35 protein-coding genes are annotated in these 53,375 nt (G+C 31.9%); 24 read left to right on the forward strand and 11 right to left on the reverse strand.

From position 1 onward, the window contains the following. Positions 1-132 precede the first annotated feature (132 nt). From HALO113_RS18595 to HALO113_RS18635, 9 genes are all read left to right on the forward strand, one after another. A complete protein-coding gene (locus HALO113_RS18595; protein WP_159780643.1) occupies positions 133-3,240 on the forward strand; it encodes a sensor histidine kinase in 3,108 nt (1,035 codons plus the stop codon). Continuing rightward, a complete protein-coding gene (locus HALO113_RS18600; RefSeq protein ID WP_159780644.1) occupies positions 3,233-3,982 on the forward strand; it encodes a LytTR family DNA-binding domain-containing protein in 750 nt (249 codons plus the stop codon). Before HALO113_RS18595 ends, HALO113_RS18600 begins: the two co-directional genes overlap by 8 nt. Positions 3,983-4,074: 92 nt before the next feature. Next, positions 4,075-4,833 carry a hypothetical protein gene (locus HALO113_RS18605; RefSeq protein WP_236554810.1) on the forward strand — a complete coding sequence of 253 codons (759 nt, stop codon included), beginning with the start codon at positions 4,075-4,077 and terminating at the stop codon, positions 4,831-4,833. A 16-nt stretch (positions 4,834-4,849) separates the two neighbouring features. Beyond that, positions 4,850-5,599, forward strand: a complete 750-nt coding sequence (locus tag HALO113_RS18610) for a hypothetical protein (RefSeq protein WP_159780646.1) — start codon at positions 4,850-4,852, stop codon at positions 5,597-5,599. A gap of 10 nt (positions 5,600-5,609) precedes the next feature. Then, positions 5,610-6,896 carry an OmpA family protein gene (locus HALO113_RS18615; RefSeq protein ID WP_159780647.1) on the forward strand — a complete coding sequence of 429 codons (1,287 nt, stop codon included), beginning with the start codon at positions 5,610-5,612 and terminating at the stop codon, positions 6,894-6,896. 16 nt (positions 6,897-6,912) lie between these two features. Beyond that, on the forward strand, positions 6,913-8,340 hold the full coding sequence (locus HALO113_RS18620) for an RICIN domain-containing protein (protein ID WP_159780648.1): 1,428 nt from the start codon (positions 6,913-6,915) through the stop codon (positions 8,338-8,340). A 175-nt stretch (positions 8,341-8,515) separates the two neighbouring features. Continuing rightward, the gene (locus HALO113_RS18625) at positions 8,516-9,280 is read left to right on the forward strand and encodes a hypothetical protein (RefSeq protein WP_159780649.1); all 765 of its coding nucleotides are present in this window, start codon (positions 8,516-8,518) and stop codon (positions 9,278-9,280) included. Positions 9,281-9,290: 10 nt separating this feature from the next. Continuing rightward, positions 9,291-10,349: a T9SS type A sorting domain-containing protein gene (locus tag HALO113_RS18630; RefSeq protein WP_159780650.1), complete on the forward strand. Its 1,059-nt coding sequence runs from the start codon at positions 9,291-9,293 to the stop codon at positions 10,347-10,349. A 92-nt stretch (positions 10,350-10,441) separates the two neighbouring features. Then, entirely contained in the window at positions 10,442-13,603 is a 3,162-nt protein-coding gene (locus tag HALO113_RS18635; protein WP_159780651.1) for a tail fiber domain-containing protein, read from the forward strand. A gap of 151 nt (positions 13,604-13,754) precedes the next feature. On the opposite strand, the gene HALO113_RS18640 is transcribed toward HALO113_RS18635, so the two are convergent. The 3 genes from HALO113_RS18640 to HALO113_RS18650 all read right to left on the reverse strand — a co-directional run bounded on the left by HALO113_RS18640 (position 13,755) and on the right by HALO113_RS18650 (position 16,704). Further along, positions 13,755-14,270, reverse strand: a complete 516-nt coding sequence (locus HALO113_RS18640; protein WP_159780652.1) for a DUF4136 domain-containing protein — start codon at positions 14,268-14,270, stop codon at positions 13,755-13,757. Positions 14,271-14,355: 85 nt separating this feature from the next. Further along, a complete protein-coding gene (locus tag HALO113_RS18645; RefSeq protein ID WP_159780653.1) occupies positions 14,356-16,341 on the reverse strand; it encodes a urocanate hydratase in 1,986 nt (661 codons plus the stop codon). 186 nt (positions 16,342-16,527) lie between these two features. Continuing rightward, positions 16,528-16,704 (reverse strand): DUF5522 domain-containing protein, encoded by a 177-nt coding sequence (locus HALO113_RS18650; RefSeq protein WP_159780654.1) that lies wholly within the window; start codon positions 16,702-16,704, stop codon positions 16,528-16,530. Positions 16,705-16,821: 117 nt separating this feature from the next. Here HALO113_RS18650 and HALO113_RS18655 point away from each other — a divergent pair, with 117 nt between their 5' ends. Then, positions 16,822-17,148 carry a hypothetical protein gene (locus HALO113_RS18655; protein WP_159780655.1) on the forward strand — a complete coding sequence of 109 codons (327 nt, stop codon included), beginning with the start codon at positions 16,822-16,824 and terminating at the stop codon, positions 17,146-17,148. A gap of 3 nt (positions 17,149-17,151) precedes the next feature. Here the strand turns inward: HALO113_RS18655 and HALO113_RS18660 are convergent, their stop codons facing one another. The 3 genes from HALO113_RS18660 to HALO113_RS18670 form a co-directional block, all read right to left on the reverse strand. Next, the gene (locus tag HALO113_RS18660) at positions 17,152-18,558 is read right to left on the reverse strand and encodes a hypothetical protein (RefSeq protein WP_159780656.1); all 1,407 of its coding nucleotides are present in this window, start codon (positions 18,556-18,558) and stop codon (positions 17,152-17,154) included. Positions 18,559-18,685: 127 nt separating this feature from the next. Then, on the reverse strand, positions 18,686-23,647 hold the full coding sequence (locus HALO113_RS18665; protein WP_159780657.1) for a GEVED domain-containing protein: 4,962 nt from the start codon (positions 23,645-23,647) through the stop codon (positions 18,686-18,688). A gap of 167 nt (positions 23,648-23,814) precedes the next feature. After that, positions 23,815-30,420, reverse strand: a complete 6,606-nt coding sequence (locus HALO113_RS18670; RefSeq protein WP_159780658.1) for a GEVED domain-containing protein — start codon at positions 30,418-30,420, stop codon at positions 23,815-23,817. Between the two features lie 329 nt (positions 30,421-30,749). Between HALO113_RS18670 and HALO113_RS18675 the strand changes: the two genes are divergently transcribed. The 4 genes from HALO113_RS18675 (at position 30,750) to hemL (ending at position 35,755) form a co-directional block, all read left to right on the forward strand. Beyond that, complete coding sequence (locus HALO113_RS18675; protein ID WP_159780659.1) at positions 30,750-32,663, forward strand: T9SS type A sorting domain-containing protein; 1,914 nt, start codon at positions 30,750-30,752, stop codon at positions 32,661-32,663. 61 nt (positions 32,664-32,724) lie between these two features. Further along, complete coding sequence (locus HALO113_RS18680) at positions 32,725-33,618, forward strand: 1-aminocyclopropane-1-carboxylate deaminase/D-cysteine desulfhydrase (RefSeq protein ID WP_159780660.1); 894 nt, start codon at positions 32,725-32,727, stop codon at positions 33,616-33,618. Next, on the forward strand, positions 33,615-34,469 hold the full coding sequence (locus tag HALO113_RS18685) for a glucosaminidase domain-containing protein (RefSeq protein ID WP_159780661.1): 855 nt from the start codon (positions 33,615-33,617) through the stop codon (positions 34,467-34,469). The genes HALO113_RS18680 and HALO113_RS18685 overlap by 4 nt, the downstream gene beginning before the upstream one ends. Next, a complete protein-coding gene (hemL, locus tag HALO113_RS18690; protein ID WP_159780662.1) occupies positions 34,469-35,755 on the forward strand; it encodes a glutamate-1-semialdehyde 2,1-aminomutase in 1,287 nt (428 codons plus the stop codon). The genes HALO113_RS18685 and hemL overlap by 1 nt, the downstream gene beginning before the upstream one ends. A 27-nt stretch (positions 35,756-35,782) precedes the next feature. Here the strand turns inward: hemL and HALO113_RS18695 are convergent, their stop codons facing one another. Then, positions 35,783-36,106, reverse strand: a complete 324-nt coding sequence (locus HALO113_RS18695) for a hypothetical protein (protein ID WP_159780663.1) — start codon at positions 36,104-36,106, stop codon at positions 35,783-35,785. 77 nt (positions 36,107-36,183) lie between these two features. Then, positions 36,184-36,609 carry a Spy/CpxP family protein refolding chaperone gene (locus HALO113_RS18700; RefSeq protein WP_159780664.1) on the reverse strand — a complete coding sequence of 142 codons (426 nt, stop codon included), beginning with the start codon at positions 36,607-36,609 and terminating at the stop codon, positions 36,184-36,186. A 120-nt stretch (positions 36,610-36,729) separates the two neighbouring features. Here HALO113_RS18700 and HALO113_RS18705 point away from each other — a divergent pair, with 120 nt between their 5' ends. From HALO113_RS18705 to HALO113_RS18720, 4 genes are all read left to right on the forward strand, one after another. Continuing rightward, positions 36,730-37,104, forward strand: coding sequence for a hypothetical protein (locus HALO113_RS18705; protein ID WP_236554812.1), 375 nt, complete (start codon positions 36,730-36,732; stop codon positions 37,102-37,104). A gap of 112 nt (positions 37,105-37,216) precedes the next feature. Next, a complete protein-coding gene (locus tag HALO113_RS18710; protein WP_159780665.1) occupies positions 37,217-37,999 on the forward strand; it encodes an MbnP family protein in 783 nt (260 codons plus the stop codon). A 163-nt stretch (positions 38,000-38,162) separates the two neighbouring features. Next, entirely contained in the window at positions 38,163-39,200 is a 1,038-nt protein-coding gene (locus HALO113_RS18715) for a cytochrome-c peroxidase (RefSeq protein WP_159780666.1), read from the forward strand. 13 nt (positions 39,201-39,213) lie between these two features. Then, on the forward strand, positions 39,214-40,164 hold the full coding sequence (locus tag HALO113_RS18720; RefSeq protein WP_159780667.1) for a transporter: 951 nt from the start codon (positions 39,214-39,216) through the stop codon (positions 40,162-40,164). A gap of 35 nt (positions 40,165-40,199) precedes the next feature. Here HALO113_RS18720 and HALO113_RS18725 read toward each other — a convergent pair whose 3' ends face one another. Together HALO113_RS18725 and lysS are read right to left on the reverse strand one after the other, a co-directional pair. Continuing rightward, positions 40,200-41,735 carry a hypothetical protein gene (locus tag HALO113_RS18725; RefSeq protein ID WP_159780668.1) on the reverse strand — a complete coding sequence of 512 codons (1,536 nt, stop codon included), beginning with the start codon at positions 41,733-41,735 and terminating at the stop codon, positions 40,200-40,202. Between the two features lie 65 nt (positions 41,736-41,800). Further along, the gene (gene lysS, locus HALO113_RS18730; RefSeq protein ID WP_159780669.1) at positions 41,801-43,498 is read right to left on the reverse strand and encodes a lysine--tRNA ligase; all 1,698 of its coding nucleotides are present in this window, start codon (positions 43,496-43,498) and stop codon (positions 41,801-41,803) included. 237 nt (positions 43,499-43,735) lie between these two features. Here lysS and HALO113_RS18735 point away from each other — a divergent pair, with 237 nt between their 5' ends. After that, positions 43,736-44,506, forward strand: a complete 771-nt coding sequence (locus HALO113_RS18735) for a hypothetical protein (protein WP_159780670.1) — start codon at positions 43,736-43,738, stop codon at positions 44,504-44,506. Continuing rightward, positions 44,499-45,203, forward strand: coding sequence for a lipoyl(octanoyl) transferase LipB (gene lipB / locus HALO113_RS18740; RefSeq protein WP_159780671.1), 705 nt, complete (start codon positions 44,499-44,501; stop codon positions 45,201-45,203). The genes HALO113_RS18735 and lipB overlap by 8 nt, the downstream gene beginning before the upstream one ends. 11 nt (positions 45,204-45,214) lie before the next feature. Here the strand turns inward: lipB and HALO113_RS18745 are convergent, their stop codons facing one another. Beyond that, the gene (locus HALO113_RS18745) at positions 45,215-45,874 is read right to left on the reverse strand and encodes a ribonuclease HII (RefSeq protein ID WP_159780672.1); all 660 of its coding nucleotides are present in this window, start codon (positions 45,872-45,874) and stop codon (positions 45,215-45,217) included. Positions 45,875-46,074: 200 nt separating this feature from the next. On the opposite strand from HALO113_RS18745, the gene HALO113_RS18750 reads away from it, so the two are divergent. From HALO113_RS18750 to HALO113_RS18765, 4 genes are all read left to right on the forward strand, one after another. Continuing rightward, the gene (locus HALO113_RS18750) at positions 46,075-49,146 is read left to right on the forward strand and encodes a SusC/RagA family TonB-linked outer membrane protein (RefSeq protein ID WP_159780673.1); all 3,072 of its coding nucleotides are present in this window, start codon (positions 46,075-46,077) and stop codon (positions 49,144-49,146) included. A 17-nt stretch (positions 49,147-49,163) separates the two neighbouring features. Next, complete coding sequence (locus HALO113_RS18755; protein ID WP_159780674.1) at positions 49,164-50,642, forward strand: RagB/SusD family nutrient uptake outer membrane protein; 1,479 nt, start codon at positions 49,164-49,166, stop codon at positions 50,640-50,642. A gap of 38 nt (positions 50,643-50,680) precedes the next feature. After that, positions 50,681-51,427: a hypothetical protein gene (locus HALO113_RS18760; protein ID WP_159780675.1), complete on the forward strand. Its 747-nt coding sequence runs from the start codon at positions 50,681-50,683 to the stop codon at positions 51,425-51,427. Positions 51,428-51,567: 140 nt separating this feature from the next. Further along, positions 51,568-53,375 (forward strand): S8 family serine peptidase (locus HALO113_RS18765; protein WP_159780676.1); only part of this gene is annotated, 1,808 nt, incomplete at its 3' end.

Genomic DNA, 53,375 nt, shown 5'->3' on the forward strand with positions numbered 1-53,375 from the left:
GTGCGAATACTTAAGAATGATTTATTTTTGTTAAAATTTGCAAAATGATTTTTGGATAGATTTACTCAAAAAATCTGCTGATTACAAAAAAAATGAGCCTAGCATTTAATTAAAGTTTAACTTGCGTTCACAATGAAAAAAAGGTTAATTCTTGTTTTTATTAATATAATTTCAATTGTTGTTTATTCACAACAATCCAATTTTTGTTTTTTAAATTTTGATTTAAAAGATGGTTTGGGAGAAAAATATATTTACAGTTTTGCACAAGATAAATTTGGCAGTATTTGGCTTGGAACAGGTTCAGGATTATATAAATTTAATGGAAAAAAATTTCTAAAAATAAGCAGTACAGAAGATAGACCAGGTCATCAGATAAATAATATTCTTCAAACTGTTTATAATGATAGCGATAAGCTTTGGCTATCGAGTATTAATGCAGTACAAATTTATGATTTAAAAAATAAAAAATTTACGTCATTTGATTATGAAAATCCGGTTAATGAGCGAGTAGTTAAAGAGTTTGTAAATGCATTTTTTAGAGATTCAAAAGGAAATTTTTGGATAGGTACTCGAAAAGGATATTGGTATCTTTATGATGAGAAAAATAAAAAGTGTAAGCAGTTTGTACCAAAAGATCCCCAATGTAATGAAAATTCAAAATTTACTTCAAAAATTATCGAGACTACAAGTGGTGAAGTTTGGGTAATTACATTTAATGGTATTTTTAATTGTAAGGCATCAGGCGAAATTAATTCTTATTTTAATGTAGAAAGTGATAATGACTATTCTGATGGATTTTATGACAAAGAAAACAATTGTATTTGGCTTGCAGGAGGATTTGATGGCATTGTAAAGTTTGATTTAGAAACAAGACAATTCCATAAAAAACAATTGATTGAAAAGAATTCGAATAACAGTAATCCTGCAAATTATGTAACTACAATTTGTAGAAAAAGCAAAGATGAATTTTGGTTTGGAGCTAATGTGTTAGGCGTTTACAATTTTAAATCAGATTCGTTTTATACTATTCCAGAAACTTACAAAGATGAATATTCTTTTAAAACTTCTCGAATTTCTAGATTGTATTTAGACAAAGAAAATAATTTATGGATTCCTTCTTTTAAAGGTTTGTCAATGTTGTCTTGGCAAAATAACCAAATAAAAAATATTCCATTATTCAATGAAATAGCAAAATATACCGTTGAACCTTTTGGTGTAATGCTATATAAAAAAAACGATTTTTTAATTGCGAATAATTCTAGTAATGGATTGTTATGGTGGAAAGCAAATGAAAAAAATCTAACGGTTATAGAAAATCCTTTATTTAGAGGGAAATATAGGAAGAATCATGGTATAGTTGCTTTTGCAAAAAATTCAAAAAATGAAATTTTCGGTGTTAGTGAAAATAAAGTTTTTAAACTTAATCAAGATACAAATTCGTTGGAAACATTAAGTTTTCTAAATGATAATTCTTTAAAAAATATAACTCGAATTGTGTTTGATAAAGAGGATAATTTCTATTTGTTTTCTCCTTACAACGGATTTTATTTTGTAAATAATAATACAAAGATAATTCAGCATTATAATTTAATTGATGTGGACAAATTAAATGAAGATGTGAATTCTAATTTAATAGCTCCTAGAATTGCAGATAGTCAGAATGCCATTTGGTTTACCATGACGGAAGGGGTTTACGCATACCAATCAGGAAAATTTCAGCATTTTGCAACGGAAAAAGCATTAAATAATGGAGCAAAAATTACCCAGTCTTTTGATATAATAGAGTATAGTGCTAATAATTATTGGATTACAACTCAAGATAACGGCATTTTTAATTTAAAGTTAAAAAACGGAAAAAGTTATTTGTATAATTACACACAAAAAAATAGCGATCTGCCATCTGATTGTTGCAACAGAATTGTGAAAGATGCGAATGGTTTTCTTTGGATAGGTACACTAAATGGATTAGTGAAGTTTAATGAAACTTCAAAAAAAGTAGAAACTATTTTAACGAAACAAAATGGTTTATTGGAAGATTCAGCTGCTATTATGATGAATTTATTGCCAAATAATAATTTAATTGTGAATTACTATGGAACCCTTTCTGTTTTAGATATATCAAATTATAAATTCAATAAAAAAATTCCTCAAATCAAATTTTCTTCCATTTTAGTTTTAGATAAAGAGATGCTTATTTTAAATGACAATTTAAAATTAAAGTATAATGAAAATTTTATAACATTCAATTGGGAAACTAACGCTTTAACCAATTTCAATCAAAATAAATACGCCTATCGATTAGTAGGTGTTTCTAAGGATTGGAAAGAAACAAGAGAAAATTCAGTCTCTTTTTCAAATTTAAATCATGGAGAATATATTTTTCAGGTAAAAGCCTGTAATAATGATGGTGTTTGGAGTGGTGTTATTGAATATCAATTGGTTGTAAAATCTCCTTTTTGGGAAACTTGGTGGTTTTATACAGTTTTGGCAATAATAATAAGTGCTATTTTGTATGGTTTTTATTATTACAAACTTCAAAAAATAAAATCGGAAGAGAAATTAAAAGCTCAGTTTGCACAAGATTTGGCACAAATTGAAATGAAAGCCCTTAGAGCGCAAATGAATCCTCATTTTATTTTCAATTCTTTAAACAGTATTCAAAAATTTATTTTGAAAAATGACACGTTTGCAGCTTCACAATATTTGACCAAGTTTTCAAAACTCATTCGATTAATTTTAGACCATAGCAATCAAAATTATATTCAGTTAAGTAATGAAATTGAACAATTAAAACTTTATACCGAAATAGAGGCGTTGCGTTTTGATAATCAATTTGATTATGAATTTTTTATAGACTCTTCTCTAAAAATGGAAACTGTTTTTATACCTTCAATGATTATTCAGCCTTATATAGAAAATGCCATTTGGCACGGATTGTTGCATAAAGATACCAAAGGAAAATTAATTGTTAAAATAGCTAAACACCACGAGAATTGTATTAAAGTAGAAGTAGAAGATAATGGTATAGGAAGAGAAAAGGCTTTGGAATTAAAAAGCAAGCAAGTGCTAAAAAAGAAGAGTTATGGGATGGAAATTACGAACAACCGAATAGATATTTTAAATAAAATTGAAAATAATAATACAATTTGCCATGTTATTGATTTAAAAGATGTAAATAATTTACCTATTGGTACAAAAGTAGAATTAATTATCCCTCTAAAAACAAACCACTATGATTAGAGCTGTTATTATTGATGATGAAAAAAACGCATTAGAGGTTTTACAACTTCAAATACAACAATTTTGTCAAGATGTTGAAATTGTTGCTATTTGCAATGGTGGAAAAGCAGGAATCGAAGCTATAAAAAAATATGAACCTAATTTAGTTTTCTTAGATATTGAAATGCCTCATATTAATGGTTTTGATGTCTTAAAAGAAACGTATAATTATAATTATAAGGTTATTTTTACCACAGCTTATGACCAATTTGCTATAAAAGCTTTTAAATTTTCAGCCATTGATTATTTATTAAAGCCTATCGATATTATCGACTTACAGCAAGCTGTAGAAAAAGCTAAAAAGGTATCGGAAAAATATTCTTTAGAAGATAAAATAAACAGCTTAATACAACAATTGCAACCACAGTCTAAAGCAAATCAAAGAATTGCTCTGCCTGATGGCAATATGCTCAATTTTTATAATGCAGACGAAATTCTTCGCATTGAAAGTGATAGTAACTATTCTCATATTTTTTTGGTAAATGGGAAAAAAATAACTTTGAGTAAAACTTTGAAAGATGTAGAAGAAATCATAAAAGGAGATCCTTTTTTTAGAATACATCAATCTCATTTAATCAATATCAATCATATTAGTAAAGTAGCCAAAGGAGAAAATGCCTATGTGGTAATGAAAGATGGAACTTCAATAACTATAAGTAGAAACAGAAAAGAAGATTTTCTTTCCACTTTTAAAAAAATATAAGATTTACTAATAAAATCTGCCAATTACTCAAATCTCTTTCTAATTAACTGATTTTAAAGGTTACTTTGATTAAAATTTAATTAAGTAACACTATGAAATCTAAAATCTTAAAAATGCTAACAGTTTTATGTGGATTGTTTTTGCTAATATCTTGCAGCAAAGATGACGAACCACAAACTACTGAACCTGACCCAAACAAAGCTTTAATAGGCTTGTTTGACATAACTTTAAACGGAAATATAGAAGCCAATTTATTATTTGAAGCCAATAACAAAGTTACCTATGGCTTTGCTACTATTTATGATATGGCTGCACAGCCAGGACGTAGAGCCACCTACACAATTGATGCTAATAATCTTGTAAAATTTTCTACTACAGATGGTGCAACAACATTTAATTATAAAGCAACTTACGAACCATCGACAGGGAAGTTGTTAAATGGTACTTATGGAGTAGGGACAAGTTTTGATGGTTCTGGTTCTTTTACTGGAAAAAAATATACACCCGAAGGAACAGGTTTTCCACTATTAAAAGGGTATTGGGTAGGAAAGTGGATTCCAACTACAGGTAGTCAAAAAAATTTCTTTGTCACTTTAGAAGAAAACAATAGTCTAGCAGCAGGTTATGACGGAGCAACATTATTTGCAATCAATGGAAACGTTTGTAGAGGGAGTTATACGCTAACAGGAAATACAATAGCTTCCTCTTTTAATGATATAAATGCTGTATTTAGTTATTCAATAACGGGAACATATGATCCAACAACTAAAAAAATTACAGGAACTTATGGTTGGGGAACTAATAATTCGGATCTGGGAACCTTTTACTTAGAACCTAAAAATTATAATTAATTTAAACAAATTTAAAATGAAAACAAATTTTTATAAAATACCAACACTTCTTTTATTGGCAATTTTTGGGCTTATTTCTTGTAGTAAAGATGATGAAACTTCTGAACCGGCTCAAAACAAAGTCTTATTAGGTTTATTTGATCTTACTATTAATGGTTCAATAGAAGCTAATTTACTTTTTGAAGAAGGAAATAAAGTTACTTATGGTTTCGGAACTATTTATGATATGGTAGCACAACCGGGACGTAGAGCTACTTACACCATTGATAGTAACAATCTTATAAAATTTTCTACTACAGATGGCGCAACAACTTTTAATTACAAAGCAACTTATGAGCCATCGACAGGGAAGTTGTTAAATGGAACTTATGGTCTAGGAACCGCTTTTGAAGGTGGTGGATCGTTTACAGGACAAAAATACAACCCAAATAGCACAGGCTTTTCATTAATAAAAGGGTATTGGGTAGGAAAATATAATAAAATATCTGAAAAGCCTTTTTATGCTGTTTTTGAAGAAAATAGCCAAATTACAACAGGTGCTGATGGGCCTTCACTTTTTATTCAAGCAGGATCTATTTCAAAAGGGAATTACATAATTTCAGGAAATACGATATCTGGAACGTGTACTTATATAGAAGGTGCAGGATCTTATTCATTTACAGGAATGTATGATGCTACGACAAAAAAAATTACAGGAACTTATGGTTTTGGTTCAAATACTTCAGGAGAAGGCACATTTTTTTTAGAAAATAAAAATCATAATTAAATAATTCAAGATGAAAAAGATATTTTTATTAGGAATGTTGATTTGCATTTCTCAAATAAGTTATGCGCAATTATTTAAAGATTTTGACAAAAAGCTAGAACAAAGAGCTAAAAAGAAGTTAGAACAAAAAGCGGAGCAAAAAGCCGATCGTCATATAGATAAAACCTTAGATAAAGCCGATAAAAAATCGGATGAAAAAATAGAAGAGATAAAATCGGGAAGTAATAAATCTACTCCTGAAACCTCTTCAAAAAAAGCAAATAAAACAGTTAAAGGAGCGAATGATTTCGTTTCAGGAACTAAGATTTTAGCTACCGAAGACTTTTCTCAAGATGCATTAGGTGATTTTCCTGTAAATATGTCTTCCACCTCTAGTGGAGAAATAGTAGAAATAGAAAATAAAAAATGGTTATCATTAGGAAGTGATGGTGCTTTTATTTTGAAAAATTTTAATAAAGACTTACCTAAAAATTTTACGTTTGAATTTACACTAACTCATTCAGAGGATATGAATTGGAAATCAAAAGAATTAGGGATTGTTTTTGCTCAAGCTAAGAATCTAAAAAAAGATTATGGCAAATGGGGAGAAAATAGACATGATGTTAATGGGTTAAAAGTAGGGATTCACCCAAAAGAATATACCAAAAATGATATTGGAAAAACTCGTTTTTTTACTTATCAGGATGGCAAAGAAACAATGAAAAATGAAAAAACGCAGAATAGATATTCTTTAGCAAATGCTACTGTGAGGGTTCAGTTTTGGAGACAAGAAACAAGATTGCGAGTGTATATCGATGGAAATAAAATTTGGGATGTACAAGAAGCTTTTCAAGAAAGTAATTACAATGCTTTGGTTTTTGTTACAGGAAGTTATGAAACAGATTCACAACGTTTTTTTATTACCGATTTAAAATTAGCAGAAGCGGGTGCAGACACAAGACATAAACTTATTGAAACGGGTACTTTTTCAACAAATGAAATATTATTTGACACAGGTAAAGCAACGATTAAACCTGCTAGTGAAAAAGTGCTTTCAGAAATTGGAACCGCATTACAATCTGAACCTTCATTTAAAGTAATTATTATTGGTCACACAGATAGTGATGGAAATGATAATGAAAATCTAAAACTTTCAGAGAAACGTGCAGAAAGCGTAAAAGTATATCTCAATACTAAATTTAGTATAGATAATTCTAGAATGCAAATTATAGGAAAAGGGGAATCGGAGCCATTAGTTGATAATAATTCTGAATCAGGCAAAGCAAAGAATCGAAGAGTTGAATTTAAGAAAAACTAATAAAAAATAAACAAACATGAATAGTAAATTAATTGTATTATCAACATTATTTTCTATTGTCGCTTTTTCACAAATTAATGATGCAAAAGCAACTATGAAATATGCTCTAAAAAATGGATCGAATGATTATTATAGAGTTTCAGTTAAAGGATTTATATGTAATAGAGAAACCTCTGATGATATACTTGAAAGAGATGGAAAACATGACGAAATTTATTTAACTTCTTTGAGTTATTTGGTGAATTCTCAAGGCAATTCCATCCCTTCTACTGCAATAAAAACGAAATCAAAATTTCTAGGCGATATAAATGGGCGTGGTCCAGAAAATAAGTGGGCAATGGCGGGAAGTGCTCCTGGATTATTAGGAGGAATTCAATCTGGAGATCAAATACCTGATAACGAGCCTTGGAAGAATAACGCGCTACATTCTGGAGATTTATTGCCTTTTGTATTATGGGAAGGTGAATTAAAACAAGGCAGTGATTATGCAGTCATTCATCCAGGAATAATGGAGTGGGATGGACCAGCCGATTTTTTAACCAATTTTTGGCACAATAGTTTTGCAGCAATGGTTTTAAAGCCAGGTGTAGGGATTGCTTCTTTACCTTTTAGAGCTTTAGGAATAGGTAATACAGACGATTATAATAACTCTCCTGGAGTATTTCCTGCACCTACCGTAATGCAACAATTTGGAAATATTTTTTATAGAGCAGATTTACAATCTCTATCTACAAGTGATTTTCAAAAATTTCATGTAGGTACAGATCGACCTATCGATAGACCTATAGGTGTGGAAAAATCAGATATTTTTAACCCGTTGCAAATTAGACTAGATTATAATACAGCTACCACTTTGTCACAAAGAGATTTTGGCTATGGAAGAGGGATAATTCCAATTGTTTATAGAGATAGAGAAGATTTAAAAGGAGAATATACTGTTTTTATTTCTTTTGAAAAAATTACTGATGCATCTCAACGGGATAGAATGAATATTACACATGCAGATAATTTTGACCCAATTTCGGAATACTCTTTTCGTAGTGTGCATGCTTCAGATAAAGAAACGGATATTTTAAATGGAGGAATGGAAAGTAACACTCATGTTGTTTTAAATAATTTGTTAGGTTTAAAAAGTCAGCGCTGGACAATTAAAAAAGCTAATCAATATTATTTTCATATTAAAAACCAATATAATAATTTGATTTTGGACTTGCTCAATCAAAACGATATTAATGGTTCAAATATTGTTACAAGTGTACCCAATGGAAATGACTCGCAATTATGGTCTTTTATTAGATATTGTGATGGTAGTTGGCTGGTAAGGAATTATAAAACTAAACGTGTTATGGAAGTTTACAATGCGGCTTCAAATGTTACTGCACCATTAGGACAATGGGATGCTAATTTTGCTAGAAATCAGCGATGGTTTATTGAAAAAAAATAACAAAAGCATCAAATGTGTATTTATTAAGAAACCTTAAATGGATGAATCGTGGTTTTTTAAAGACGAATTCAGAATCTCATTTTTAATTAATTAAGAGCTTATTTATACAATAAAGTTTGTTGAAAACGATAGATTTTCATTAAAATTTAATTTTTGAACTATAAAATTTAAAAACATGAAAAAAATTATATTACTAATTTTTTCAATACTTTTTGCATCCTGTTCTAGTGAAGATACCTTAATGGAAGATAAAAAAAGTAATGAAAATGAAGCCAATAGAACTCTTCCTCCACCGATACCAGGAGATTTGAGAGGGTTTTATGATGTGGAATTTGATAGTGGTTTTAAAGCGAACATGCTATTTGAACATGGAAATTATGTTTCTTATGGGAGTGCCACAATCACCGATATGTTGGCAAATCCTAATATGCGAACATCTTATATACAATCTGGAAATGTTTACGAGTTTACATTAATACACGGTAAAGACTACATCAATTATAGAATTGTATATGATCCTAATATAGCAAAATTTTTAGGCACCTATGGTAAAGGAACAAGTTATACAAATTTAGGTGCTTTTAAAGGTGCTAAATATTTTACTCAAGGTACGGATATTAATTATCTTAAAGGATATTGGTTAGGCACCTATGGGATTGGTTCAGCACCACCTACAAATGATTATGTTCTGTTATTTGAAGAAGATGGTAAATTATCTGTTGCTGCAAATGCGACACTATATGGCTTTACTGTGGCTACTGGAACTTATAATGTTATTGGGAATTCAGTAATTGGAACTTATACCTATTTGTTTGGAGGAACGTACAGTTTTAAGGCCAACTTAGATTATTCGTCTCAGTTCTTTATGGGTACTTGGGGGTATGGAAGTTCAAGTTCTAATGGTGGTAATTTTCAAATGTTTTCGTGGAACTTTTATTAGAAAAATAATTATGAAAAAATCAATTGTTCTCTTTTTACTTTTTTATGGTTTATTACAGGCAGCTCCCAGTGTAGTAGTTTCTCCTTATCCAGGAATACAATCTATAAATACTACTAGCCCCGTAATATATTTTGAAGTAGCTTTTAGTGAAGTGGTTAGCGGTTTTGACAGTTCTGACTTAATTGTGGGAGGAACTTCAAATGCAACAGTAGGTTTTATAAATCAGCAATTTCTGGGAAGTCCAAATAATCAAAATTTTATGGTACAAGTAGATGTAGGTGCGTTAAATGATGGAACGGTCACTTTATTTATACCTTCTGGAGTAGCTTTTGGTGGAGGTGATCCTAATAGCTCTTCAAATGTATGTACAATAAATTATCAATTTCCTTTGGATAGTTGTACTAGTTATGATGGAAGCCAATTTATCTCAGGACAAATTAATTATAATTTTGAGAATAATATTCCGACAGCTACCTGCACAAATTATTTTTATGTAGGTAATTTTAATATTCCATTGGTAAATATAAAATACATACCTGTTTATAATAATACCTCTTCATCTGTTTGTGTAGGACTTACTGTTGTTACTCAAGGAGCCGTGGGTTATGAATTTAATGTGACGAAAATATTAAATTCTGCAAGTCCTTTCGATATGACAAACAATTTTTTAGGGGCATCTTACAATAGTTCTTATGAAACATTGAATGCTGCCGGACACGCGTTTAAATGTAATAATTTTGAATTAAGCGCTGGTGAAATAGCCTATGTAGAGGTATTTACTTCAAATACAAATTTTGTCTTGTATTTAGATGGTTTAAGCTGTAGTTCCCTGAGTATTGATGAAGTTTCAGCAATCGATAATTTTGAAATTTTTCCTAATCCTACAAATGGAATTTTTAAAATTGAAGGTGTTGATTTTGATAAAATTAGAGTTTATAATTTAATGGGACAGTTGGTTTTAGAAACTAGTAGCCCTACGGTTACTATAGAAAATTTTGCAAAAGGAACTTATTTGATAGAAATTGAAAAAGATAATAAAAGAGCAATGAAAAAAATTATTCTCAAATAAATAGTTTAGAAACTAAATAAAAATGCCATTTACTCAGTGTTAGTGTAATGTGTAATTAAATCAATTTATTTAGCAAAATAAATGAGAAAATTATGATAAAATATTGCTATTTACTTTTATTCTTTTTTGCATTACAAATTAAAGCCCAAGTAGGAATTAATACGACCACTCCAAGCGCGCAATTAGATATTAAATCTTCCAATCAGGCTACACCAAGTAATACGGATGGAATTTTAATACCAAAAGTTGATGTCTTTCCCTCGATAAACCCTACAGTTGCACAAAATAGTATGATGGTCTATCTAACAACTGTTTCGGGAAGCTATCAACCAGGATTTTATTATTGGGATAATGCAACAACTTCTTGGATTGGGTTATTTTCTACAAAAAATGCTGATGCCGATTTTTATGAAGTAGGAGGAACTAATGCACCCAATGATATTAACGATGAAATGTATCATTTAGGGAAAGTTAAAATAGGAAATTTTAGTGATTTAGATAGTAAATTAGAAATTGTTTCTAATGAAAATGGTAGATTTGGAATACGAAATCAAAGAAATTTGAATGTAAATGCAGATGCTCAAAAAGTAGGTGTTTATAATGAACTTACGGGTAATTCAAATGCAGAACTTATTGGAAATGCAAATGATATTTTTACAAATGGTAATGGAGTTCATTATGGTACAACCACTTTTTTAAGTGGATCTGGTATAGGAGACAGAGTAGGTTTTAATTCAATTTTGGCAGGTTCGTCTTCGGGAATTATTACAGGTTTAGATAATACAATTAACAATTCGGGATCAGGACAACATTTAGCTATAGTTAATAGATTGTCTGGTGGAAATGCAATAAATCATGTAGGATTATCAAATTCGATTAACAGTACAGGAAATGGTTCTCAGTATGGGGTGAATAACTTTTTACTTAATGGAGGTGCTAATACTATTAAAAGCGGAGTTTTTAATCAAATTTTAGGAGCTAGTTCCTTATGGCATTATGGAATACAAAATGAATTTGGTACTTCCGGAACTGGTTTGAGAACAGGGATTTTTAATAATTTTACAGGTTCTGGATCAGGTATTCATACTGGAATTAGAACCGAAAATACTTCTACAGGTAATGGAACCCATTATGGAAGTTATACTATATTATCTGGGTCGGGAAATGGCAATCAAACAGGAAGCGAATTAAATATTATTAATTCTGGAAATGGGACGCATTATGGGAGTATATATAATTTAAACGGAACTGGAACTGGAGCAAATTATGGTATTTACAATTCATTAATAAGTAATACTGCAGCATCCTTAAATGGAATAATGAATAATGTAAATGCGGGTGGAGCTGCACCACAAACAGGAGTTTATAATAATTTGTCGGGTAATTCTACAAGTTTTAAAACTGGGGTGTATAATACTTTGTCTGGCTCAACTAATGCAGAAATTATAGCTGTTGATAATGTTATTCATAGTACTGGAAATGGTTTTCATTGCGGAACTAGAAACCAAATTTCTAGTCCTGGAAATGGAATTCATATTGGTACACAAACGTTTGTTTTTGGTGCTGGAAACGGGACTCATTATGGTTCTTTTGACTTAATTTACGGTGATGGCACGGGTGCACATTATGGTAGTTTTAACTCATTTCTTAACAGTGGATCAGGTAATCATTATGGTTTTTATAGCAATAATACTTCAACAGGAAATGGGGAGCATTATGGGGCTTTTTATGAGTTGGCAGGAATAGGAACAGGTTTACAAACAGGTGTTAAAAATACTATTTCAAATACTGGTTCTTCTGAGCATATTGGTGTGGATAATCTTATAAGCGGAGCAGGAATAGGAAACCATATTGGAGTTAGGAATGTTTTAAATTCGAATTCAACTTCACCTAAAATAGGTGTAGATAATACCATAAATAATTTTACTAGTGGCCAACAATATGGTACAAAAAACACACTTTCTTCTAGTTCAGGAAATGCTACAACTTTTGGAACATATAATAATATAGATGGAGATTTTTCTGCCAATCGATATGGGACATATAATTCTATTTCGGGATCGAATGATTCTAATTCCTATGGCTCCTATAATAATGTATCTTCTTCAGGAAATGTTACTTCTTCTTCAGTTTTTGGAACATATAATAGTTTAGCTTCAATAAATTCAAATGTAAAAACAGGTACACATAATCTTGTAGCTTTAGGTAATACAAATTATGGAGTTTATAATCATGTAGGAACAGGAACAACTCCTTCAAATTCATTTGGTGTTTATAACTATATGTATTATGCTAAATATGGCATTTATAACTCTTTTCAAGGGAATGATAATGTAGGAATGTTTAATAATTTTGAAAATTGGAATAATACATACACACTAAATGCAGGTGTAACAAATAATATAAGACCCTATGGTTGGACTAATAGAGAATATAGAGGGGTAAATAATATTGTAGAAGATAGTGTTTGGTCTTCTATTTTTTATGGTGTTTTCAATGGCGACGCTAATCAAGGACCTGGAAATCATTATGGTATGTATAATTTTGTTACTGGAAATAGATCTGGAATTACATGGGGAATGTATAACTTGTTTTCTGGAACAAAAACAGGGAATATTGCCGCTAGCGAATCTATATTTAGTGATTCTGGTAATTCGACCCATTATGGACATATTTCTAGTTTTTATGGCAGTGGAACTGGAAATAAGTTTGGTACATATAATTACATTGACTCATCAGCAGGAGGAGTACATTATGGCATTTACTCCTCTGCAACACAAGCTTTTGGTTATGCAGGTGTTTTTTATGGCAATGTGTATGTTTCAGGTGTTTTTACAAATCCATCAGATATATCTTTAAAAGAAAATATTATGGAAACTTCTTCTGTTTTAGGGAAAATAAATGCTTTAAAAGTAAAAGAGTATAATTTTAAAAAGGATTTAGCTGAAAAATATGGTTTTGCTCGAAATCGTCAAACTGGATTTGTTGCACAGGAATTAGAAACTGTTTTTCCAGAATTAGTAAAAGAAGAAACTTTAGTTACACCAGATGATAAGACTAAGATTGTGGAAAGTTCTCATAATGTGCGTACAATAAAATCAATAAACTATATAGGGTTAATCCCCGTTTTAACGAAAGCCATACAAGAACAACAAGAGGTTATTCATAGTCAAAATGCAAAAATAGAAGTTTTGGAAGTTGAACTTAATATATTAAAGAAGCAAATACAATTAATTAACGAAAAATTGAAATAGACCTTTAAAAATTAAAATTCAATAATACAATTTAGAAACTAAGTGTTTGTTTAAGTTATGGGATTAGTTTAAACAAAATAAACCACAATATCATGTTGTGGTTTATTTTATTTTTGAATAAAAGATTAATTAGTATTTAATCTATACTATTTTACTTTTGGGGAGGAAATTGTGCCAAAATTTTTGAAACAAATTCCATAATTCTTTCATCTTTTTTATTAGTGTCTTTTGTTAGTGTACCACTTCCTTCACCTTGCCAAACCAATTCTTTTGATTTTGCATCTATAAGGTCAATAAACAAAGTGCCTTCAGGAGTAGTATATACTCTACTATAATTCATTCCCCAATAAGGATTCCATCCCCATCCAAAACCACCAGTATTATATACATTTACTCTTTCTCTTTCCTGAGTAAAAATACCTATTAACATATCTGGATTTTCGCTTTTACTAAACCCTTTACTAGTCATTACTTCATCTATAGAGCGTAAAATTCTTTTTTTGTCAAGATCAGAGATTTCAGCTTTATCAATACTGCTTTTCAAAAAAGCATAAGTTTTATAATTTGTAAATTCTGCTTTTTTATCATAATCTGCATTTACTCTTACTGAGCTACATGAAGTAGCAATAAAAAGCAAAAAAAATGGAATTAATTTTAGTGTTTTCATAATCATATTGTGTTATCAAATGGTTCAATATTAGGTTTAAATTAAAAATGTTTCCTAATGAACTAACTATGAAACAAATTTAAATTTATAATAAATCGTTGGCTACTATATTAGGGATGGTAACTTTTAATAAAGGTTGCGTCTCCATAGCTCTTTTTATTGCAAAAATGGCTCCTTCGTTTCTTGCCCAACTTCTTCTTGAAATTCCATTGTTTACATCCCAAAATAGCATCGATTCTAAACGTCTTAATGCGTCATTAGTACCATCAAGAACCATGCCGAAACCTCCGTTGATTACTTCGCCCCATCCAACACCACCACCATTGTGAATGGAAACCCAAGTAGCACCTCTAAAGCTATCTCCAATAACGTTGTGTATAGCCATATCTGAAGTAAAGCGAGATCCATCATAAATGTTCGATGTTTCTCTGTAAGGAGAATCGGTTCCAGATACATCATGATGGTCTCTTCCTAAAACCACAAACCCAATTTCTCCTTCAGCAATCGCTTTATTGAATGCGGAAGCAATTTTAATACGCCCTTCAGCGTCAGCATACAATATTCTAGCTTGTGAGCCTACTACTAATTTATTTTCTTGAGCGCCTTTTATCCATTGAATATTATCAGCCATTTGCTGTTGTATTTCTATAGGAGCTGTTTGCATCATTTCTTCTAATACTGAACAAGCAATTGCATCTGTTTTAGCCAAATCTTCAGGTTTGCCCGAAGTACAAACCCAACGGAATGGTCCAAAACCATAATCAAAACACATAGGCCCCATAATATCTTGCACATAGCTTGGGTATTTGAATTCTCTTCCTAAAGTAGGTTTTTCGCTCATTACTGCAGCTCCTGCTCGAGAAGCCTCTAATAAAAAGGCATTGCCATAATCAAAGAAATAAGTTCCTTTTGCTGTGTGTTTATTTATAGCTGCTGCATGCCGACGTAACGTTTTTTGTACTTCTTCTTTAAATTGACTTGGATTATTTGCCATCATTTCGTTAGATTCTTCAAAAGTGAATCCAATAGGGTAATAGCCACCAGCCCAAGGATTGTGTAGCGAAGTTTGATCAGAGCCTAAATCGATGTGTAGATTTTCACTATCAAAGCGTTCCCAAACATCCACCACATTGCCTAAATAAGCAATAGAAATAACTTCTTTGTTTTCTAATGCTTTTTTTACTCTAGGAACCAATTGGTCTAAGTTGTCTATAACTTCATTAATCCATCCTTGTGAATGACGAATATGTGTGATTTTTGGGTTAACTTCTGCACAAACTGTAACACAACCAGCAATATTACCTGCTTTTGGTTGTGCACCACTCATACCACCCAATCCAGAAGTGACAAATAAGCTTCCTTTAGGGGATTTATTTATTTTTCTAAATCCGTTTAACACGGTAATTGTAGTACCATGAACAATGCCTTGAGGGCCAATGTACATATAACTTCCAGCCGTCATTTGGCCATATTGAGAGACTCCTAATGCATTCATTTTTTCCCAATCATCTGGTTTCGAATAATTAGGGATAACCATTCCATTAGTTACCACTACTCTTGGTGCTTCTTTATGGCTTGGAAATAATCCCATAGGATGACCTGAATACATAACTAACGTTTGTTCGTCTGTCATTTCAGATAGATATTGCATGGTTAATAAGTATTGCGCCCAATTTTGGAATACAGCACCATTGCCACCATAAGTAATTAATTCGTGTGGGTGTTGTGCTACAGCATAATCCAAGTTATTTTGAATCATTAGCATGATAGCTTTTGCCTGATTACTTTTTCCTGGATAGTCTTCTAATGGACGCGCTTTCATTTCATAATCTGGACGAAAGCGATACATGTAGATACGACCATATTGGGCTAATTCATCTTTAAATTCGGGTAATAAAGCAGCATGATGCTTGGGTTCGAAATAACGAAGTGCATTTTGTAGGGCTAGTTTTTTTTCTTCATCAGAAAGAATTTTTTTTCTCTTAGGTGCATGATTGATATGCGCTTCATATGGTTTTATAGCAGGTAATTCATTTGGAATTCCTTGTTGTATTTGTTCTTTAAATGTCATGGTTAGCGATTTTTGTTTTTTCTAGTTTTGCGTGAGGGATGGTAGCAAACTACCTTGTAGTGCGAACAGCCCGACCGTAATGTAATGGAGGGCACGCCCTAAAGAATAACTAGGGATAACGGATGTCTGACCTATGATAGGTTTTGTAAATTTTAATTTTATAATATAATAATACGATGTCCATTTTTATTTTTTTATTGTTCCTGTTTTTTTATCAAAGCCATATGGGCAATGACGGCAGCCACTTTTACAACAATAGCCTCTTTTAAGGTGGTATTTTTCTGTAAAACATTTATAACCTTCAGGAGTGTAATAAAAATCTTCTCCTTCAATAAGGGTATTTGGATCAATTTTGTTGTTCATAATGGTAATCTATATCTAAAAATTTTTTTAGATTCCCCAAAAATAGATATTTTTATCCAAGATTGGTGACACTTATTCTTAAATATGAATGAGTTTTTTGAAATAAATGCAATAAAAATGATACTTTTAATAGTTAGACTTTTTACAAATAAACATTATAGAGGCATTACTATTTATCCCTTTGTTATTTTAACGCAAAAAGAAGATGGTAGAAATGCCGTGTTGTTAAATCATGAGAAAATTCATATCAGGCAACAGTTAGAATTATTAGTTATCCCTTTTTTTATATGGTATGGACTCGAATTTTTAATCCGTTTTTTAATGTATAGGAATTGGAGTAAGGCTTATCGAAATATTTCTTTTGAGAGAGAATCTTATGCAAATGAAGAAGACCTCGACTATTTGCAGCAGAGGTCTTTTTGGAAGTGGATTAAATATCTTTGAAAATTATCTGTCTTTTTTCTTTGTAGTAAGTTCAGGCTCACTTAAAGGTTTAGGGCCATAAGGTAATCTTAAATCTTGGTAATAAGAAGTTACTTTGCCATTTGCATCTATTGAATCGGCACGGTTGCCAATAATATGCCATGAGAAGCTGACATTGCTAGAACCATTATTTAATTCTTTTACTTTGAAACCCCTTTCTGATTTTTCGGTAACATATACACCGTTGCATTCTCCTTCTAATTGGATAAATACTTTAAGTGGGTGCTTATCGTCTATCTTGAGTGATTTAGCTACAATTTTGTCTAGTTCAATATATGTAGTACCATTTGTTAATTGACCTATGCCATAATCTTCAAATAACACTTCTGGTGCTTCAGGACAAAACATAACTCTAGGTTCGTTATTGTCATCTGGAATTAAGGTGGAAACGGTTCCGTTACCCACAATTTTATAATTGGTTCCTCCTGTTGCAGTTGCATCGTTATTATAATTGTATTTTAAACCGACATAACTATATGATTGACCTCCTGCAGCAGTACCACCTACAAAATACCCGCCATATAAAATTCTTCTTGAAGGTGCTCCTAATGGACTTATCACTTGCTCATCTTTTCCAGCCAAATTGGCAAATGCGCTATTGTTGTTTGTAGAAGTGTTATTGTCTGTGTCAAGGGTAAAACCTCCTGCATAATTACCATTATGAGCGGCATTATCTGGAGCTCCATTTCCCGTACTACCATAAGTTCCAACACCATTTGTCGCAGAACCTGCAACACCTGCGCCTTTAGTTGGGAAAATACCTCCTAAACCATTTGTGGCTCCAATTACTGCTGTTCCAGTTGCATGAGCGTTTCTGCCCCAGAAAGCATTGGCAATATTGTCGTTAGCATTTCCTGCTACTGCATCGTTTGTGCCTGCACCTACAACGGTAACTTGACTGGTAGCTGAACCAGCTGAATTTATACCGAGAGTTCCCCCACTTAAAATACGCATTCTCTCCAAATTATTAGTGTGAAAGTGTAAATTTTGTGTATCTATAGTGCCTAAGAAATTGGTTCCAGCAAGTGTGCCACTGTTTCCTTGTAGAGACCAATCTAATCCTCCAGGTGAACCTGCAAAAGCTACCCATCTGGTGCCATTCCAATAATACAAACCTGGTACTACATTGTCTGGAGATACCCCAGATGTAGCAGTGTTCCAAACAAATGTTCCTGCTAATAATACTCCTCCTTGAGGATTTACAACTGGTGCTGCTATATTAGAAGCCGTTAAAGCTACTCTAGGTGGAACAATTCCTTGAGTTGTTGAGGTAACTTCTAAAGCGCCATTAGGTGTGGTTGTTCCAATACCCACTTGCGAAAAAATTAAACTACTAAAGAGCAAAGAACAGAATAATGTAAGTTTTTTCATATCAATTTTTTTGGGGTCATTATTAGACATGATAAAAATATTATATGTTATTGTTAAAAATTTACAATAAAACTGCCTTTTTTGTTAAAATTTATTTCATATGTGTTTAAAATTCGTAAAAAACAAACTAATAAATGATTTTCTTGCTGATTAATTGACCTGTACTTAGTTTTATTTTTACAAACAAAGGGGCGTTGTTTTTTTGTAAAGTAAAGAAGGTTTTTTCCATTGCGTTTACATTTTCATCATTAACTAGTATTTTGCCTAATACATCATGAATTTGTAGTGACTCGATTTCATCTGTTAAAGATTTAATACTTAAGTTTTCATTGGAAATAACTAATACATTTTCATTGTTGTCATAGTTTAAATTGTTCAGAGTGTTATCTGTGAACCTAAGCACAAAACGATCGGTAATAGCTCCAACATTTGCTGAAAAACTATAGGGTGACATTCGCAAATCATGAATACTGTTTGTTGCTAAATCTTCTAAATATATAAATTGGTTGTTATCTTCAAAAATACCATCTAGAGCAGCAATTCCAATCGTATGATTTCCATTTTGGTTTAAATAAACACCTATAGGAATTCTATCCGAATCTGAAAAAGGCAATGCTCTTCCTTGAATAGTAAGTTTTGTGTTGTTTTGTATTGAATAAATATCAAAATTATTTTTATCAGCTGTTTTAGCATCATATAAACGATCTATATCATTAGTAGCATTATTTGTATAGCCTATAAGCGTTCTTGTAGATATTCCATTAGGAGCAATCAAATCTAACCAAATTCTATGTTTTTCAGATTGGATTGAATTGTTGGTTCTAAAGAACTGGGAATTGTCATATGTGTTGCTTCTCATAGAATTTGTAAATAATACGTTTTCATTGGTTGAAGCAGATGAGTGGTTCATAAGTACAAAGAAACCTTGAGATGCGGCTATATAACCTCCAAAAACACCTGGTCCTGAAGAACTTCCTAATGCATTATAGGTTATATAATCACTTAGTGTATAATTATATTGATAGTTTTGATAAAATGGATCAGCTGTAGCTGAACTTGGAATATTTCCATGTGTCCAAACTTTTATAAATCCATCAATATTTGTATTTAAAGTTAGAAAGTCTATAGCGTTAACAGCTGATGGATAAGGATTACCAATTAAATTCCAGTTGTCATCATCTTTCGTAACTGGAGTAGTGGTAGAACCTAAATAATTAGCTCCATCATAAGTGTCTCTTGAAATAGGAACATAGATGTCTCCATTGTTTGGTGTTCCTGTAAAAGTGGTTGAAAAAGTTTGTAAAGATGTACTAAATGTATTAGGTGTTCTTACTATATATCCTTTTCCAATTGCCATAGTCTCATTTGTACTTATCCAATTGCCATAGTTACTCGCATATACGCTTGGTAATGTAGGAGCCCATTTGTAACGGTAACTGCCGTTAATACTGTTTACAGAATAGCTATCGACAGGAGAGGACCAATAAACATAATCATATCTTTTAACATCTACATTTCTAGTCATATTCATGGTACCATTGTTAATAGTGTTATTAATTTGTATTAAGCTTGCACTATTATCTAATATCAAATTTCCACTTAAATTGCTATTTACCCAATTTGTAATGGTAAGATTGTTTGTAGGATTAACAGTTAAATTTGCACCATTTTGAATGGTAAGATTAAGGCCTTCAGCATCATAACTTGCTCCAGATATGACAGGGTCATTTGCTGTTATAGGTACAATTACACAATCTAATGAAGTTGGAACACCTATTGGAGACCAATTGTTGCTGTTGTCCCAATCTGAATTTACAACTCCGGTCCATGTTTTGCCTCCATTTATGGTTACAGTAGTCTCGTCTAATTCAACTAGTGTTGCTCCTCCACAAAGTGTGTAGGTTACTTCTGCAGTGTAAGTTGTTGTAGATGTTGGGCAAACGTTTATTTGATCTGTAGTGCCTACTATGGGACCAGTGTTTCCTGAGCCTTCATACCATTTAATGGATGTTATTGAAGTTCCGCTAGGAACAAATCGCCATGCTTCATTTGTGACTGCCCAATTTGTATCTAAGCCATTTCGATTTGGTGCTACAGTTGCTAAAGTTCCATCTGCATTTTGGATTCCTACTACTGCATTTCCATCATTCCATGTTCCCGCTCCAAAATTGTCAATATTTTTCTCTTTAATATATACTTCAATTACATTCGTATTTTCATAAAGTACCATCATTCCAGTATATAAAATAGAATTTTCATCATACATAGGAACATCGTTCCATGATGCAACTAAAGCTCTACAGCCAGTATTAAGTGTGATTAATTCCCAACCTACTTCACCTCCTTTTGAAGGGTCTATGTCTTGAAAAACACCAAAGATGGAATTTTCAACAAGTGCAGCATCTGAGCTTATAGGAATGTTAGAAGAAAAACTCCAATCGCAATAATCGCCAGGGGTATTATTTGTAGTATCAAAAGTAATTATACCATTTGATCCAATTAGACATTGATTGTAGGTATTTCCATAGAAACAAAAATCGAAAGGAAGATTAATTGTTGGAGACCAAACATCATCTACATTGACACTAACAGGATTTTTTAGACAACTAAATTGATAGGGTGGATTGTATGGTATAGATTCAACAGTATAAGTTGAAGTATCACCTAAATTTAAATAAGTAGCTTCTAAATCTACGCAAGTAGAGGCTGCAGAACAAACAACTGGTGCAGGATCAGCTCCATTTAAACTTAATCCACCAGATATTACTGAAGGACAACCTAAAGTAGTGGTACCTTGACTATTGCCGACATTACATGTGGGCATGGTAAATTGAATACTTGTTCCCCATGCGCCTTGTCCTAAACCGCCTCCGCAGTTTGATCTTACCCAGATATAGTAAGTTGTTCCTGGTGTTAAAGAATTAATTGTAATATTAGTTATTCCAGAACTAACAGATCCTGTTGGAGTAGTAGCGCTTGAAGGAATAGGAGTAGAAGAAGTTGATAAATAATATTGATAACCATTTGCAGGAACTGGTGAAGCTGCTGACCATGAGATATCTACATCTGTTTGTGATGTCACATTAGCAATGATATTTGAAGGAATTCCTGCACAAGGTAAAGGCCCTAAGCAATTAATAGTATAATCCTCTGTTTCTCCATATTCAAAATCTCCACATGAAGGGGCTGGGCTACTTAAATAGGCATTTCTAATTCTCATTCTGTAATTCCCTGAAGGTGTAGTTGATGGGATAGTTATAATTCCTAAAGTTGCCGGAGAGGATAAATATCCTGTGTTAATCATGTATTCACCAGCATCATTAAAATCTAAATCATTATTCCAATCTACCCAAACGGAATATGCATATGTACTTGAAGGGTGTGTAGCAGAAAGTGAAAAGCTAGTTCCCGAATTTTGGGATACAATATGTGTTGCAGAATAATCTGCATATCCTCCTGATGTAAAGCCAGTAGGTGTATTAGAAAAATTTGTTACTGCTCCACTTGTGGTTACTCCACTTATATAGTAAGTTGTGTTTGTAGTGTTTTCGGCTGTACAATAACCAGTCTTTGCTACTCCAGGGTTATAGTTACTATAGCATCCATTGTAAGCTCTAATTCTATAATAATAGTTAGTGTTTGCTGATAACCCAGATATGTTTTTTGTAGTTGTAGGGTCATTAATTGTAAATGGGGAACCTGGTAAATTAATAGTATAGCTTGCATCATAGGTAACTTGTAATTCATAAGAAATGGAATTGGCATTTCCTCCTATACTTGATGGCCAAGAAAAATCCAAACTTGATAAGGTTGATGAAACAGTAATTGGACTTGGCATACTTGCACAAGTTGTACCATTACCTGTTAAAGGGCCTAAAGTATTGTAAATTGGTCCGCCTGAACAATTAGTATTATTATATGCATAGATAAAATAATAATAATGTGTATTTCCATTTAAACCTGTTCCAGGAATTGATGTTGCTGAACTGCTTTGAACAAAAGAAAGTCCGCTGCCTAGTGTATTAATATTTCCAGTATTATATAGGGTTCCATTTGCAGGTTGAGTAGGTAAAGTAGGAGTAAGTGAACGAATGACTAAATAACCATCCGCAGAACCATTAAAGGTGGCAGGAAAGGAAGTTGATGTAATTGTTCCAGAAGTAAAATTATTTGCTTGACTTAGAGGTGTTGTACATGGGAGAGGAGAAGTAGCACAAATACCGAAAGTACCTTGATTGTCATTGCCATATTCCCAAAATCTAACATATATTGTAGTACCGGGTGTTAGTCCTGTTCTTGTTATTGAAGACATTAACCCGTTTGAACTATCATCATCATCGCACTCAATTAGAGTTAAACCTGTGCATGTTCCTGAATACCATGCCATGCCAGAATCTGTTAATGTGCCAGCTTGAGTGTCAACCGTAACTATACCATTTGCTGGAACAATAAAAGAAAACCATACATCTCCACCTGAATAATTTGCACAACCTGGTGCTGGAGGTGTTGAAGGAGTAGTTGAAGCAGTTGCACCAACATTTGTAAAATTTGTATATGTACAAGTAGAATTTATAGTTAATGGAATCGCACTAGTACAATTGTCGTTACTTAAGGGTGCGGTTGCGGTAACACAGATGCTATTTAAAACCATATCATTATTGTTTCTGTTATTTATTACTTTAATATAATAAATACCATTATTTAATGAGGTTGATATAGTTTCTGTTTGAGCACTATTAGCCGTTGTTGCATTTGCACAAGCTATTTGATTTAATCCTGTACATGAAGAAGTGGAAGAGATTAGTTGAAGAAATAAATCTCTGTCAGCAGCATCTGCTGTTATTGTAACGTTTAGAGGACCACCAGCCACGGTAAACGTGTACCATCCTTCTCTTCTAAAAGTGTTGAATGAACACCCACTGGCATTAGGAGTGTTTTGAGTTGCATCTGAAATTAATCCGCTATCGCAAGCTCCGTTAATAACTAATGGTGTTGCAGTTGCACAAGTAGTACCTTGTGAAAATAATAAATTAGCAGAAATAAGGAACAATAGCAATAAGCTAGTCTTGAATGAGTAGTTTTTTTTCATTTATAGTCGATTAAATGCAATAATTTTAGACTAAAATATGAAATTTGTTAAACAAATCAAAATATTTATGTTAAAAAATAATATTTAATACAATACATGTGTTTGTTTTATAACAAAAAAACCAGTCATTTTGACTGGTTTTCCATATATATAAGATTTTTTCTTACTTAGAAAATGATCTTTTTATCTACTGTAGCTCCATTAGAAAGTTTTATTTTAACAATTAACGGAGAATCTGTTTTGAGTACTGAATTAATTTCTTTTTCCATTGAATTAATTTTATTTGCATTAAAAACAATTTTACCTAAAATGTCAAATATTTGAATACCCTCTATTTCATATGTTAAAGACTTAATAGTTAAAATATCGCTTGTTTGGATAAGTACATCATTAGTAATATCAAAATCAGGATTTTCTAAAGTATTATTAGGAGTATATCTTAGAATAAATCTGTTATCTATGTTTCCTGTGCTAGAAACTGTAAAGCTATAAGGTGTTAGTCTTAAATCATGTACAATTCCAGTAGTTATATCTTCAAGATAGATGTCTTGATTTGTGTTCTCAAATAATCCATCAACAGCTCCAATACCAATAGTGTAATTACCTACTTGATTAATATATATACCTAAGTGAACAATATCGGAATTTATAAATGGTACTGCTCTACCTTGAATGTTTAATTTTTGAGATGTATTTGCATATGAATAAATATCAAAATAATTTTTATCCACTGAAGGTGCATCATACATTCTGTCAACATCATTAGTGGCATTAGAAATATAGCCTACTAAAGTTCTAACTGATGGGCCATTTTGTTTGGTTAAATCTAACCAAATTCTATTTGCTTCATTTGTATTGGTGTTAGAATTTCTGTAGAATTGACTATTATTATAAGTCGCATTTCTCATATTGTTATTAAAAATTACATTCTCTGTAGTAGCTGCTGTTGTGTGTTTCATTTGTACAAAGAAACCTTGTCCTGCACCAATAAATCCTCCAAAAATACCAGGTCCAGAAGATGAGCCACTTGCATTATAAGTGATATAATCATTGATTGAATAGTTACTTTGGAAATTTTGATAGAAAGGACTAGTTGTTGAACTACTCACTCCTGTACCATGTGTCCAAATTTTAACAAAACCTTCAAGATTAGTATTAGTATTTAAAAAGTCTATTGCATTAATTGCTGAAGGGTATGGGTTACCAATTAAATTTAAATTATCATCATCTTTTGTTACAGGTGTAGTTGTTGGACCTGTATAATTCGCTCCATCGTAAGTACTTCTCGAAACAGGAATAAAGATATCTCCATTATTGAAAATACCTGTAAAGTTTGCAGATATTGTACCTGCAGCACCTTGTCTAGCAATATATCCTTTACCTGTAATCATATTTCCACTTGCGCTAACCCATGTTCCAAAATTACTTGGATAGGTTGGAGCTCTGTTTACTGTTGGTTGCCAAACAAATCTAGGATTACCAGGAATACTAGTTGATGGGAAGTTGCTTACAGGTGATGAGTAGTATACATAATCATAAGTGTTTGATGTAGTAGTAACTCTATTCATTGTCATTGTCCCAATACCAGAATTAGAAATGTTGTCAATTTGAACTAAACTCGTATTGTTTGCTAAGTTGAAGTTACCGTCATTTAAAACATATTCTTTGATGGTTAAAGCATTGCTGTTTTGAATGTTTAATGTACCACCTGGTTTTATGGTTAAGTTTTTACCTGAACCATTTGGCCCTGCACTTAATAATGAATTTACACCCGTATTTGAAATAATTACACAAGTATTGATATCAGGTACTCCGGCTGGTGACCAGTTGTTAGGATCGTTCCAATCTGTTGAAACAGATCCTTTCCAAATTTGTGTTTTATTTGTAACATTTATTGTTGAACTTGTTGTACAACCATTTGTTAAATTAGCGTGAGCTGTAAACGAATAAGAAGGTGTTTCTAACTGCGTTACTGTTGGTTTAATATATACTGTTGAAATAGGTGTTCCTGCTGTATAAGGTATTGTGCAAGCAGCATCAATATATGCATCAACTGGTAATGCACTTGTCCATGTGAAAGCAGGTGTTAATGTTCTGTCACCATATAATTGAACATCATCTATTGCAACACCATCACACCACCCCGCTTTGTATCTAAATCTAAGTTGTAATGATGAAATGTTTATATAAGAGCTTAAGTCAAATGTTTGAGTGGCAAATTGAGTTCCAATACCTACATCAGATACAAAAATTGCTGAAGGTATAGCCGTCCATGCACCTGAACCATTTCTGTATTCAATTGTAACATATTCTACAGTAGCACTGTTTGCATCATAATAACTTGAAAAGTACATTCTAAATGATAAAGTTAGATTCAAGAAACCGTTTGTATTTACTGCAGTAGACTGTAATGCCGTTTCCACTTTTCCAAAAGCTGATCCACCCGTTGATAAATCAGATGTTGTCATAACAAACTGATTAGGGCTAAATCCAGACGAAATGGCTGGATACCATACTGGATATGTTGGGTATGGAGGTACGTACGTACTACTTCTTATTTGCCAATCAGTAATTGAAGCATTCGGTGTAGCAATACTATTGTTAGCGAAAACACCTAAACCGCTCTCGAAATTTTCATTAATCAAAAATACTTGTTCAGTAGTTGCATTTGCTGTTAAATCTATAATACTATTTTCTCCGCAAATTTCTGGTGTAGAACTTGTAAATGTGATATCTGAAACTGGTTTTACATATGCCATAACTTCTGTTCTGAATAATGATTCGCATGTTCCATTAAAAGCAGTAACATAATAAGCAGTTGTACTAGAGATTGAAGGTGTTGACCATGTAGTAGATGCGGAAGTTCCTACAAGTACGCCTCCAGTTTTAGCAGAATACCATCTGTATTGAGTAGTTCCAGCAGTTCCAGTAGCTCCTAAAGTAAGTGACCCAGTTCCACATCCCGTCGCAGAAGCTATAGTTTGAATTTTAGCTGCGCAATTAGCAATAACTGTAAATGTATAATCTTCAGTTTCACCACCACTAGCTAAATTTCCACAAGAATTAAAAGAATTACTTCCGTTATTAATTCTAATTCTAATTCTATAGTCTCCTGGAGTTGTACCACTAGGAATTACAAAACCAAAAGTTGTATTTAAGAATGCACTTGTAGATTGATAAACTATCTCGGTAGTATTGTCGAAAGTGTTGTCTTTGTTCCAATCTACCCATGCTTTCATATATACAGCAGCATTTCTATTAGTGTCTACAAAAATATTTACTCCTTCTCCTTGAGCTTGAGTTGCTTTAGGGGTTAATGAAGCAAAATCTTGAAAGCCAGATGGATTTGTTGAAAAAGTAGAAGTATTGCTTGAATTAACTAGGTTTCCAACAAAATTAACTTGTGTAATGTAATTTGAAGATTGTAAACCAGGAGTAACTGATGGTGTACAATAATTTTGTGTATTCGTAGTAGTAAATCCACTTAAAGGACTAGTTGTATTGTATCTTGGCCCACCTGTACAGAATGAATTATAAGCAAAAACAAAAACATAATACGTTGTTGAATTTGTTAATCCAGATATTGTAAAAGAAGTACTGTTATCGTTTGATATAACTATATTTCCAGCTCCAACGGTTCCTCCAACAGAGTAGGTTGTCCCATTAGTGGGAGAAGGAACTGTTCCGGTGGTGTTATATATAACTAAATAATTATTAGGAGCAGGACTTGCAGGTGTAAATGAACCTGAAATAAATGTACCTGTAGGACTTAAAGCTAATGCCGTTGGCTGAGCTGAAGGTGTGCTACAAGGTGAAGCAGGAATTATATTTAAAGTATAATCTTCAACTTCTCCACTGAATCCAGTCGCACATGCATCACCTGTTGTTGAGCCAAATTTACATTGGATTCTCATTCTTGTTTGACCAGTGATGGCACCAGCTGGAACTGTTATAGATAATGGGCAAAGTGAACTCGCACCATTGGTTACATTGGTTGCTGTTCCTAAATTATAGGATTCTCCTGCTTCAAATATTCCATTACCATTCCAATCTATCCATGCAGTTTGGAAGTGAATGTTGTTACCAGATGTGTTAATTAAAACATTAAGATTGTATGAGATTCCTTTTAGAACAGTTGTCGATATAGCTGTGAAGTTAGAATAACTAACATTTGTAGCCGTTCCTGTATTGTTGATGGTGTTAAATTGAACCCCTGTTATACCATTGTTTGAAGTGCTCCCAGAAGAAGGACAATAACAGGGTTTGTCAGAAGTTGTAAAATTCCAAACAACTGGGGTTCCTGTAGTTATTCCACAAAGATTTCTTGGTACAATTTTCCAATAATAGGTTGTAGAAGGAGATAATACTCCTGTGTTGTATGTATTTGTTGCAACGTTAGCAGTTATAGTGCCAGGTAAGCTACCTGCACCAAAATAGACATCATATGATGTTGCTCCAGCAACAGCTGCCCAGTTAATACTAGTAATAGCACCTGAACCTGAATAGCAAATTCCAGAAGTAGAATCTAAAGGGGATGGAGTAGTAGCTATTGCTGATGGAGGATTGTTTACCACCACTGTTATGTTACCTTCTCCAGAACTCCAGCATCCAGTTGCATTATTTCTTGATCTTATATAATATGTTCCTGAAGTATTTACTACAAAAGTAACGTTGCTATTTGTCGTAACTGTTCCTCCAGATACAGTTTGCCAATACCAAGTTTCTCCTGCAGGAGGTGTCCCATTTCTTGTTAAAGTAACTCCTGTAGGGTTACATTGTGGAGAATTGCTTGTTGGATTTCCTGGATTAACAGGAACTGCATTAACAGTTAAAGTGGCAATATTTGATATGATTGTACACCCAGATGTTGAAGTAATTATCACATCGAAGTTGCCAGATGCGGCAACTGTTGGGTTTGTGATAGTTAAACTTGATGTATTTACATCGCTGTAAGGAGCGGTGTTAGTTAAATTAACGCCATTTCTTCTCCATTGATAGCTTGTTCCTCCAGTAGCTGTAACCGAAAATGATCCACTACCAGATTCACAAATAGAGGTAGAAACAGGCTGTGTTGTAATTATTGGAGTGGTATCGATAGTTAATGTTGCTACACTTGAAGTGGTGGAACAAATTCCATTGCTAACGATTACATCAAAATTACCAGCTATAGCTAAAGCAGGATCAGTTAATGTTAATGTTGCTGTATTAACACCGCTATAAGGTGCAGTATTAGTTAAATTAACACCATTTCTTCTCCATTGATAGGTAGTTGCACCTGTTGCCGTAACACTAAATGATCCATTTCCGGGTTTACAAATTAATGTTGAAACTGGTTGAGAAGTTATTGTAGGAGTTGCTACCACTGTAAAGATTCCTAAAGATGTGCCAGTTCCGCTTGGATTGGTTACACTCACTTGTCCAGTTGTACCTGTTCCAATAGTTGCAGTTATAGAAGTAGCAGAATTAATTGTAAAAGAAGTTACATTTGTTCCTCCTATAGTAACAGCAGTAGCTGATGAGAAATTAGTTCCAGTAATATTAAAAGTAGAACCTACACAACCACTTGTTGGTGTAAAACTGGTTACAGTTGGAGGAGCGTTTGTGACATTTAAAGTGTAATCTTCTGCTTGACCATAACCACCGCCAGTTTGACAAGGGTTTGTAGGAGAAGAACCAAAACGATACATTACTCTAAGTTTTGTAAAGCCAGTAGCGGCTGTTAAAGGTACAGTAATCGAAGTAGTAAAAACGGAAGCATCCGCACCGTTTGTGTTGGTTATTAGTCCTATTGAGAATATTTCATTAGCATTATCACCAAATGTCCCATTTTGATTCCAATCTGCATAAGCTACAGCATAGAAATTGTTTCCAAAACCTGCATTAGCTTGCATAGAAAATGTATAAGTTCCTCCAATATTCACATTTCCAGTATTACAAAATGATTGATAACTTGGAGTACCGTCAATGATATTACTTGTTGAGTTGTTTAAATCTGAAAAAGTAACGTTTGTAATTGGCCAAACATTATTAGTAAATGATGGTGTACAATAGTTTTGTAAAGTAGATGTATAAGTGATGCTTATTTGACCATTTGCACCATCACCACCGCGTCTTCCTCCACCGCCACCAGTTCTTCTAGCACCACCGCCAGCGCCACCAGGTCCAGTTCCGTTATTTCCATTGTTAGATCCGCCACCTGTTAATGCAGTGCCTCCAGCACCTCCATTAGCACCAGCACCTCCAGCGCCACCAATTGTTAATCCGATATTTGTTCCTATGAAACCATTACCACCAGTTAAATTTATGGTTCCGCCTGTAGCAGTCCCACCAGTTCCTGGAGTTCCTTGATTTTGTCCTCCACCGGTACCACCATTTGCGGTTAGGGTTAAAATTGTGGTATCTCCACCATCTCCACCATTATTATTTCCGCCTATGCCACCAGCACCTACAGAGTAGGTAATTGTTTGACCAGGAGTAACGGTAAAAGTTCTGGAGCTGTAGCCACCACCACCACCACCAGATCCGCCGTTAGGGTTGTTGTCTGCAGCACCACCAGCACCACCAGCACCCCAAGCTTCTATAGTAACAGAAGTAACATCACACGGTACAACGAATGAGTTTGTTCCAGGTGTGTTGTCGGTATAGGTTTGTGCATAAAAAATACTTGAAAATAGAAGAAAAAACAAAACAAATATTGATTTGTTTTTTTGTAAGTTGTTTTTGTTTGGGACAACAAAAGGGCATAACTTTTCTAATGAGTAAAGTTTAATCATAGACAAATTGGTTAAATTAGTAATCTTTTCATTGGTTTTTAGCGTAATTTAAACCTTAGGCTGTACAAAAATAATCTTTTTTTTAACTTAACCAATAGAAAATGTGTAATTTATGTTAAAAAATGTTTCAACTAACGTTTTTTAGTGTATTTCATCGATTATTTTTTTTTATTATCTAAACTTTTTTATGATTTTTTTAAATAAATTAAAATTTAATACTTATCTTTATTGTGTATTTGGTAGATTATATTTGCATTTAAACTATTAAGTGTCAATTAATATACTTAATTTGATTAGTTTTGAATTGTGTTTATAAAAGCTTCATGATTATGAAAAAAACATTATTTTATTTGCTGCTATTGCTAAGCTTAGATTTAACTGCTCAAATGTATGTAAGTCCAAGTAGTTTTGTTTACGTTAACGATGCTTATGTTTATGTTAAGCAAGATATGAATTTAGATAATAATGGAAACTTCTATTTAAGAAATAAATCACAATTGCTACAGGGTAATGTAGGATCAAGCTTAAACAGTGGTTTAGGAAATTTATCTGTTTTTCAAGAGGGGACTTCAAATAATTTTGGATACAACTATTGGTGTTCACCAGTAGGTGTTCCAGCTGCTAGTGTAGGTAATTCTACTTTTGGTATAACAAGATTATTTAGGCCTACAGATGTTGTTAATAGTTCGGCAGCTACTATTTTGCCTAGTTCATCTTTAAATGGTACATCCACTGGTTCTTCACTTTCTATAGCTTCAAGATGGATTTATAAATTTGTGCAATCCAATCAATATTCTCAATGGGCTTATGTAGGTAATGCTTCTACTTTAGCAGCAGGTGAAGGTTTTACTATGAAAGGCGTTTCTGGTAGTGATAATGTTGTAGCCGATGCGAATGAAGGCGTTGCTAATAATCCTGGTAATAATCAAAGATATGATTTTAGAGGAAAACCAAATGAAGGAACAATAAATATTCCAGTAGGAACTACTCCTGGACCGGATTATCCAAATCGAACTTTAACAGGAAATCCATACCCGTCTGCAATAAATCTTAATTTGTTTTTACTTGAAAATAGCGGATATACTGTTAATTATACAACGGGTTCATATACTCTAACAGGTGCAGCGGTTATAAATGGGAATGCGTATTTTTGGGAACATGAAAAACCAGCTACATCACATTATGTTTCTCAATATATTGGTGGTTACGGAGTTTATGTAGCAAATGGAGCTACTGCTTTTTCTCCCGGTACTTATACTTCTGCCACTTGGAATACTTATAATGCAAATGGAACACCTAATTCAACTGGAAGTTCTACAGCAAGTGTTTATAAAAGAATGTTTACGCCAATAGGACAAGGTTTTCAAGTTCAAGGAGCGGCTAATGGCAATGCTCAAATGAAAAATGCTTACAGAACTTTTGTTAAAGAAGGAGTGGCTTCTAATTCTCAATTTGACCGTAACGCTAACAAAAACAGCTCATTTTCAAACACAAATTGGGAAGAAATTCCAAATGTAGCAAATGTAGATTACACACAATTTTCAAAAGAGCAAGTGCCTCAGTTTAAAATTCATACTATAATGAATGATCAATATACTAGAGAAACTGTAATTGCTTTTAATGATAATGCAACTGATGGATATGATTTAGCTTTAGATGCAGTTACACCAGAATCTAACTTGCCTAGAGATGTTTTCTTTCCATTAGAAAATAACTTGCAATTTGTTATTTCAACCTTGCCGTTTGATATAGATAAGAAGATGCCTTTGGCTTTTAAAGCAGATATAAATACAGTTTTTAAAGTTGCTGTAAATGAATTGATTAATTTTAATATGGCACAAGATATTTACTTGCATGACAAACAAACGGATGAATATTTTGATATAAAGAATAGTTTTTTCTCAATAACATTGGCTCCTGGATTATATAAAGATCGTTTTGAAATAACTTTTAAAAATAATAGTTCTTCTCTAGGAATTAATGATGAAGAATTGAATTCTTTTTCAGTTTACCAAAATAACGATGCTCAAAATTTAACCATCTTTAATCCATTATTTAAAGATGTTAAAGATTTTAGTATGTATGATGTTACTGGTAAAAAGGTAATTAGTAAAATGAATCTTGGCAATTCAGAACAGATTCAAGTGTCAACATCTGGATTAAGTGATGGTGTTTATTTCGTTAAGTTGGTAACACAGGATAATCTTCAAGTGGATAAAAAAGTATCTATTTTTAGAAAATAAATTTTATTTATGACAATTTTTAAACCTCGATAATATCGGGGTTTTTTGTTATTTTTGCATTGTGAATGAGAAAATAAAAATAGAACTACCAAATAATATTCAATTATTTATTAAACGAGAAGATTTATTACATCCGCATATATCGGGTAATAAATTTAGAAAATTGAAATATAATATTCAAGAAGCCATAGATAAAGAGGCAGATGTTTTAATAACCTTTGGTGGAGCATTTTCAAATCATATTTTAGCGACCGCTGCTGCTGGTAAAGAATACGGTATTCGTACGCTAGGTATTATAAGAGGTGAAGAAATTCTAAATACTTTTTTAGATAATCCAACGTTGTCTTTGGCTAGCAAAATGGGGATGCAATTTAAGTTTATAAGTAGGTCAGAATATGATAAAAAATCGGATTATGACTTTATTGAGCAGCTAAAGACTCAATATAATGCTTGCTATATATTACCAGAAGGAGGAACAAATGATTTGGCGATTAAAGGATGTGAAGAAATTTTAGATGAATCCGATTCTCTTTTTGAATATGTTTGTTGTCCTGTTGGTACAGGTGGTACAATTTCAGGAATTATTAATAGTTCCTCTAAAGAACAAAAAATAATAGGATTTTCTGCATTAAAAGGGAATTTTTTAGAAGATGTAATTTGTAAATTTGTGACCAAAAAGAATTGGATAATAAACAATGAATATCATTTCGGAGGTTACGGAAAAGTTACAGATGAATTAGTTTCTTTTTTGAATCAATTCTATTTTAAAACAGAAATCCCTTTAGACCCAATCTATACTGGTAAAATGGTATATGGGGTTTTAGATATGATACAAAGAAATGAATTTCAGGCAAATAGTAAAATTTTACTGATTCATACTGGAGGTTTACAAGGAATAAAAGGGGTAAATAAATTAAGACTAAAAAAAGGCAAAGGAATATTGCAATATTTATGATAAAAAAAATTATATATATATATTTAGTGCTAACTATTATCAGTTGTGGTACAGCAAAAAGGAAGAATAGTTCATCAACAAAAAACAAAAACACAACAAGAACAGTTGTTGTTAAAAAACAAAAGCCTGTTTTTGAAAATCCTAAAGTAAATATTGAATTGCCAGAGAATAAAGAAGAGTTAGAAGCTACTTCAAAAGTTTCTGTAACGTATAGCAATGTTAACTCATATATTGATTCTTTCAAAGAAGTGGCAAAACAAAATATGAAAGAATATGGAATTCCAGCCAGTATAACTTTAGCACAAGGAATTTTAGAATCTGGTGCGGGTAATGGAAGACTTTGTAAAGAGGCAAATAATCATTTTGGAATCAAATGTCATAAAGAATGGAGTGGTCCTTCTATAACTCATGATGACGATGCTGCTCAGGAGTGTTTTAGAAAATATGAAAATCCAGCTGATTCTTATAGAGATCATTCCCTTTTTCTAACCTCTAGAAGTTGGTACAAACCCTTATTCAAATTAGAAAAAGACGATTATAAAGGATGGGCAAAAGGGTTAAAAAAATCGGGATATGCTACGGATCCAAAATATCCTGAAAAACTTATAGCTATTATTGAAAGGCATCAATTGGACAGATTTGATAGTGAAGTTTTGAAAAAAGAATATTCAGAAGAGGAAATAAAAAATAATGAAGTGATTTCAACTTCAGAAACTTCTTATTATGTTAAACAAGGAGATACATTATATTCTTTATCAAAAAAATTTAATTTATCTGTAGAAGAATTAAAAAAAATAAATGGACTAAAAGATAATGCGTTATCAATAGGTCAAAAAATAAAATTACAATAATGTTATACAAAAGAAGTAGTCAATTATTTGTTGAAGCAAATGAGGTTATTCCAGGAGGTGTAAATTCACCTGTAAGAGCATTTAAAGCTGTAGGAGGAACGCCTATTTTTATAAAAGAAGCAAAAGGGGCTTATTTATATGATGAAGATGGTCATAAATATATAGATTATATTAATTCTTGGGGACCAATGATTCTCGGACATGCTTTTGAGCCTGTGATTAATGCCGTTATTGAAAAGGCTAAAAAGGGTACATCATTTGGTGCACCTACAGAATTAGAAACCAAAATTGCTGCTTTAGCAGTGTCGATGGTACCAAATATTGATAAAATCCGCTTTGTAAGTTCAGGTACAGAAGCTTGTATGAGTGCTGTTCGGTTGGCAAGAGGATACACCAAAAGAGAAAAAATTATAAAATTTTCCGGATGCTATCATGGACATTCAGATTCTTTTTTAATTGCTGCAGGTAGTGGAGCAAGTACTTTTGGAGTGCCTAATTCTCCTGGCGTAACTGCTGGAACTGCAAAAGATACTTTGTTGGCTAAATATAACGACATTGATAATGTGAAAGCATTATTTGAAGCCAATAAAAATGAAATTGCAGCACTAATTATTGAGCCAGTAGCTGGAAATATGGGTTGTATTCCACCAAAGGACAATTTTCTAAAAGAATTGAGAAGCATTTGTACAGAAAATGGTACTTTGCTTATTTTTGATGAAGTGATGACTGGATTCCGACTTGCTAAGGGTGGTGCTCAAGAACTTTATAATGTGGCAGCCGATATAGTTTGTTTTGGGAAAGTCATAGGTGGTGGTTTACCCGTTGGTGCTTTTGCTGCTAGGAATGAAATTATGAATTATTTATCTCCTTTAGGTCCAGTATATCAAGCAGGAACTTTATCAGGCAATCCTTTGGCAATGGCTGCTGGTTATGAAATGCTAAAAACATTAAATGAAGATGCTTTAATTTTTCAAAGATTAGAAGAAAAAACAGCTTATTTAGAAAAAGGAATACATAAAGTGCTATCTGAAAATAAGGTTCAATTCACGATCAATAGAGTAGGCTCAATGATTTCAGTTCATTTTGATGCTAATCCAGTTTATGATTTTGAAACAGCTAAAAATGGAGATAATCAAGTGTTTAAAAAGTTTTTCCACGATTTACTTGAAAGAGGTGTTTACATAGCTCCATCGGCTTATGAAACTTGGTTTATTACAGATGCTTTAACTTACGAAGATTTAGATTATACTATTAATAAAATAAAAGAAGTTACCATACAAGAATAAAAAAATCCTGCATTAAGCAGGATTTTTTTAGTTTATTACTCTTTCAAAAAGAGCTGTATTTCTTTTCAATTTATCAAAATTTTCAGCAGTTAATGAAGCTTCTAATTTTTTTGTTATCACATTTGCAATAACTTTTTTTCTTTCATCACTTGAAGTTTTTGATTGCTCATCATATTTATAGTAAAATAGATTAAAGAAATCAATTTCTTCTTTGTCACCAAGTTGAAGTAAAGTTACAACATCTTTACTGTCTTTTTTAGCTAATGTAACAAAGTTTTCATTTCTTTCTTGAGCATACGAACTTAAGCCGAACGCAAAAAATAAAACAAAAATAGCTAGTATTCTTTTCATTTTCAATGGATTTATGGTTTGTGGTATCAAATCTAAATTAATTTTAGCTTTATTCCAAAAAAAATGACTCATTTTATTTAGTTCTTGTTTCTTTTTCTTTCTTTCATGTGGTCTTTCACCATTTCTTTTCTTTCGTCTTTATTCTTTTCCCATTGCTCCATTTGTTCTGGAGTAAGAATTTTAGATAAATCTTTTTTATAATTGGCTTGATTTTCTTCCATCTCTTTCTTCATTTTCTGTCTTTCCTCACGATTCTTTTTTTCTTGTTTTTCTCTTGCTTCTTTAATGTCTTCTCTTTTCTCCTCTCTTTTTTTAACCTGATCTTCTAAAATGGGTTTAATCTTTTGCTTTTGTTCTTCTGTTAAATTTAAATCAGTCGACATTTTTTCTAACTGTTTCGCTACTTTTTCTTCAGTACTTAACTTTTCTTTTTTCATTTCTTTGTTTTGAGCCATAGTAATTGTACTAAAAGCTAAAACTAATGCTAACATTATTGTTTTCATAATTCTAATTTTTTTAATGTTTATATACATTAGATAATTAATTTAAAAAAAGGTTTAATCTTTTAAAAAAAATGAGTTTTATCATAATTCTTTTAAAGCATAAGTATCTATATTTGCAAAGTGAAAAAAGCAATGTTCCTTTTAGCATTATTTATACTGGTACGACCAGTAATTCCTGTATTGGATTATATTGTTAATTATGAATATATAGCAACAGAATTATGTGAAAATGTAGCTAAACCGGAACTAAAATGTAATGGTAAGTGTCATTTAGCCAAAGAGCTTGCTAAAGCTTCTGAAACAGAAAAACCTATCTCATCTAACAAAAAAAATGTATCTCAAGATACAGAAGTTTTGTTTTGTAATGAAATAGAACGATTGAATATACTTTTTCATAATTTTCTCTTTGAAAAAGAAAAAGTCGATTTCTATCACAATTTGTATCAATCTGTTGCTGAATATTCAATTTTCCACCCTCCAAGTAGTCAATTTTAAACTTTATTATTTACTGGTTTGTACATACAAATCAGCGAACTTTTAGGTTCAAAATTTCTGAAGTTTTCACTTTGGAACAATTAATTTATGTTTAAAATTTAATAAAATAAAAATGAAATTTCAATTAAAAAATATGGCAATCTTCTTGGTTGCTACCTTATCCTTATTTTCTTGTTCAAATGATGATGATGCACAAATAGTTTCTGGTGAAGGCACGTTAAAAATAGAATTTGATAATATCTATGGCGATGCAGATTTTGCCTTTAATACATCTTATACAAACTCTAATGGGGAAATTGTAAAAGTTACTAATGCCATTTATATCGTAAGTAATATTGTTCTAACCAAAGAAGATGGCACTACTTATACAGTGCCAAAATCGGATAGCTATTTCTTTGTTAACGAAGCAGATGCTGCTAGTACTTTACTTTCTTTGCCTAATATTCCTGCAGCTAATTATACTAAAATTTCTTTCGGGATAGGCGTAGATCAAGAACAATTTAATGCAGGGTCTAACGGTCAAGGCGGTATGTGGGAAACAGCACAAGGCTTAGGAATGACTTGGTCTTGGGCAGCTGGATATAAGTTTGTTAAATTTGAAGGAACCTATACTTCAACTACATTTACCGATGCCAGTTTTATGGTGCATACTGGAAAAACAGGTTATATCTATAATTATGCTCAAGTGAGTTTAAATTTACCAGAGAAGGCTTTAGTACGCACTACAATTACACCTCAAATTCATATTATGGCGAATTTAAAAAATATTATTGACGGCACTACTGTTGTTAATTTTGAAGAAGGTGGCATGGTTATGGGTGGTGCCAAAGTCCAAAATATAATGGCTAACAATGTACCCAACATGTTTGAAGTACATCATGTACATAATGATTAATTGTATATAGTAGCTATTCCTGCTTTACAGTACTAGTCCTCGGTCGTATCGTTTATTTTCTACAATTTTTAAAAGAGCTTCTTAGGTCGCTTTTTAAAAATAAGAAAATATAACGATACGCCCTGTGGGCTATTCCTTTCGATCAGGGCTAAAATCCTAAATAATGAGAAAAATAGTAATAGTAGCAGTTTTACAGTTATTCATAAGCTGTAGTTCCGATAAAGATTCGGAATATCAAAATATACCCATAGACTATCAAGTACCTAGTAATTTTCCACCTTTGGCTTACAATATGGAATACAACCCTTTAACAGAAAAAGGATTCGAATTAGGTAAAAAGATTTTCTACGACGGTCGATTGGCTTCCGATGGTGTGGTGGCGTGTGGATTTTGTCATATCCAAGAAAATGCTTTTACACATCACGGTCATACGTTTAGTCATGGGGTGGGAGAAGGAATAGGAACACGCAATGCACCACCAATTCAAAATATGGCTTATCAAACCCAGTTTTTTTGGGATGGTGCAGCCAATCATATCGAATTGCTATCTATGGTTCCTATTTCTAATGAATTAGAAATGAATGGAAATATTGTAGATATTATTACGATGATGCAAAATGATACAGAATATAAAAAATTATACAAGCAAGCTTTTGATGATGGTGCCATTAACAGTGAAAACATGTTAAAAGCGTTAGCACAATTTATGACGATGCTAACTTCTTCTAATTCGCGTTTTGATAAATATAGAAGAAATGAATCAGGTGGAGAACTTACTTCTGAGGAATTAGAAGGTTATGCTCTTTTTAATCAAAAATGTGCGAGTTGTCATGCTACCGATATTTTTACTGATAACTCGTTTCGTAACAATGGGTTGTCTATTAATCCTCAAATTCAAGATAATGGAAGGTATCGTGTAACAGAACTAGAAGAAGATAAATATAAGTTTAAAGTGCCTAGTTTACGTAATATAGAAAAAACAGCACCTTACATGCACGATGGTCGTTTTTTTACATTAGAAGCTGTTTTAAATCATTATGCTAATGGAGTTGTAAATACACAAAATTTGGATGCTAGTCTAAACCAAAATGGCGTTTTAGGAATTCCCTTAACAAACAATGAAAAAGTAAAAATTATCGTTTTCTTAAAAACATTAACCGATAACGCGTTTTTAACGGATATTCGTTTTGCAGAATTTTAAAAAAAACATACGAATGAAAAAAATAATGTTATTTATAATAATGGGTTTTTCAATAACTCATGCTACTGAAAAAGATAGCTTGGCTTTGGAAAATCCTTTTAAAAAATATTACAAATTATTAGACGATTGTGATGCTTGCGGTTGTTCTGCAAGTGGAGGAAGTATGGGTTTTTCTTCAATGTTAAACCCTAATTTTGTTGGAGTCCGCTATTTTTATCAATCCTATCAAAATACAGATGGGTTGTATAGTAATTCCCCTTGGTATGCCGAAAATTTTAACACCCTTCAACTTTGGGGAAGAATCCCAGTTACTTCTAAAATTCAGCTTTCTTTGCTTTTACCGTATCAATTTCATAATCGAGAATCAAATACAGGTAACCAATCTATTTCTGGTGTAGGAGACCTTACGGCTTTAGGGTTTTATTCGATTGTAAAAACAAAAAATGATTCCTTACCTTTTAAACATCATGTTTTACTTGGTGGTGGTGTGAAAATCCCAACAGGAAAATACAATGAATTAAACAATGGAAGCGTTAATCCAAGTTACCAATTAGGAACTGGAAGTTGGGATTATGTTGTAGCAGCAGAATATATATTGCGAAAAGAACAAATCGGTTTCAATGGAATGTTGAATTATACGATTAAAACAGAGAATGAAAAAAACTACCGTTTTGGAAACCAATTCAATTATGGTGGCACTTTTTTTTATGTTGTAGCTAACGAAAATTTTTCTTTTGTGCCACAATTGGGTTTTGCAGGAGAAGAGTATGGAAGTAATTACCAACACCAGCAAAAAGTCAGAAATACTGAAGGTGATATTTTGTTTGGGAAAATAGGTTTTGAAATGGGTAAAGAAAGATTTTCTTTGGGAGCCAATGCCATGTTGCCCATTCATCAAAATTTAACAGGCGGAAATGTAGAAGCTAATTATAGATGGAGTATCCATTTCAATTATAGTTTGTAAAAAAAGAAGTCGGAATTTTTAAATTCCGACTTCTTTTAAAACGATAAATAACCAAATCTTGAATTATTGCCACATTTAGATCTTACTATGTAGGTGGTTTCATTAACAGGTAAAGCGAAAGATAAATCCAATTCATAACAGAAATCATGTTTTTTACCCACTCCAGAATTCTGAATATCTTTAGTGCTAACAATTGCACCTTCTTCATTAATGGTACTCATTACTACAAACCTACTATCTTTTACAAAATATTTAGTATTATGATTAATATCTCTGGAATCATTATATATTAAATGTAATTGATTATTTTTAAAAAAAGGAAGGTATTTTAAAAAATCACCATTATCATTTAACGATTTCGGCTCTTCGTTGTTTATTCTTGTGAACCAGTCTAACTTCCCAGTTTGTAAGTCCAATTTTATTACAGAAAAGCCTGTAGAAATATAAGAATATTCATAATTATAATTAAGCGGTTGTGATGGATCTGATGAAGGTAATCTTTTTGTTCCTTTGTAAATTTCATTAAATAAAACCCATAATTTTCTATTTTCTAAAATAATATTGTCAAAATTTAAATTTCTTTGTCTTTCCAATTTTATTTTTTCATTTATTTTAACTTCTCCATCTTTATTAAAATTTATATAATGAAATCCTACAACAGGATTTCCTTCAGGTAATGCACCACCAAGATCTACAATTGGTTTGTTTTTTCCATCACTAATTGTGCCTAAAAAATAAGTTTCAGAATCATTTTCTTTAAACTTAAACTGTGTTAATGGATAGTCTAAATCTTGTTTTAGGCTATGTTCGTTAACTGAGTTGGTTGAAGAATTCCAATAAAATAGAGATTTATATGCCTTAGTTTTTGGGAGATCTATTTCTCTAATAAGAATAAGATTTCCATTATTAGTTACATGTAAGTTGATGTCAAAAGATTGCTTTGTTGTAAAATTGAATGAATAATCTAAGGTTTTTACAATTTTAAAATTTGTGTCTAAAATCATTAGGGTCGCATTTTCATTTAATTTTTTGTCCCCCAAAGGTCTTGAAACCAAACCGTAATACTTTTTATTCTCAGATTGTGCTACAAAAAAGTCACCTATGTTGAACATATTTTTGGCTGACATCTTTGCGATAAAAACATTTTCAGATTTTGTTCCAGTATCAAAGTTGACAGTCTCTGTCGAAAGTTCATATTCTTTAATTTTATTGTTATATTCAGTAAGAAAATAGACATAATCTTTATCAATCAAATGAAATAAAAAACTAACTGTTTTAGGGTTTTTTCCCATTACGGGCTGTTCTAATCCAACAGAAAAATCTGCATCATCTTTTTCAAAATCATCACGAGAATCATAAATATCTACAAAAACATCTTTGTTGAAAATTTTTTCATTGTATTTAGATTTTACAAAAAACACACGTTTACCATCAAAAAAATGTTGAATATTAAAATTTAATTCATTTTCAATAGGAGTAGAAGTTTCATTCCATTTAAAAGTTGGATTTTGCGAAAAACATAGGCAAGATAATGAAAGAAAAATAAGGAGAGATAAGAAAAGTTTTTTCATGTAATTGTTTTTTATAAAGATATAAAAAAAGACCTTAAAAAGGTCTTTATAAATGTATTGTTTAATTACTTTCCTAAAAACTCTGCAATTTTTGCATCGCCTTCCACTTTAATTTTCATTAAGCCGTGTTTCACGATACCTTTGCTTGCGGCATCCCATTTTTTACCACTTAAACCTGCTTTTTCTTTTAAATCACCTATTGAGATTCCTTCGTTAGCTTTTAAAAGTTCAATAATATGTTTCTCATCTTCCGTTAATTCCGGACCTTTTTTCTCTGGTCGCATTTGCGGGAAGAATAATACTTCTTGAATCGAAGCATTGTTCGTTAAAAACATCATTAAACGATCCATGCCAATTCCTAAACCAGAAGTTGGAGGCATTCCATATTCTAACGCTCTTAAGAAGTCTTCATCAATAATTCCGTTGGCTTCATCGTCTCCTTTTGCAGCTAAAGCCATTTGGTTTTCAAAACGTTCTCTTTGGTCAATAGGGTCATTTAATTCCGAATAGGCATTGGCAATCTCTTTTCCACAAACCATCAATTCAAAACGTTCGGTTAAATCTGGATTATCTCTGTGCGATTTACATAAAGGAGACATTTCTTTTGGATAATCGGTAATAAATGTAGGTTGGATAAAATTGCCTTCGCATTTTTCACCAAATATTTCATCAATTAATTTTCCTTTGCCCATGGTTTCATCTACTTCTATTCCCATAGATTTGGCAGCTTCAAATAATTCTGCTTCCGTTTTTCCTGTAATGTCAAAACCAGTAAATTGTTTGATAGCATCGGTCATGGTAACACGAGCATAAGGCGCTTTGAAATCTACTTTTTTGTCTCCAAAAGTAACTTCAGTTGTTCCATTAACTTGTAATGCGCAATATTCTAATAGATTTTCGGTAAATTCCATCATCCAGTTGTAGTCTTTGTAAGCTACATAAATTTCCATAGCGGTAAATTCTGGATTGTGCGTTCTGTCCATTCCTTCATTACGGAAATTTTTAGAAAATTCATACACACCGTCAAATCCACCTACAATTAATCTTTTTAAATACAATTCGTTAGCAATTCTCATGTATAATGGAATGTCTAAACTGTTGTGATGAGTTATAAAAGGCCTTGCAGCAGCACCACCAGGAATCGCTTGTAATACAGGAGTTTCTACTTCCATATAACCAGCGTTGTTAAAAAAACTACGCATGGCGTTAAATAATTTGGTACGCTTAACAAATACTTCTTTCACCTGTGGGTTTACTACTAAATCCACATAACGCATTCTGTATCGCAATTCTGGGTCCACAAAAGCATCAAAAATATGACCTTCTTCATCCGTTTTAGGTAATGGTAAAGGGCGTAATGTTTTACTTAAAAAAGTGAGTTTTTCTACACGAATACATATTGCACCCACTTTCGTAGTAAATAATTCTCCTTCAACTCCTATAAAATCACCTAAATCGGTTAATTTTCTGAAAACTTGATTGTATAATGTTTTGTCTTCGTCTGGGCAAATTACATCGCGATTCAAATACAATTGAATACGTCCTTCACTATCTTGTAATTCAGCAAAAGCCGCTTTACCTTGATCACGCACGCTCATTAAGCGTCCAGCCACTACAACTTTCTTACCTTCTTCAAAAGTTTCCTTAATCTGCTTCGATGTTTCTTTTACAGGAAATAAATCTGCAGGATAAGGGTTGATACCAAGTTCGCGCAAAGCTGTAAGCTTGTCTCTTCTAATGATTTCTTGTTCTGAAAGTTGCATATAAATTCTTTTTAAGCGTGCAAAGATAAGTATTAGTTTAAAAGTTTAAAAGTATAAAACTTCAAAAGTTTGCATTTTATTTGGAGCGAAGGTTTGTCTTGTTTTTGCCAACTATTTTCCTGCCATTCGTTCTATCTTTTTTGTTATTAAAAGGAGATGTTAAAATGCAAAAAAGGATGTCACTTCTGTCAGGGCTATACGGGAAAGTATTCGTATATTTGTGTCAAATTTGTAAAAATGAAAAAAATAATTTTTCTTATTGGTGTTTTTTCTGTTTTAGTGAGTTGTAAAATTCAAGAAACAATAGTTGTCAATGAATTGAATGAAGTGGATTTAAAATACGGTTTCGATTTTTCGCCTATGTTAAAATTAGGAAAAAAAGAAGGAGAAGAGAAGCAAAATCAAAAAGTATATGATACAGTTCTCGATTTCAAAGCGTTGTTAGCGGAACATAAAGATAGCATTGCAAAGCTGCCAGATAGTGTTAGAACGCAATTAGAGTTTTTAGCCGATTTTGATATTCATATGAAAGTCGATGAATCAAAAGATATTTTCCTTTATGAAATGGGCATGAAGTTGCCTTCTTTTGAAGCGATGTCTAAAGATATGAACCCTTTTAAAAGTATAGGTGCTTTGTCAAAAATGGATAAGAGTTTAGCTATGGGTGCAGATAAAGCAGATGACGATAAGGAAAACTACGAAACGACTTATACTTATAATGAGCGTTATTTTGAAAAGAAAATTGTTTCCAAAGTAAAGAAAAAGAAAGAAAAGAAGAAATTGTCTGATAATGAAGAGTTAGGAGAGGATGAATTCTCAAAGCAACTTAAAGGAGCATTAAAGGAATGTTCGTATGTTATGAAATATACTTTTCCAAAGAAAATAAAATCGGTTTCTTTAAAAAATGCAAAAATAAGTGAAGATAAAAAATCGTTTACTTATGAAGTATTACTAGATGATTTAGAGAATCAAGAAGATTTAAGTTTTAAAGTACAATTTTATGAATAAGAAAATAAAACTTCAGGATTTAGGTAAAAAAGATTACAAAGAAACCTGGGATTACCAAGAAATTCTTTTTAAAGAAATAGTAGATCAAAAAATACAAAATAGAAGAGAAGAAACAGCTATTGAAACCTCCAATTATTTTCTCTTTGTGGAGCATCCGCATGTGTATACGTTAGGGAAAAGTGGTGACATTGAAAATTTATTGCTTTCTGAGAAACAATTGGAAGCGAAGGGAGCTACTTTTTATAAAATTAATAGAGGAGGAGATATTACCTATCACGGACCGGGTCAAATTGTGGGTTATCCAATTTTAGATTTGGAAAATTTCTTTACCGATATACATAAATATTTACGTTTTTTGGAAGAAGCGATTATTTTGACTTTAGCTGAATATAATATTGTAGGAACTAGAAGTGAAGGAGAAACAGGTGTTTGGTTAGATGTAGGAACTCCTTTTGCAAGAAAAATTTGTGCTATGGGAGTTCGTGCTAGTCGTTGGGTTACAATGCATGGATTTGCTTTGAATGTGAATGCAGATTTAGGTTATTTTGATAATATTATTCCTTGTGGTATTAAAGGAAAAGCAGTTACTTCTATGCATGCAGAATTAAATGTTCCAGTTGATGAAGCATTGGTTAAAGAAAAAATCTTGAAACACTTTAAAGTGTTATTTGAAAATGAATTTATTTTAGCCTCTTAATCAGTTTGTAGTTATAAATCTAAACATAATTGATCTGGAAGGAGTTTAAAACTCATTCTGTGGTATTTACAAGGGCCATATTTTTTTATAGCTTCTCGGTGCTCTTTAGTTGGGTAACCTTTGTTTTTCTTCCAATTGTACATGGGGAATTCTTCATGAATTGTATCCATATATTCATCTCTGTAGGTTTTAGCAAGAACTGATGCGGCAGCAATACTTAAATATTTAGAATCTCCTTTAATAATACTTTCGTTTGGAATTCTTTTTAAAGTTGAAATCTCCTCTTCCGTAAATATTTTTCCAAACTTATTCTTTAAACCTAATTTTGAAAAAATAGGTCTATTACCATCTACTATAATAAATTCTGGAAGAGGTTGTAGTTGTAAAATACTTTCTTGCATGGCTTTCATCGATGCGTTCAAAATATTAATATCATCAATTTCTTGATTATATATATGTGTAAAAGCAAAAGTAATGGCTTGTTGTTCAATTTTAGGTCTTAATTTAAAACGATTTTTCTCTGATAATTGTTTAGAATCATTTAAGAAAGACAATTCAAAATGTTCAGGAAGTATAACAGCTGCAGCTGTTACGGGTCCAGCAAGACATCCTCTTCCTGCTTCATCTGTTCCACATTCAATTAATAAGTTTTGATAACCTTTGATTAGCATTTTGAGTTTTTCACAAAAATATAATTTTAAACGCAACCTTTTTGAGTTTTTCTCATCTAAAAAAGTAGATTGATTAGTTATTTTAATTTTTATGATTAAATATTTAACATTTTAAAAAAGTAATATTCCGAAGTATTATTTGGTTATTTAAGAAATTATTAAGAAGTTTGCGAAATAACTAACTCAAATAAAAAAATAATATGAGATCGAAGTTTAAATGGATTTTTGCGCTTTTAGTGGCGTTTACAATGCAGTTTTCGTTCGCACAAGAGAAAACTGTTACAGGTGTCGTTTCAGATGCTTTAGGACCATTAGCAGGAGCTAATGTAATTGTTAAAGGTACTAATAAAGGTACTACTACAGACTTTAATGGGGCCTTTACTATCAAAGCTAGTCAAGGAGATATTGTAGTTGTTTCTTATGTAGGGATGGAAGATTCACTATTTACAGTGGGTGCTGCAAGTTCTTATAATGTTTTACTTAAACAAGGAATTGAATTGAAAGAAGTGGTTGTTGTTCAAGGTTATGATAGAACAAAAACAAAAGCTACTACAACATCTGCTTCTACAATAGTTAGCACAGAAACAATTGAAAATAGACAAAATGCTTCTGTTTTAGCTTCTTTACAAGGTACTGCTCCTGGTTTGACTTTAATATCATCTTCAGGTTCACCAGGTTCTGCAAAATTTGATGGTTTTATAAGAGGTGCTTCTTCAATTAATGGTAATACAGATCCTTTATTGGTAATTGATGGGATACCTTCAACTTCTAATCAATTTAGAAATTTAAACCAAAATGAAATTGAATCTGTAACTGTTTTAAGAGATGCTGCTGGTACATCTATCTATGGTAACAAGGGTGCTAACGGTGTAATCTTGATAACAACAAAAAATGCTAAGTTTGAGACGGGCATAAAATTTACTTATGATGTTGTTACAGGTTTTAATACTTTGCCAAAAAATAAATATAATCTTGCAAATGCAAAAGAGGCCTTAACTATTGAAAAATTACGAGGCATTGGTTTAGGTGCATCAATGACTGATGCTGAAATTGCTGCTTATACAACTGAAACCGATTGGTTGAATGAGTTTTTCAATGTAGATGTTCTTACTCAACACAATTTAGGTGTTTCAGTTGGAGGTAAGAATATTAGTTCTCAAACGACTTTAGGATATTTCAAGCAAGGAGGTTTAGTTCCTACTACGGATTTTCAACGTTTTTCTTTTAGAAATAATATAAATGGTAAAAGTGATAATGATCGTTTTAATTACGATGTTCAAGTTGCTTTGGGTTATTCTAAAAGAAATCAATTAGATCAAGAAACTAATGGAAATATTGATAATAATTCGATACAAAATCCATTACATGGAGCTTTAACAGGATTACCATATTTACCTACTTCTCCATATGCAACTGGAGCAGAATTATTTGCGGGTATTGGAACTGATTTTTCAGGAGCAAATGATACTTATGTATTACAGGATATATTAAGAGAAGGTTCTCTTCCTAGTACATTTACAGATAAAACAGCTATTTTAAATCTTGGTGCTTCTTATAAGTTAACTCCTTCGTTAACAGTAAGAAATAGATCAGGTATTGACTTTAAACAATATGGTAGATTATTTGCTAGGGCACCCACATCTTATTTAGCGATTGTTGTCGCGTCTAGTAGAGGTGAACAATTTGGAGGTTTTGAAGACCAATCAACTTTTAATGATTTAACATTTACTAATATTTCAAGTATTAATTATAATAAAATCTTTAAAGAAAAGCATAATTTATCTTTAGGTGCTTTTATGGAGTATACAAAAGCACATTATGAAGGTCATGGTTCAAGACAAAATGGTTTGAATCCATTAAACTATGTTCCTGGAGCTGGTACTGGTTATGTTGCATTTAATCCATCTACTCCTAACTCATATATATCTACTGTAAATGGTGCTAAGCTTACCGGAGGAACACTATCAGTATTTGGTACTTTAGATTATGAGTACTTAGAAAAATATGGTTTTAGTGGCGTTCTAAGGAGAGATGGTACTTATAGATTTTCTGAAGACAATCGTTGGGGTACTTTTTGGTCTGTCTCTGGTCGTTGGAATATTGACAAAGAGGATTTTATGGAAGGTTCTACATTTGATATGTTAAAATTAAGAGCTTCTTACGGAACTAATGGAAATCAAAATATTTCTGCTGCAAATTATGGTTTTCCTTCTTTGTTGACATCTAATAATCTAATTAGAGAATTAGCTGCATCAGGAACAGGTTATAATAATATACCGGGTTCTTTATTATATGGTCAGTTTGCAAATACTCCAGTGCAATGGGAAAAGATTTCTCAAGCAAACATAGGATTAGATTTTATAATTCTTAATAATAAAATAGAAGGTAATTTGGATGTTTATAGAAAGACAACAACTAACTTATTTAATTCTATTCCAAATTCTGCTTCTGTTGGTTTTGGATACACAATCGCGGGTAATAATGGAGAATTGAGAAATGACGGAATTGAATTATTACTGAAATATAATATTGTTAGAAAGGATGATTTTAAATTTTCTGTATTCGCTAATGGAGCATACAATAAGAATGAGGTATTACAATTGGCAGAAACAGACCAAAGTGGTGTTTCAAATTTAAGACAGGTAGGTAATATACTTAATGAATGGAATCTAATTCCTTATGTTGGTGTTAATCAGGCAAATGGGAATTTATTGTACTTAGATAGAAATGGAAATTTAACAGAGACTCCTGATGAAGCAAGAGATAGAAGAGCAACTGGTAAAAGTAATTTACCAAAGTATCAAGGAGGATTTGGTTTTAATTTAGATTATAAAGGATTTTATTTGAATACTTTGTTTTCATATATGGTTGATGTTTGGAGAATTGACAACCAGTTTAGATGGGCTTCAAATCCTGCCTTTATTGGATCAGAAAATGTAACTGCTGATTTTCTAAACCAGTGGACACCTTCTAATGCAAATTCTGACGTACCTTCTTTACAAGCTACCAACAATAATGTTTTTATTGGTTCTGATAGATTTTTATATGATTCTTCTTTTTTACGTCTTAAAAATGTGAATTTAGGTTTTAATTTTTCTAAAAAATTACTTAATAATTCACCTATATCTAGTTTAAGAGTTTATGTGCAAGGAGAGAATTTACTTACGTGGACAAAATGGAGAGGCTTTGATCCTGAAGCTATAACTGCATCTTCAGTTACCAACTTTCCAAACCCAAGAACGATATCTTTTGGTACTAGTATAGGGTTTTAAATTTAAAAATAATTATTATGAAAAAATTAAAAAATATTTTAATCTTAGGCTTTAGTTCTTTATTTATTGCATCATGTAGTGATGCATTAGATATAGTTCAGGATGGTGAAATTTATCCTGAAAATGCCATTAAAACTGTTGCTAATTTAAGAGAGTACTTAAATGGAGATATTTACGGAAGAGTGAATAATACAAATGAGATTGCTTTTACAAGTATTTTTACTGACGAGGTAGGAATTGGGCCAGATAATGGAGGGCAAGCGATTGAACTTCATAGATTTCAATTAAATGCTAATTCTGCAGAACCTGCTGCTTTGTGGAATACTCAATATGCATTAATCAATAGATGTAATAGGTTGCTTGAGTATTCTGAGTTAGTAACTCCAACAAATGCTTTAGAAACTGCTCAAAAAAATGCTATAATAGCTGAGGCTAGAACTTTAAGAGCGTATGCTTATTTACAGTTGGTATCATACTTTTCTGTAGACCCTTCTAATCCAAATTCTTTAGGAGTGATTCTTACAGAAACTTCAGAAAATCCTTTAGTTAATGAACCTAGATTAAGAGTAACTAATCAGCTTATTTATGATTTAATGGAAGAAGATTTATTGTTCGCTCAAAATAATTTGCTTCCTACTACTGATTATAAGTTTGTAACACCTAATCTTGTCAATGCAATTAGAGCAAGAATGTACTTATATAGAAAAGATTATGTTTTAGCCAAACAATATGCTACGCAAGCTTTAGCTTTACGTCCATTGGTAACAAACCAAAATCAATATTTTAGTTCTTGGGGCGATTCAGGACAAGGTGAAATTATTTTTGCAGCTTCTCGTCCTTCAGGAGGAACTTGGTCTAATATTGCTAGTACATGGTATTTTAATGTAACTAATGCAACTGGTGGATGCTTTTTAGATATGGGAAGAAATTTATTTAATCTTTATGATCAATATCCTAATGATGTAAGAAGAATAACTTGGGTAGATGCAACTGCAGTAATTAACCCTGATTATTTAAATGATATTAATTATGTTGAAAATGATATATTGCCAATAAATAAATATCCAGGTAAAACAAGTCAGCCTTTGAGAAACGATTTAAAACTATTTAGATCTTCTGAAATGGTTTTAATTATTGCTGAGTGTGAAGTTGGTAGTGCTACTCCTAATTTAGTAGAGGCAGCTACAAGAGTTCAATCGATTAGATCTGCTAGAGGAACAACTCAAACTTTACCAGTTTATGCAAATTCTCAACAAGCTTGGGCTGATATTTTATTAGAAAGAAGAAAAGAATTAGCTTTTGAAGGTCATAGGTATATAGATATTAAAAGGCTTTCTGTTTTAGCTGGTGTTCCTGGGATTGATAGAAATGTAACTGATGATCAGTTTTTGACATTGCCTTTAACATTACCAGTTTCAGATTATAGATTTACTCTACCAATTCCACAGTTAGAGATTGCTGGTAATGTCTCAATTCAACAAAATCCAGGATATTAGTGTATAATTTATATATCATTTACATAAAAATTTTAAAAATGAAAAAAATAAGTGTAACAAAAATTATGATTTTATGCTTATCGCTCTTACTATCTAGTTGTAGTAATGAAGATGATAATTATAAAACTTTTGAAGGGCCTCAAGAAGCTTTTCTTTTTAATAGTTTTACATCCGTACTTGAAGTTAATCCTACAGGTTCTTCATTCGTTGATGTTGTTTTTAGTAGTACTACTAAATCGAATCAAGATAGATTAATTCCTATTTCTATAAGTTCTTTCTCAAATGCAACTGCAAATATGTATTCAGTAGATTTATCTAGTGCTATAATTCCTGCTGGAGAAACTACTGCTACTCTTAGAATTAATTCTGGTAGTTATGCAGCATTGCCAAATTCAGGATCTAAAGATTTAGTTTTAGTTTTTGATTCTTCGTTGTATAGTTTGTCAAATAGAAATAATCATGTTATATCTATACAAAGAGGTTGTACTGATACTAGGGTGAATTTTAATATTGCTTTTGATTCTTATGCAAGTGAAATTAGTTGGACTTTGTCTAATTCTTCTGGTGTTATTGCAACTTCTGCGGGTTATTCAGATGGTTTATCTTCATATAACGAACAATTTTGTTTGACACCTGGGAATTATACATTTGTTATGAATGATTCTTATGGGGATGGTTTGAATTCACCAGGATCTTTTGCTCTAACTCTTACAGATGGAACAGTATTATTTAGTGGAGGAGGCAATTTTGGTTCTTCAGTTTCAGGAAATTTTACTATAAATTAAATAGATTATAATATTTTATTTTATTGCCTCTTTTTTAAGAGGCAATTTTTTTTAAATTATAATTAATGTTAAATATTTTTCAAATTGTTTTTTTTAGATTAAAAGTAGTATTTTTGTAGCATTAACCTCAAAAAAAAAATATGTTAAAAAAAATACACTTTATAATTTTGGTTTTATTTCATTTTACTTGCCTTATAAATGCACAATCCAAAGATGATAAACAAAAAATTATTAAGCTAACTAATATAGATAAGTTGAGTGAACTTAAAAAATCATTTAATGAAGAATATTTAGAAAGGCAAAAAAGAATTGATGTTTATTTGAAATCTAATCCAATATCTAGAAGGTTTATTGTTGATGGTGTTGAAAAAGAAATTTATGATGTAGATAGTGAAGGAAATATATCATATATGGAAACTACAAATTTAGGTTCCTCTGTTACTATTGGTGCTAATAATGTTTATAATGGTGGGATTTTAGGATTAAATGTTCAAGGGCAAGGTATGACTGTAGGAGTATGGGATAGTGGTCCAGCAAGAGAGACACATGTAGAATTTACAAATGCAAGAGTCAATATTTTTGATTTTATTGATTATTCAGATCACGCTACTCATGTAATGGGAACAGTTTTAGCAAATGGTACTAATAGCAATGCTAGAGGTATTGCTTTTCAAGCTAATGGGAAATCTTATGATTGGACTAATGACTACACTGAAATGGCTAATGAAGCATCAACAGGTTTATTGGTTTCAAATCATTCATATTGGATTGGTAGTAATTTAGGTACTTGGATATTAGGAGCTTATGATATAAGAGCTAAACAAATGGATCAGTTAACATATGCAGCACCTTATTATCTTCCGGTAGTTTCTGCTGGTAACGATAGAAATAGTAATGCTAATACTATTATAGCAAATCATAATTCAAATAAGTTTGGTTATGATTTGATAAGAGGAATGAATAATGCAAAAAATTCTTTGACTGTAGGAGCTGTTGCAAACGTTGTTAATTATACAAGTCCATCTAGTGTGCAAATGTCAAGTTTTAGTAGTTGGGGCCCTACTGATGATGGTAGAATAAAACCTGAAGTTGTTGCTAAGGGTGTAAGTGTTTTTTCAAGTGTTTCAACAAGTGATAATTCTTATGATACTTATCAAGGTACGTCAATGGCTTCACCAGCTGTTGCAGGTGCTTGTTTACTGCTACAACAACATTATAATAATTTGAACTCTAATTTTATGCGTTCATCAACTCTTAAGGGACTTATTATGCACAGTGCAAAAGAAGCGGGTTATTATGTTGGTCCAGATTATGAGTATGGTTGGGGTTTAGTAGATGTTAAAGAAGCAGCATCAATAATTAATGATAAAAGTCTTAATAAAGCAATAATTGATGAATTGTTGTTAAATAATAGCTCAACTTATACTAGAAGTTTTTCAATTAGCAACCCTTCAAATATTAAAGTTTCTATTTGCTGGACTGATCCTGCATCTAATTCGGTTAATAGCTCAACAGTTGATCCTGATGTAACTTATCTAGTTAATGATTTAGATTTAAAGCTAACAAAAAATGGTGTAGATTATTATCCTTGGTCTTTAGATAAAAATTCATTTTTTAATCAGGCTACAAATATTACAACTAATGATGTTGATATTTTTGAACGTGTTGATATAGATAATGCAGTTGGTACTTATACTCTAACAGTAAGTCACAAAGGAAATTTAAGTTCAGGAAGTCAGAATTATAGTTTAATAATTTCTGGACTTGATCAGATGTCTTTAAATTCAGAATCTTATTTAAATAAACAATTTTTAGTCTACCCAATACCTGCTAAGGAATTGTTATATATTTCATCTGATAGTGAACCAATAGATGCTTATTCTATTATTGATTGTCAAGGAAGAGTTGTTTTAGAAAATAAAATTCTAGATATTAATAAAAATGATTT

It is taken from the genome of Flavobacterium sp. 9AF (assembly GCF_902506265.1).
Classification (GTDB): domain Bacteria; phylum Bacteroidota; class Bacteroidia; order Flavobacteriales; family Flavobacteriaceae; genus Flavobacterium.

Excerpts from the sequence above, each read along its gene's own strand:
- HALO113_RS18695 (WP_159780663.1), bottom strand. The coding sequence starts at position 36,106 with ATGAAAAGAATACTAGCTATTTTTGTTTTATTTTTTGCGTTCGGCTTA.
- HALO113_RS18755 (WP_159780674.1), top strand. The coding sequence starts at position 49,164 with ATGAAAAAATTAAAAAATATTTTAATCTTAGGCTTTAGTTCTTTATTT.
- hemL (WP_159780662.1), top strand. The coding sequence starts at position 34,469 with ATGTTATACAAAAGAAGTAGTCAATTATTTGTTGAAGCAAATGAGGTT.
- HALO113_RS18725 (WP_159780668.1), bottom strand. The coding sequence starts at position 41,735 with ATGAAAAAACTTTTCTTATCTCTCCTTATTTTTCTTTCATTATCTTGC.
- HALO113_RS18720 (WP_159780667.1), top strand. The coding sequence starts at position 39,214 with ATGAAAAAAATAATGTTATTTATAATAATGGGTTTTTCAATAACTCAT.
- HALO113_RS18710 (WP_159780665.1), top strand. The coding sequence starts at position 37,217 with ATGAAATTTCAATTAAAAAATATGGCAATCTTCTTGGTTGCTACCTTA.
- HALO113_RS18600 (WP_159780644.1), top strand. The coding sequence starts at position 3,233 with ATGATTAGAGCTGTTATTATTGATGATGAAAAAAACGCATTAGAGGTT.
- HALO113_RS18735 (WP_159780670.1), top strand. The coding sequence starts at position 43,736 with ATGAAAAAAATAATTTTTCTTATTGGTGTTTTTTCTGTTTTAGTGAGT.
- HALO113_RS18610 (WP_159780646.1), top strand. The coding sequence starts at position 4,850 with ATGAAAACAAATTTTTATAAAATACCAACACTTCTTTTATTGGCAATT.
- HALO113_RS18760 (WP_159780675.1), top strand. The coding sequence starts at position 50,681 with ATGAAAAAAATAAGTGTAACAAAAATTATGATTTTATGCTTATCGCTC.
- HALO113_RS18700 (WP_159780664.1), bottom strand. The coding sequence starts at position 36,609 with ATGAAAACAATAATGTTAGCATTAGTTTTAGCTTTTAGTACAATTACT.
- HALO113_RS18655 (WP_159780655.1), top strand. The coding sequence starts at position 16,822 with ATGATACTTTTAATAGTTAGACTTTTTACAAATAAACATTATAGAGGC.
- HALO113_RS18640 (WP_159780652.1), bottom strand. The coding sequence starts at position 14,270 with ATGAAAACACTAAAATTAATTCCATTTTTTTTGCTTTTTATTGCTACT.
- HALO113_RS18660 (WP_159780656.1), bottom strand. The coding sequence starts at position 18,558 with ATGAAAAAACTTACATTATTCTGTTCTTTGCTCTTTAGTAGTTTAATT.
- HALO113_RS18745 (WP_159780672.1), bottom strand. The coding sequence starts at position 45,874 with ATGCTAATCAAAGGTTATCAAAACTTATTAATTGAATGTGGAACAGAT.
- HALO113_RS18605 (WP_236554810.1), top strand. The coding sequence starts at position 4,075 with ATGAAATCTAAAATCTTAAAAATGCTAACAGTTTTATGTGGATTGTTT.
- HALO113_RS18670 (WP_159780658.1), bottom strand. The coding sequence starts at position 30,420 with ATGATTAAACTTTACTCATTAGAAAAGTTATGCCCTTTTGTTGTCCCA.
- HALO113_RS18675 (WP_159780659.1), top strand. The coding sequence starts at position 30,750 with ATGAAAAAAACATTATTTTATTTGCTGCTATTGCTAAGCTTAGATTTA.
- HALO113_RS18620 (WP_159780648.1), top strand. The coding sequence starts at position 6,913 with ATGAATAGTAAATTAATTGTATTATCAACATTATTTTCTATTGTCGCT.
- HALO113_RS18750 (WP_159780673.1), top strand. The coding sequence starts at position 46,075 with ATGAGATCGAAGTTTAAATGGATTTTTGCGCTTTTAGTGGCGTTTACA.
- HALO113_RS18650 (WP_159780654.1), bottom strand. The coding sequence starts at position 16,704 with ATGAACAACAAAATTGATCCAAATACCCTTATTGAAGGAGAAGATTTT.
- HALO113_RS18715 (WP_159780666.1), top strand. The coding sequence starts at position 38,163 with ATGAGAAAAATAGTAATAGTAGCAGTTTTACAGTTATTCATAAGCTGT.
- lysS (WP_159780669.1), bottom strand. The coding sequence starts at position 43,498 with ATGCAACTTTCAGAACAAGAAATCATTAGAAGAGACAAGCTTACAGCT.
- HALO113_RS18685 (WP_159780661.1), top strand. The coding sequence starts at position 33,615 with ATGATAAAAAAAATTATATATATATATTTAGTGCTAACTATTATCAGT.
- HALO113_RS18645 (WP_159780653.1), bottom strand. The coding sequence starts at position 16,341 with ATGACATTTAAAGAACAAATACAACAAGGAATTCCAAATGAATTACCT.
- lipB (WP_159780671.1), top strand. The coding sequence starts at position 44,499 with ATGAATAAGAAAATAAAACTTCAGGATTTAGGTAAAAAAGATTACAAA.
- HALO113_RS18595 (WP_159780643.1), top strand. The coding sequence starts at position 133 with ATGAAAAAAAGGTTAATTCTTGTTTTTATTAATATAATTTCAATTGTT.
- HALO113_RS18665 (WP_159780657.1), bottom strand. The coding sequence starts at position 23,647 with ATGAAAAAAAACTACTCATTCAAGACTAGCTTATTGCTATTGTTCCTT.
- HALO113_RS18615 (WP_159780647.1), top strand. The coding sequence starts at position 5,610 with ATGAAAAAGATATTTTTATTAGGAATGTTGATTTGCATTTCTCAAATA.
- HALO113_RS18630 (WP_159780650.1), top strand. The coding sequence starts at position 9,291 with ATGAAAAAATCAATTGTTCTCTTTTTACTTTTTTATGGTTTATTACAG.
- HALO113_RS18625 (WP_159780649.1), top strand. The coding sequence starts at position 8,516 with ATGAAAAAAATTATATTACTAATTTTTTCAATACTTTTTGCATCCTGT.
- HALO113_RS18635 (WP_159780651.1), top strand. The coding sequence starts at position 10,442 with ATGATAAAATATTGCTATTTACTTTTATTCTTTTTTGCATTACAAATT.